This is a genomic window from Cupriavidus sp. Met-2 (genome assembly GCF_049843575.1).
Lineage (GTDB): Bacteria > Pseudomonadota > Gammaproteobacteria > Burkholderiales > Burkholderiaceae > Cupriavidus > Cupriavidus metallidurans.
In genome coordinates this window covers 1,019,475-1,076,122 of the sequence record NZ_JBBHZL010000001.1, presented here as the reverse complement: position 1 = coordinate 1,076,122, position 56,648 = coordinate 1,019,475, and the positions used below count along the sequence as shown (strand labels likewise).

Sequence of the window (56,648 nt, the reverse complement as noted above, 5' to 3'; positions counted from 1 at the left end):
CGCGCCAACCGCCACGCAGACCGGCGTGCGCCTCCACTACTTCATCAGCTTGCGCAGCTCGCTCGCGTCGAAGCGGTCGTTCGGCGTGTTCTCGAGATGCTCGCCGAGCCGGTCGAGCGCGGCCAGCACGGCCTCGATGCGGTCATGTTGCTTGGCCGCGTTGTCGATCAGGCTCTTGAGCGCCAGGGACACGGGATCGTCCGCGTTCGGCGTGATGCCGTAGGCCGAGAATTCCTGTTTCGCGCCCTGCTGCGTGGAAGGCGCATCGGGCATGATGATGCGTGCCGGAATCCCCACTGCCGTCGCCCCAGCGGGCACAGGCTTCAGCACGACGGCATTAGATCCAACGCGCGCGCCCGCGCCCACCTCGAAGCCGCCGAGCACCTTGGCGCCGGCGCTCACCACCACGCCGACACCCAGCGTCGGATGGCGTTTCTGGCCCTTGTACAGCGACGTGCCGCCCAACGTCACACCCTGGTAAATCGTGCAATCGTCGCCAATCTCGGCGGTTTCGCCGATCACCACGCCCATGCCATGGTCGATGAACACGCGACGACCCAGCTTGACCGCCGGGTGGATCTCGATCCCGGTCAGAAAGCGGGACCAGTGCGAGATCCAGCGCCCCAGCCAGTGCAATCCACCTCGCCAGCACGCATTGGCCACGCGGTGAAACACCACGGCGTGCAGCCCGGGATAGCAAGTCAGGACTTCCAGACGGCTGCGCGCGGCGGGGTCGCGCAGCATGATCGTATCGATATCTTCCTTCAGGCGAGTGAACATCTTCTTCGTGTCGTGTTGCCGCAGCGTGCGCCGTTCATGGAACTGGTCGCCGCCGAGGTCAGTGGCCGGTATTGAGCAGTCAGTGTGGGGGACGGCTCTGGCGCGAGACAGCGAGTGTAAGAGATTTGCGCGCCTGCCGCCCCGCCCTGACGACGTCAGGGCTTCTTGGAAAGCCGCCTCAGAACGGGTCTGAAACGACGTCCCGGGTCAGCACCAGGCTCAACATCGTTCCGGCAAATGCGCGCACGCATGCCTCACCACCGAGCGACCGGACACCGCGCCACGGATGAGGTCTTGCATGATGTACGCCGGGAAAATCGCCACGGAACTAGTCTTCCTTGTTGTCGTCGTGCTTTGCATCGCCCGTCAGCAGCATGCGCTTGGCGATGCCACGCAGGATGTTCACTTCCTCGCGCTCCAGGCCCGTCCGCGCGAACAACCGGCGCAGGCGCGGCATCAGCTTGCGCGGATTCGCCGGGTCCAGAAAGCCGATCGCCGCAAGCCCGGCCTGAAGGTGGCCAAACATCGCCTCGATCTGCTCGGTGGTGGCGGGGTCACCAGCATAGCCGATATCGCCAGCGACGTCCGGGAGCCCGCCGGCCGTTTCCTGCGCCTCGAGTAGGGCCAGCCGCATCTCATAGGCAATGAGCTGCACGGCCTGGGCCAGGTTGAGAGAGGCATAAACCGGATTGGCAGGAATATGCGTCACCGCCGAACAGCGCAATACCGCGTCGTTCGGCAAGCCGAAGCGTTCATTACCGAATACGAAGGCGACCGTTGTAGCGGGGTCCGCCTCCAGCACCGACCGCGCCTTGGCCACGGCGGCGCGCGGTAACAGCCTCGGTGGCCCGAATTCGCGCTGCCGGGCGGTCATCGCGACGGTAAAGGCCGTACCAGCCAGCGCGGCCTCGATGCTGTCGACGATCGTGGCGCTGGCCAGCACATCATCGGCACCACTGGCCATCGCGACGGCATCGGGATGCGACACGACGCCCGGCTCGCGCGGCGAGACCAGCACCAGGCTCCCCGGCACGTGGCCGAAGCCCATCGTCTTGATCGCACGCGCGACCGAGCCCACGTTGCCGGGGTGGCTGGTTTCCACCAGCACCACACGCACATGCGAAAAAATGTCCGAAAGATCACTTGCGGCCGCGCCGCGCGGAATCGGATCCATCTGAGAGTTCAACACTTCGGTCATCCGGAGCGTCCCGCCCGGCTCGATCGAGGTTGTCGACTCGTGCGAGAGGCCAGGTTCCTATACAATGCTGCCTTCCAATTGCGGTGCGGCGCCTCACATGGCGACGCACCCCGTTCTTCTACAATTCGTTGTGTTGTCTGGCGGCCCCGGCAGCCCGCGCGATTCGCCCTTGTTTCTGTGGCGTCCCATGTCGCGTCGTGGCGCGGTTGCCCCGCCTGGAGAAATTCATGCATCCGATGCTCAATATCGCCGTCAAGGCGGCCCGCAAGGCGGGGTCCATCATCAACCGCGCGTCGATCGACGTCGATCTGGTGCGCGTTTCGCGCAAACAACACAACGATTTCGTCACTGAAGTCGATCGCGCGGCCGAAGCGGCCATCATCGACATCATCCGCACCGCCTACCCCGAGCACGCCATTCTAGCGGAAGAGTCCGGTCAGTCCTGGGCCGACGGCGAAGAACAGAGCGAGTTCACCTGGGTTATCGACCCGCTGGACGGCACCACGAACTTCATCCACGGCTTTCCGCAGTACGCGGTATCGATCGGCCTGCTGCACAAGGGCGTGCCGTCGCAAGCCGTGGTCTACGACCCAACCCGCGACGAACTGTTCACCGCCAGCAAGGGCGCGGGCGCGTTCCTGAACAACCGCCGCATCCGCGTCACGCGCCGCGACAAGCTGGCCGATTGCCTGATCGGCACCGGCTTCCCGTTCCGCGATCTGGAAGGCATGGACGAATACCTGGAAATGTTCGCGCTGATGACGCGTAGCTGCGCCGGTCTGCGCCGTCCGGGCGCCGCCGCCCTGGACCTGGCCTACGTCGCCTGCGGCCGTCTGGATGGCTTCTTCGAGCGCGGCCTCAAGCCGTGGGACATGGCTGCCGGCATGCTGCTGATCACTGAAGCTGGCGGTCTGGTCGGCAACTACGCCGGCGAATCGCGCCAGATGGAACAGGGTGAAGTGCTGGCCGGCAACCCGAAGGCCTTCGCGCAGATGGTTCGCCTGCTGGCCCCCTTCTCGCTCGACAACGCGAAGCCCGCCGCCGTCTGATCCTTAGCTAGCCCCCAGGCTGCTTCCAAACAGGCGCCATCGGAGAGATCCGGTGGCGCCTGTTTCGTTTTGCACACTTTCTTTCAGAATCTCGCCCGGGATTTTCCGATACACCCGCCATAAAGTTGCTCGCGACACACAAGTTTACTTGCGCCCCCTAACGCCGTGTGTAGACTTACACACGGATCATCCAGGGCTCGAAATTGCATTCGTCCACGCTGATCCGATTGCTCGAACAGAAGGGGTGGAAGCTGGTGCGCACGCATGGCAGTCATTTCACCTTCAAACATCCGCGGCACATGCTGATTGTGACCGTGCCCCATCCGAAGAAGGATCTGCCGACAGGCACGGTCCGAAACATTCTGAGGACGGCCGGACTATGAGCGGCGCGCCGTGTACAAAGAGGAACGACATGGACTTTCCCATTGCCATTCACAAGGATGCGAACTCGGTCTACGGCGTGACGGTGCCCGATGTGGCGGGCTGTTACTCCGCCGGCGAATCGATCGAGGAAGCGGTCCGCAATGCACGCGAGGCCATCACGACTCACGTGGTGGCGCTGCTCTCCCTTGGCGAGGAGGTTGTTCTGAAAGCGACGCCGATCGGCACGCTGATGGCCCAACCGGAGTACGCAGGCGCGATCTGGGCGCTGGCCGACATCGACATGAGCAAGCTCGACGCACGCCCGGAGCGAATCAATATCAGCCTACCTCGTTTTGTATTGCACAAGATCGACATGTTCGTGGAACGTCGCCACGAAACCCGGAGCGGGTTCCTCGCGCGCGTCGCGCTGGACGCCATCGCGGGCAGCGTCTGAGTCCAGAACGGAAAATCCCAGCAAAAATGAGAATTCGGCACGAAGCCGAGGTGTGGGGTCGCAGTAAAATGCCCTTTTACGCCGCGCACGGGGTGGGCCTGTAATCCAGACGCCACCAGACCGCCGGCAACCGATACACCGGCGGCCCGGCACTTGCGCCGCTTGCCGCCCGAGAGGAATGCATGTCAGAAGCCCTATCCGTACCTGCCGCTGAAGGCGAGAACACCGTGACCGCGAGTGAATCGCCCGACCTTGCCGCGACTTCCGCCAGGGCCGAGAAAGTCGGCAAGCAGGAAAAGCCCGAGAAAGCCGAGAAGCAGTCGCCCATGATGCTGCAGTACCACCGCATCAAGGCCGACCACCCGGACACGCTCCTTTTCTACCGGATGGGTGACTTCTATGAGCTATTTCATGACGATGCCGAGAAGGCCGCGCGATTGCTCGACATCACGCTGACCGCGCGCGGCCAGTCTGGCGGTGTGCCAATCCGTATGGCCGGGATCCCATTCCATTCGGCTGACCAGTATCTGGCGCGCCTGGTAAAGCTTGGCGAATCCGTGGCGATCTGCGAACAGATTGGTGACCCAGCGACCAGCAAGGGCCCGGTCGAGCGCAAAGTGGTGCGCATCGTTACGCCCGGCACGCTGACCGATGCCGCCCTGCTGCCGGACAAGTCCGACACGTTCCTGCTGGCCGTGCACCAGCAGACCACACGCCGCGGCGTCAGCAAGACGGGCCTGGCATGGCTGAACCTGGCCAGTGGCGAACTGCGACTCATGGAGTGCGACGCCGCGCAGTTGTCCCGCGAACTCGAGCGTATCCGTCCCGCCGAGGTGCTGTACACCGACGGCATGGACCTTCCGGCGCTGACATGCGCGCGCACCCGGTTGCCGGAATGGCACTTTGACCAGGAAGCCGGTACTCGCCGCCTGCGCGAACAGATCGGCGTGGCCAGCCTGGAGCCGTTCGGCTGCTCGGGCCTGGGTGCCGCCCTCGGCGCTGCCGGCGCGCTGCTCAACTATGCAGCCACCACGCAAGGCCAGTCTCTGCGGCACGTGCAGGGCGTCACTGTCGAGCGGGAATCCGAATTTGTCGGCCTCGATTCGGCAACGCGCCGCAACCTCGAACTGACCGAAACGCTGCGTGGCACCGAATCGCCAACGCTCTTCTCGCTGCTCGACACATGCGCGACGACGATGGGCAGCCGCGCGCTGCGCCACTGGTTGCATCATCCGTTGCGCGACCCGGCCCTGCCGCGAGCGCGTCAGCAGGCCATTGGGGCGCTGATCACACAAGGGCCGGACGGCTTGCGTGCCGTGCTGCGCAAGCTTGCCGACGTCGAGCGGATCACCGCGCGACTCGCGTTGCTGTCGGCACGTCCGCGCGATCTGTCCTCGCTGCGCGACACCCTGCGTGCCCTGCCCGATGTGCAGGCCGCCACGGTCAGCTCAGAGGATGCGCCGCTGCTGGCGCAGACCCTTGAGGAAATCGACATTCCGCAGGACTGCCTGGAACTGTTGATCCGCGCCGTGGCGGATGAACCCTCAACGGTGATTCGCGACGGCGGCGTCATCGCGCGCGGCTACGACAGTGAGCTCGACGAACTGCGCGATATCTCTGAAAACTGCGGTCAATTCCTGATCGACCTGGAAACCCGGGAGCGCGAGCGCACAGGCATCACGAACCTGCGCGTCGAATACAACCGTGTTCATGGCTTCTATATCGAAGTCACCAACGGGCAGGCCGACAAGGTGCCCGACGACTATCGACGCCGGCAGACCCTCAAGAACGCCGAACGCTACATCACACCCGAGTTGAAAGCGTTCGAGGACAAGGCGCTCTCGGCACAGGATCGCGCGCTGGCTCGCGAGAAGCAGCTCTACGACGGTCTGCTGCAGGCCCTGCTGCCGCATATCGGCAGTCTGCGCCGCGTGGCCGGCGCGCTCGCCCGCCTCGACGTGCTTGCCACACTGGCCGAACGTGCAAAAACACTCGACTGGGTCCAGCCAGAACGCGTCCAGGAGAACGTCATCGACATCTCGCAGGGCCGCCATCCCGTCGTGGAAGGTCAGCTGGCCGCGGAGTCCGTCGCGTTCATCGCAAACGACTGTCAGTTGAACGAGGCCCGCAAGCTGCTGCTGATCACCGGCCCGAACATGGGTGGTAAGTCGACGTTCATGCGCCAGACCGCATTGATCGTTCTGCTGGCCTGCGTCGGTGCCTGGGTGCCGGCACGCCGTGCCGTGATTGGCCCGGTGGACCGCATCTTCACGCGTATTGGGGCCGCCGACGACCTGGCGGGCGGTCGTTCGACCTTCATGGTCGAAATGACCGAAGCCGCAGCCATCCTGCACAACGCCACGCCATCCAGCCTGGTGCTGATGGATGAGATCGGCCGCGGTACTTCGACCTTCGACGGTCTCGCCCTCGCGTGGGCCATCGCGCGTCATCTGCTATCCCACAACCGCAGCCACACACTGTTTGCCACCCATTATTTCGAGCTGACGCAACTGCCAGTCGAGTTCCCGCAGGCTGCCAACGTGCACCTGTCAGCCGTGGAGCATGGCGATGGCATCGTATTCCTGCATGCGGTGCAGGACGGTCCGGCCAGCCAGAGCTACGGGCTGCAGGTGGCCCAACTGGCGGGTGTTCCGCAACCGGTCATTCGCGCAGCGCGCAAGCATCTCGCGTGGCTGGAAGAACAATCGGCGGACGCCACGCCCACGCCGCAGATGGATCTGTTCTCGGCGCAGTCTTCACCGTCCGCAGACGATGAAGATGACAAATCGGCAGGCCAGTCCGCCGTGCCGCCCGCGCAGGCTGCCACGCTGGAAGCGCTGGCCGATATCGACCCGGACAGCCTCTCGCCGCGAGAAGCGCTCGAGGCGCTGTACCGACTCAAGTCCATCTCGGAGACCGCGCGAACGGTATGACGGCACGCTTCCGGGGTCGAAGCTCGGCGGCCGCTTGCTTGGCGGCCATTGCCTGCGCGTTGCTCGCGGTGCCGGCGCTCGCGCACGCGGCGCGGGCGGGTAGCATTGCGCCGCCGCCAGTGCCGACCGTGCAGATGACCCGGATCGCCCTGATTGCCGACACCCCGCAATGGCCAGCCGCGGAAGCAGACGCGACTGCGCTGTTCGACATGATGAACGCGCAGCAGGTCGCGATGATCGTCCACGCTGGTGGCATCAAGGGCGATACCGAATCCTGTGGTGACACCCTTCTCAATGCGCGGCTGCAGGTGCTCGACGATTCGCCCACACCGCTGCTCTACGTACCTGGCGAAACCGACTGGGCTGAGTGCCAGAAGCCCTCAAACGGGAAGTTCGATGCCGTGGAGCGGCTCAATCGATTGCGGGAGCTGTTCTTCCCGCTCGACACCACGCTTGGGCGACGCACATTGCCAGTGGTGCGTCAGTCGGATCAGGCGCTGTTCCGCAGCTATCGGGAAAACGTGCGGCTCGTCACCGGTGGCGTGATGCTGGTGGGCCTGAACCTGCCCGGCGACAACAACCACTATCGCATCGAGGGCGGGCGCAATGGCGAATTCGAGGATCGGCGCGAAGCCAACCGGCAATGGCTGGCCAGGGCATTCTCAGTTGCCGAGCAGCGCGATCTGCCCGGCATCGTGGTCATCGCGCACGCCGATCCGCTATTCGGGAACGGCTGGGAAAAACGTGGCAAACCAAGCCTGCTGGACGCGTTCGTGCGTCACGGGGCACGCGACGGCTATCTCGAGTTCAAGCGTCAGCTTCGTGATCTGTCCTCGAAGTTCTCTGGCCAGGTGCTGCTGGTCCATGCAAGCGATAACGGCTTCAGCGTCGACAAGCCTTTACGCGACACGTCGGGGAAGATCGTTGCCAACTTCACGCGAGTCGCACTGCCCATCGGCACTCCTTCGCGATGGACGGAGCTGACGATCACGCCTGGCACACGGTCGGTATTCCAGGTTCAGCTACAAGATGGGCCCAAGGGCAATTGATATTCATCAACAAGAGGACAAAATGAAAAAGCCGGCAAATGCCGGCTTTTTCATGTTCGCGATGACCTATCGCGGATCGCTCGTGTTGTGAGACTTAGTGCAGCGTGCGAGGAGCCTCGTCCTCGCCGTCCTCGTCTTCGTCCACCACTTCGATGCCCGAAGCGCCGTGCGCGTGACCGTGCTCGACTTCCTCGCTCGTCGCCTCGCGGACTTCCGATACCTTCAGCCAGAAGCGCAGCGCCATGCCGGCCAGCGGGTGATTGCCGTCAAGCACGACCTTGTCCTCGGCGACGTCCGTCACCGTGTAGATGATCGAATCTTCGTCGTCACCGTCCTCGGGCACGCCCTCGAACTGCATGCCCACTTCGAGCGGCTCCGGGAAACGATCACGCGGCTCCACCTTCACGAGTTCGGCGTCGTAGTCGCCAAACGCCTCTTCCGGTTCCAGCTGCAACTCGGTCTCGAAGCCGGCGTCGTGGCCGTCCAGCGCTTCCTCGATCTTGGGGAACGTGCCATCATACCCGCCGTGCAAATAGACCATGGGCTCATCCGACTCTTCGATCAGATTGCCCTGCGCGTCCGACAGCTTATACACCACGGACACCACCGTATTCTTAGCGATTTTCAATTCTTGACTCCATGAGCGATTCCGCATTATACGCGCAGGCCTTGCCTCCGGAACCTGTCGATCCCGACGCGCCGCTCACCCTGCTCGGCGGCATGACGCCCTCAGCCTTCATGCGTGATATCTGGCACCGCAAGCCGCTGCTGATTCGACAGGCCGTGCCGGAAATCGTGCCCCCAGTGTCGCGCGAGGCGCTTTTCGAGCTTGCCGATCGCGACGACGTGGAATCACGTCTGGTGTCGTTCTTTCGCAACCGCTGGAAGCTCGAACACGGACCGTTCTCCGAGGACAACCTGCCCTCGCGCAAGACCGGCAAGTGGTCGTTGCTGGTCCAAGGCGTCAACCTGCACGATCGCGCGGCAGCCGAGCTAATGAGCCAGTTCCGCTTCGTTCCCGATGCCCGGCTTGACGACGTGATGATCAGCTATGCCACCGACGGCGGCGGCGTGGGACCTCACTTCGACTCCTACGATGTGTTCCTGCTGCAAGTATCGGGCCGGCGCCGCTGGCGCATTTCGTCACAGACGAAGCTCGACCTGATCCCCGACCTGCCCCTCAAGATCCTTTCGGATTTCAGCGCCGAGCAGGAATGGGTACTCGAGCCCGGCGACATGCTCTACCTGCCACCTCAGTACGCACACGACGGCGTAGCCGAAGGCGAATGCATGACGGCCTCGATTGGTTTCCGCGCCCCCGCCTATCGCGAGCTCGCAGGTCATTTCCTGGCCTGGCTTTCGGAGACCGTTGCCGACAACGAAGGCCTCGACGGACGTTACGCCGATGCAGGCGAATCGGCGACCTCGACGCCTGCGCAACTGCCGGCAAATCTGGCACGGGCGGTGGCGGAACGCCTTCAGTCACTCAAATGGAACGCCGGCATGGTGTCGGAATTCCTTGGTACGCATTTGTCCGAGCCGAAACCGTCCGTGCAATTCGACGAAATCGAGGAAATTCCGCTGCGTCAGTTCACGAAGCTGGCGCGCACGCATGGTGTTGTTTTGGCGCCCGCTTCCGTTGCGCTCTATGACCGCACGCACTTCTTCCTGAACGGCGAAGCCTACGAGCCGCCAGCATCGCTGGCCAAGTGGCTGCGACGTCTGGCTGACCGCCGTCAGCTCACCGCGAGCGAGGTCGAGGCATGTGTTGCGCTGCCCGACTTGATGGATACCTTCCACGACTGGGCGATGGAAGGATGGCTCCAGATTGCACCGAAACGCGTGTAATAATGCGTAACAAATCAAACCTGCAAATCTTGACTGTACACAAGCAGGGGAAACGCGGATATAATCGCCCGCTGGCTAGTACTGTGGACCACTGCACTGTCGGCACCCGGGAGAGCCACAAATTCGCAGTTCAAGAGCGATAATTACCGGTAATTATTCATCGCCTGTTTTCGTTATTAAAAGTTAAAGGACGAACAATGAAGAAGTCTCTCCTGATCGCATCCCTGCTGGCTGCTGTTGCTCTGGCCGCTTGCGGTAAGAAAGAAGAAGCTGCTGCTCCCGCCGCTGACACGGCTGCTCCGGCTGCTGCTGCTCCGGCTGAAGCTTCGGCTCCGGCTGCTGCTCCGGCTGCTGACGCTTCGGCTCCGGCCGCTGCTCCGGCTGCTGACGCTTCGGCTCCGGCTGCTGACGCTTCGGCTCCGGCTGCCAAGCAATAATCGGATTCGTCCGATAAAAAAGCCGACCTTCGGGTCGGCTTTTTTTATTTCTCGGATTTTTCTCACCCCTCATTCGCGGGGAAGATGAATGCCGAGATTATGGGCGCACCGTCTGCCAGCCCAATCCCTCTTCCTGATCCGCGATCAGGATATCCCCCGGCGATGTGCCAAGCACCGAGGCCAGCGCACCTGCCGCCAGTTCGCACGTATTGTTCTGCTTGCTCAGATGCGCTGCAACCACGCGCGACATCTGCCCATGCATGACCTGAGACAGAATACTCGCGGCAATGTCATTTGCCAGATGCCCAAAATCACCTCCGATGCGCCGTTTGAGCGAATACGGATAGACCGAGTTACGCAGCATCTCCCGATCGTGATTGCATTCGAGCACCAGTGAATGCACACCCGCCAGCCGCGCGGTCACATACGGCGTCTCCATCCCTGCATCGGTCAGTACACCGAGCCGTGCATCGCCATCAGTCAGCACGAACTGCAATGGCTCACGCGCATCATGCGGCACCGTATAGGGATGGATCTGCAAGCCACCGACCGAGAATGAATGATCGGCGCAGCACACGCGCACATCCGCCACATCCGCGCCTCGCATATGTGACGTCGCCAGCCACGTGCCGTGGCTCGTGTGGACGGGTAGCTTGTAGCGCGCCGCAAACGCATAGGCCGAGCCGACATGGTCGCCATGCTCGTGCGTGACCAGCACCGCATCGAGTTGCTCTGGCGCGACGCCGAGCCGCTCCAGCCGGCGAGCGGTCTCCTTGATGCCGAAACCGCAATCCAGCAGCACGCGCGTCACGCTCGCACCATCGCCCGCCTCGATCAGCAGCGAGTTGCCCTCGCTGCCGCTGCCCAAAAAAGCAAAGCGCATCATGGATGCGCTCGCTCGGGTTGGCACTCGACGGCTCGCGCCGTCAGTGCCACTTGACTGCCTGGGACGATCATCAGTGAAGCTGTTCGTCGAGCAGAGTCAGGATTTTCTTGCCGATCTCGGAGTTCTCGGGCTGGCCAGCATCGTTCAGGACGGTCACGGTGGTGCCGGTACCGTTGCCCTTCAGCGCCACGCGATACTTCTTCGCAGTCTTGCCATCATTGGGCTTGGTGAAGAGCTTGCCAAAGAAACCGCGATCATCGACCGTGGTCTTCGGATCGACATAGCGCACGTAGTACAGGCCCTGAGCGCGATCACGATCTTCCACCGTGAAGTTCACGCGATCCAGCGACAGACCGACCGAGCGCCAGGCGCGATCGAACGGCTCCGGCAACTGCAGCGCGGGCGAGCCATTCACCTGCGACAGGAACGACTTGCTGCTGGATGTCGCGGCTGCCGTGGCCGCGCCGGTAGCGGCAGCGGCACCAACGCCCGCAGCAGCAGCCGACGGCTGGGCCGTACCGATACCGGCCGGCGTCGGGTTCTTGGCCATCTTGTCGGCCTGCTCCTTCTGCACGCCCAGGCGTTGCGCCAGACGCGAGAGGAATTCGGCCTCCAACTCCGGATCAGCCGGACGCGGCGTCCAGACCGTCTGCGACTTGTCCACGCCGGTCAGTTGTTCCTGCGCGCCACGGTGGCTGATGAACACCTCGAGTTGGCCGTTCTGCGAACGCTCGACGCGCGTGCGGAACTTGTCGCGCTCCGACGTCGAATACAGGCCATCGAACACCTTGCCGATCGTGTTGCGGATGATGTCCTGCGGGATCTTGGCGCGATTCTCGGCCCAGTCCGTTTCCATGATGCCGGTCTCAGGAGAGTCCTGCGTCAGCAGGAAACCGTTCTCCTGCCAGAAGCCACGCAGCGACTCCCAGAGCTTGTCAGGGGGCATTCCGTTGTTGATCACGAGCCAACGCTGGTTGCCATCGCGCTCCATGCGGATGCCGTCCGTGCTCGGCAGCACGTTGTCGGTCGGCGAGGCTTCGCGGGTCTTGTTGGCCTGGCTGTAGTTCGACAGCGTCGACGTACCGGCGGCATCAGGCACCGTGTAGCGGCGATCGCCCTCGAGCTTGGTCAGGTCCGGCGGAATATCCAGCGATGCAGTCTTCTTGCCCTGGGACTTGTAGTCGATCTTGTCGGGCTGCATGGCCTCGTTGATGCTGCTGCAGCCTGCAATCAGCGACAGCGCCAGCACCGGCGCAACCACAGCGACACGGCGGACTTGCGTCGCGCCGCGACGGTTAAGCTTCTGTTTCATTGACACGTAATCCTGGTTTCAAGAGTCGGCACATCGCCGCATGTGGGCCGGTAAGTCTTAGCCAAGCAGGCCGGCGGCGGCGAGCGCGCGGCGCACGGTTTCATGCTGACCTTCGGCCAGCGGGGTCAGCGGCAGGCGGATACCGCCTTCCATTTTGCCCATTTGCTGGAGCGCCCACTTCACGGGGATCGGATTGGCCTCCACGAACATTGCGCGATTGAGGTCAATCAGCTCCATATGCAGACGACGCGCCGTCACCACATCGCCCTTGAGCGCGGCAACACACATCTCATGCATCTTGCGCGGTGCCACGTTCGCGGTCACCGAGATATTTCCATGGCCACCCAGCAGGATCAGCGCCACGGCCGTGGGATCGTCGCCACTGTAGATGGCGAAGCCTTCCGGCGCGCCATTGATCAGTTGCGCGGCACGGTCGATATTACCAGTCGCCTCCTTTACGCCGACGATACCGGGTACCTGCGCCAGGCGCAGGATCGTATCGTTGTTCATGTCCGCCACGGTACGGCCGGGCACGTTGTAGAGCACCACCGGCAGATCCACCGCTTCCGCGATCGTGCGGAAATGGCGGTACATGCCTTCTTGCGTCGGCTTGTTGTAGTAGGGCACGACCTGCAGCGATGCGTTGGCGCCCACCTTCTTGGCGAAGGCGGTCAGCTCAATCGCCTCGCTGGTGGAGTTGCCGCCCGTGCCCGCGATGATCGGTACACGGCCCGCGGATTGCTCGACGGCCACGCGAATCAGTTCGCAATGCTCGTCGACGTTGACGGTCGGCGATTCGCCCGTGGTACCCACGATCACGATGCCATCGGTGCCTTCCGCCGCGTGCCAGTCGATGAGGGCGCGCAGCGCGGGAAAGTCCAGGCTGCCATCCTCGTGCATCGGGGTGACGATGGCCACGATGCTGCCGGTAATCTGTGTCATAGCTCAGGAATTCGGAAATTCGAACATCCGCGATTGTACCGGAACCGTCAGGCCCTCCGGACACCCACGGAATGAGGGAAAACGTTAGCGGGCGTAACGTGTGAAGGCGCCGCCGCGCTGACACCTGCGCCCACGCTTCAGGTGGGCAATCGGTAACGCGGCGGCGCAGTGCCATCCACGCCACCCGGCGCTTCGCGCACCGCACATATGCGCTGCACGAACGCCGTACGGGGCACATCGAGCGTGCCATCTTCGTAACCGACTACGCGCAGCGCGTCATGCGCCACTTCAAGCAATTCGCCCGGACGCAGCAAAAAATCGGGGCGGGAAGGCTTGCCCACGGTCTCATTGCCGGCCGCAAACGTCTCATAAATCAGCACGCCACCGGGCGCCAGCGCCTCGATCAGGTGCGGCCACAGCGGGCGGTGCAGGTAGTTCGTGACCACCACAGCGTCGAACCGGCCGGCATCGGCCAGCGGCCAGGCGCCCTGCTCCAGGTCCACCGTGCGGCGCTCGATGCCCGACGGCAGCGCCGCGATGGCCTCGGCATCGCGATCCACCGCCAGCACGGCAAACCCCTGCGCCGCCAGCCATGCCGAATGGCGTCCGCTGCCGCAGGCCAGGTCGAGCACGCGACCGCCAGGTCGAATCAGATGCGCCCAGCAGGTCAGCCAGGGCGATGGCGCCGCGAGCGGCGGGTGTGTCAGGGTCATGCGCGGGACAGGCAAGGATTGGGAAAGACGGAGACTGGCGTCACTGGAGCAGCCACATGACCGGACGCAGCATCAACTCGACGATCGATAGCAGCCCGTTCATGACCGGACGCATCCAGATCTTGGTGATTACACCCGCCGCCACCAGCGCGAGAACGACAAAAATGCCATAGGGCTCGATGCGCGCCATGACGCCGGCAAGCCGCTGCGGCAGCAGCGCCGTCAGTACCCGGCCACCATCGAGCGGTGGAATCGGGAACAGGTTGAACGCCGCCACCACCGTGTTGACCAGTACGCCAGCACGGGCCATTTCGCTCCAGAACGGCTCCTGGATATGTGCCAGCGCCAGACCAATGGCCACCAGCGCCCACGCGAACGCCTGGACGATATTGCTGGCCGGGCCGGCCAGCGCCACCCACATGCCATGCCAGCGCGGATTGCGCAGGCGATCGAACGCCACCGGCACAGGCTTGGCGAAGCCGAAGACGAACTGGCCGGCAGTCAGGAAGTACAGGAGCAGGGGCACCGCCACCGTGCCGATCGGATCAATGTGCCGTACCGGGTTCAGGCTTACCCGGCCAAGCAGGTAGGCGGTGTTGTCGCCAAAATGCTTGGCCACATAGCCATGCGCGGCCTCGTGCAGCGTGATGGCGAACAGAACAGGCAGGGCGTAGACCGCGAAGGTCTGAATCAGGGAGGAATCCATGCGGACTATTCTATCGGGCAACCTGCCCACGGAGGCATCGAATGTGTGTCAGGTCGTGGCGAAGTCCGACGCATTCAGGCCGAAGCGCTCCACATCGCCCCTGCCCGCCCGCACCAGAACCGGCTCGCCGCTGGTCAGATCGATGACCGTGGTCGGCTGAGCCGGCGCCGGACCACCGTCGATCACCAGGTCGAGGCGCTTTTCCAGACGCGCCCGGATCTCTGCCGGGTCGTTCATCGGCGCGTCGTCGCCCGGCAACTGCAGCGTGGCGGAAATCAGCGGCTGCCCCAGTTCGGCCACCAGCGCCAATGGAATCGGATGCTCGGGCACACGCACGCCGATGGTCTTGCGCGCCGGGTGCGACAGCCTGCGCGGCACTTCTTTCGTCGCCTCCAGGATGAACACATACGGTCCGGGCGTCGCGCCCTTGATCCAGCGGTACTGGCGGTTGTCCACCCGGGCGAAATTGCCAAGTTCGGACAAATCGCTGCACATCAGCGTCAGGTGATGCTTCTCGTCGATCTCACGCAGACGGCGCAATTGCTCCACGGCAGCCTTATCGTCGATCTGGCAAGCCAGCGCGTAACTCGAGTCAGTCGGGAGCGCGATCAGGCCGCCCTGGCGCACTATCTGCGCGGCCTGCTTGACCAGTCGCGCCTGCGGATTGTCGGGATGAATCTCGAAGTATTGGGACATGTGGGCTGGCTATGAGGGCGCTTACCAGTCGTACCAGACCGGCGTGACATCGGCCGGCAGCGGGGGCAACGCGCCGAGTTCCACACGGCCCTCGCCAGGTCCGTGGAAATCGGAACCGCGCGACGCCAGCAAGCCATAGTGGCGTGCCACGTTGGCATAGCGGCGGAACTGATCGGGCGTGTGGCTGCCAGTCACCACCTCGACGGCACGGCCGCCAAGCTGCGTGAACTCGTCGAACAGCGCATCATGCTGCGTATCGGTGTAGTTGTAGCGACCCGGATGCGCCATCACTGGAATACCGCCAGCGGTCCGAATCCAGCCCACGGCCTCGGCCAGCGTGGCCCAGCGATGCGGCACGAAGCCGGGACGCCCTTCGGAGAGATATTCGGCGAAGACATCGCCAATCGTCGCGCAGCGGCCTTCGTCGACCAGCCAGCGCGCGAAGTGCGTACGGGAAATCAGGTCGGGATTGCCGACGTAGCGCAGCGCGCCATCGTAGGCGCCGGAAATGCCGACTTTCGCCAGCGCGTCACCAATATCCTGCGCCCGGCGCGCGCGGCCATCGCGCGTTTTCGCCAGGCCATCGATCAGTTCGGGATGAAAGGGGTCGATCTGCAGGCCGACGATGTGGACGGTCTGCCCGGCCCACGTCACCGATATTTCCACGCCCGGCACATATCGCATGCCAAGTGCTTCGGCGGCGCGGCGCGCCTCGATCTGTCCGCCTACCTCGTCATGGTCCGTCAGCGACCAGAACGCGACGCCACCGGCGTGCGCCCGGGCCGCCACGTCGGACGGTGACAACAGCCCGTCGGACACGGTGGAATGACAATGCAGATCGGCGTTGATGGCGTGAGCATTTTGCATGGCAACCATTCTACTCCCGGCAGGGCTTTTTAGCCCTGCCAGCAAAGTGGCGTGCCCGGATTGCCGACGACCGCAAGGTATGATGGAACCGTTACGAAACCGATACCTTCCTCGTCCGCCATGTCCACGACACCCACCTCCGCGCCAGAAACCACCCAGACCGATGTGCTGATCGTCGGCGCAGGCCCGGTGGGGCTGTTCGCGGCGTTTCAGGCCGGTGTGCTGGGACTGAAATGCGAGATCGTGGATGTGCTCGACCGCGCCGGCGGCCAGTGCACGGAGCTGTACCCCGAGAAGCCAATCTACGATATTCCGGCCGTCCCGGGCTGCCTCGCCCAGGACTTGGTCGACCGCCTGCTGGAGCAATGCGCGCCTTTTGCGTTTCCGATGCACTTCAGCCAGCGCGCCGAATCGGTCAGCGACACCACCTGCACAAACGGCCATCCGCGCCTGCTGGTGACCACCGACGCGGGCAAGCGCTTTGACGTGGCCGCGGTGCTGATCTGCGCTGGTGCCGGCGCCTTCGCACCGCAACGTGTGTCGCTGCCAGAAGCGGCAGCGCTGGAAGACCGTCACCTCCACTACGCCGTGCGCGATCTATCGCGCTTCGCCGGCAAGCGTGTGATCGTGGCCGGCGGCGGCGATTCGGCTCTGGATTGGGCGATGGCATTGCGCAAGACTGCGGCGCGCGTGACGCTACTGCACCGGCGCGAAGGATTCCGCGCGGCCGACCACACGGTCAAGGCGATGCGTGACGCGGTAGCCGCTGGCGAGATGGATTTCGTGGTCGGCATGCTTGGCGGGCTCCAGACCAATGGGGATGGCGCGCTGACCGGCGCGGTGGTCAAGTCGCGCGACGGCGAGCAGACGATTCCCGCCGACGACCTTGTCGCCCTGTATGGTCTGGTATCCGAGCCGGGCCCGATCGCACAGTGGGACATGGATATGCGCGCGGGCCGTATCGCGGTCGATACCACGACGTATGAGAGCTCCCGCCGGGGCATCTTCGCGGCCGGCGACATCGCGTTCTATCCGAACAAGCAGAAACTGATCCTGTCGGGCTTCCATGAGGCCGCGCTGGCGCTGCGCAAGGCCTATCACTACGCATTCCCCGAGAAGTCGCTGGTGCACGTGCATACGAGCAACAACGCGGCGCTCAAGGAAAGGCTCACGCACGGGTGACACACGGGTGACGCCTCTGCCCCCCTTCCGCTCGTGGAAGAGGGAGGCAACCGGCCTCAGATCAGAAAATCCTCGATCAGTCTGGCCACCACCGCCGGCTGGTCGTGATGCAGCATGTGCCCCGCATCGTCGACGATGGCTTCGCGGAAGTCGGAGAACACCCGGAAGCGTTCCCTGAACTCCTCGATGGTCTGCTTGTGCGCGATGTGCTTGAGCGTGGCGGAATCGCGTGCCTCCACGTGCAGCACCGGCGCCGTGACCTTGGCCCAGATCGCCATGATTTCGTCGATGCGATACAGCATCGGGTTGGTCATCTTGTGAGCGGCATCGCCAAGAATTTCCCACCTGCCATCGGCATTGCGACGCGACCAGTGCGCGGCGAGGAATGCGGCCCGGTCATCGGGCAAGCGCGGATTGGTCTTCTGCAGACGCGCCGCGACCGCTGCCTCGCTCTCGTAGGTCTTCAACTCGGGCGGGTTGCGTAGCTCGTCGAGCCAACGCGCCATGCGGCCCGGCGCCTGCTCGGGGCGTGTGCGCGTCATTCCGAACCCCTCCAGGTCCACGACGCGCCGCACACGCTCCGGACGCACGCCAGCGTAGATGCACACCACATTGGCACCCATGCTGTGCCCCACCAGATCCACCTGTCCGTCGGGCTGGTAGTGGTCGATCAGTCCCTCGAGATCGGCGACGTAATCAGGAAACCAGTACGACGTGGTACCCGGATAGCGCGAGGGATGATCCGTCTCGCCGAAGCCGCGCCAGTCCATGGCGATCACGTGCCAGTCGCGCCGGAACGCATCTACCAGGAACTGGAACGAAGCGGCCACGTCCATCCAGCCATGCAGCATGAACAGCTTGGGCGCGCCAGGCTCTCCCCATTGGCGCACGTGCGTGCGGAGCCCCCGCAGCGTGATAAATTCGGAACGCGAGGTTTCCGTGATGGTCATTGTTTCTGTCTCCGTGTCCGGGTCTTCTGGCACGCGCGGCTCAAACCCACGCGGCAGCCCGAATAAAAATAGAACGGTCGTTCGCTTGCCGGATTATAGCCATTTCGCGAGATCCGGGCGCGGCCGACAACCTGGAGACAACCGGATGACCACCTTGCCGGCCGCGCGGCGCGACGACTATCGCGCACTGCACGATTCCTTTCACTGGGACGTGCCCGAGATATTCAACCTGGCCGAAGTCTGCTGCGGCCGCTGGGCACGCGATCCGGCCACGATGCACCGCATCGCGGTCTACACGGAGCACGAGGACGGCCGACGCGCCTCGCATACCTATGCGCATATCCAGGCCGAGGCGAACCGTCTTTCGCGCGCCCTGCGCGAACTCGGCGTGCAGCGTGGCGACCGCGTGGCCATCGTCATGCCCCAGCGCATCGAGACCGTGATCGCCGGCATGGCCGTCTACCAGCTCGGCGCGGTAGCCATGCCGCTGTCGATGCTGTTCGGCCCAGAGGCCCTGTCCTATCGGATCGACCACAGCGAGACCCGCGTGGCCATCGCCGACGAGACCTCGATCGACAACATGCTCGCCGCCCGCCCCGACTGCCCGACGCTGCGGACAGTCATCGGCGTGGGTGACGCAACCGGGCGCGGCGATCTGGACTGGGACACGCTGCTGGCCGCGCAGATCCCCGAGTTCACCGCCGAGCAGACCAAGGCCGAGGAAGCCGCGGTGCTGATCTACACCAGCGGCACCACCGGCCCCCCGAAAGGCGCGGTCATCCCGCATCGCGCACTGATCGGCAATTTGACCGGCTTCGTGTGTTCGCAGAACTGGTATCCGCAGGACGACGACGTGTTCTGGAGCCCGGCGGACTGGGCCTGGACAGGTGGCTTGTGGGATGCGCTGATGCCGGCGCTCTACTTCGGCCGTCCGATCGTCGGATATCAGGGGCGATTTTCTGCGGAGCGCGCGTTTGAACTGCTCGAGCGCTACGGTGTCACCAACACGTTCCTGTTCCCGACCGCGCTCAAGCAGATGATGAAGGCCTGCCCGACCCCGTCGGACCACTACCAGCTCAAGCTGCGGGCCATCATGAGCGCCGGCGAGGCCGTCGGCGAAACGGTTTTCACCTGGTGCCGCGATGCGCTGGGCGTGATCGTCAACGAGATGTTCGGCCAGACCGAAATCAACTACATCGTCGGCAACTGCACCGCGCAGTACGACGAAAGCCGCCTTGGCTGGCCTGCGCGACCTGGGTCGATGGGACGCCCCTACCCCGGCCATCGCGTGGCCGTGATCGACGAGGACGGCCGCCCCTGCCCGCCGGGCGAGGATGGCGAAGTCGCAGTCTGCGCGACCGATATCCACGGCCATCCCGATCCGGTGTTCTTCCTGGGCTACTGGAAGAACGAAGCGGCCACCGCGGCCAAGTATTCGGAATATGACGGCCTGCGCTGGTGTCGCACCGGCGACCTCGCGCGAATCGACGCGGATGGCTACCTCTGGTACCAGGGCCGCGCGGACGACGTGTTCAAGTCATCCGGCTACCGCATCGGGCCGAGCGAGATCGAGAACTGCCTACTCAAGCATCCGGCGGTGTCGAACTGCGCCGTGGTGCCGTCGCCGGACCCCGAGCGCGGCTCGATCGTCAAGGCGTTCATCGTGCTGACGCCGTCGGTGACGCGTTCCTTCGATAACGATGCGGCGCTGATCGCCGAGCTCCAGCAGCATGTGCGAGGCCAGCTTGCGCCGTACGAGTACCCGAAAGCGATCGAATTCATCGACCAGTTGCCGATGACCACTACCGGCAAGATCCAGCGCCGCGTGTTGCGGCTGCAGGAACAGGAGCGCGCCGCAAAGCCAGCCGGCTAACCGGCGGAGGCTTCGAGCCAGGCCAGTTCGTCCTCGTCGAAACCAGCCGCACGGCGAGCCTCGAGATTGAACGGGCCGCGCAGCTTTGGCGCGCGGTACTGTTCGGCAAGCCGCGCGTACGTGGCGATCGGGTCCAGCCCTCGCTGGGCGCAGAGCCAGCGGTACCAGTGATTGCCAATGGCCACGTGCCCGACTTCGTCGCGCAGGATGATGTCGATGATCTCCGCGGCCGCGGTATCGCCCACCTCGGCCAGCTTGGCACGCACTGGCGGCGAAGCGTCGAGTCCACGCGCCTCCAACGTGCGTGGCACCAGCGCCATGCGCGCCAGCACGTCGCCCGAGGTGCGATCGGTCATCTCCCAGAGCGAATTATGTGCCGGATAGTCACCATAGGTCGCCCCGAGCGTAGCGAGATGGTCGGCCAGCAGCGTGAAATGGAGTGCCTCCTCGTCAGCCACGCGAAGCCAGTCGCGGTAGTACGACTCCGGCATCCCGGCAAAACGCCAGACCGCATCGAGCGCCAGATTGATCGCATTGAATTCGATATGGCACAGCGCATGGATCATCACGGCGCGGCCCGCCAGGGTGTGTAACGAGCGCCTGCGGTCCACCTGCTGCGGGGGCACCAGTTCGGGCCGCGCCGGGCGCCCCGGGATCGCCGCCGAGCCTTCGGCCACCAAAATTTCATCCACATCCGTTACGGTGCCCCCGTGCGCCTGCAGATCGGTATAGAGCGCGCGCGCAGCGGCCGCCTTGGCCCTGGCGTCGGTGATACACAGCACCGCCAGCGCCCGGCGGCGCGTGGCAAGTGGCGAATCGGCGATTTCGGCGGGTGCGATGTCTGGCATAGGCGTAAAATCCGGGAAGCCGTCATTGTAGAGCCTCGCCGGTGCCACGCCGGCCCACGGGAACCGGCTCTTTTAATCGCGACGGCCACCCCCAATTACCTACATTGCTTCAGGCAGGAGACCCCATGGCGCTTTACCAGCTCGGCGAGATCGCCCCGACCATTCACGACGATGCCTACGTGGCCGCGGAAGCCACCATTATCGGCAACGTGACGCTAAAGGCACGCGCGAGCGCCTGGCCTGGCGTCGTGATCCGTGGCGACAACGAACCGATCGTGGTGGGCGAGGATACGAACATCCAGGAAGGCTCCGTGCTGCACACCGACCCGGGCCGTCCCCTGACGCTGGGCGACAAGGTCTCGATCGGCCACCAGGCCATGCTGCACGGCTGCACGGTCGGCGAAGGCTCGCTGATCGGTATCCAGGCCGTGGTGCTGAATGGCGCCGTAATCGGCAAGGAGTGCCTGGTCGGCGCCGGTGCCGTCGTGACCGAAAACAAGGTGTTTCCTGACCGCTCGCTGATCCTGGGCGCACCCGCCAAGGTGGTCCGCGAACTGACCGATGCTGACGTGGCCAACCTCTATCGCAATGCGGAGACGTATGCGAAGCGGCAAGCCACATACAAGACCGATTTGAAGCGTATCGGTTGATACCGATACGCCGGATTGACATTGCCTTACGTGAAAGACTGATAGAACCGTGACCGCTACATCGAATCCCGACACACTCCAGAAATTCCTGTTCGACGCTGCCCCCGTGCGCGGCGAGCTGGTCCGCATGGAGGCCACCTGGCAAGAAGTGCTGAACCGCCATGCCTATCCGGCACCGGTGCGGCGCCTGCTGGGCGAGATGATGGCGGCCGCGGCGCTGCTATCGGCCAACCTCAAGTTCAACGGTGCGCTGGTGATGCAACTGCACGGCGACGGCCCGGTGCGGATGCTCGTGGTGGAGTGCCTGTCCGACCTGTCGATGCGCGCCACGGCCAAGATTGCCGAGGACGCCACGATTACCGACGATGCCACGCTGACGACGCTCGTCAACGCGCATGGTCATGGTCGCTTTGCCATCACGCTCGACCCGCAAGACAAGTTGCCGGGCCAGCAACCCTACCAGGGCATCGTGCCGCTTTCCGACGAGAACGGCCCGCTCGACTCGATGGCCGCAGTGCTCGAACACTACATGCAGGCGTCCGAGCAGCTCGACACCCGCCTGTGGCTTGCCTCGAATGAGCAGGTCGCCGCGGGCATGTTGCTGCAGAAGCTGCCGTCCTACGGCGGCACGATGGAAGCGCAGGTTGGCGAAACCGGTTCGCCGCTCTCCGGTGATGTGCAGGCGCAGGACCTGGATACCTGGGATCGCGCGTGCCAGTTGGGCGCCACGCTCAAGCAGGACGAACTGCTGGCCGAGTCGCCTGAGACCCTGCTGCGCCGCCTGTTCTGGGAAGAACTGCAGAATGCTGGCCTGCGGGTCTTCGAGCCAATGACGCCGCATTTCCAGTGCTCGTGCTCACGCGCCAAGGTCGCCGGCATGTTGCAGTCGCTGGGCCAGGCCGAAATCGAAAGCATCATTGCCGAACGCGGCGACGTGGAAATCCATTGCGACTTCTGCGGCCAGCGCTACGTGTTCGACCCGGTGGATGCCGCGCAGCTCTTCACGCTACCCGTGGCAACGGGCGCAGGCGAAGGCGCGCAGCAGCAGCACTGAGCATCAGTCCACTCCCCTGCCCCATCAGGGAGAAGGGGAAAAGACCACGGGTATGTCAAAGGTTCCGGATATGCGCGGAACCACATACCCGCGCTCGCGGGTCCAATGACACTCCCGAACCCCAGCTGCCGGACGGAGGCCGACATGACCAAGACGTATCGTTCCCGCGCACTGCCCTGGCTGGTCATTGCCATGGCGGCGATGATCACCGGCTGCGCAGCGCCCGTTCCACGCGATATGTATGGCAGCCCTGCCACCGCGCGCCTGGAGCCCGGTTCGACTCCCCCCGCCCCACTGACTGACGAAGAAAAGCAGCAGCTCACAGAGCTGAACCAGCAAGTGCTGCGCGAGCAGGAGCATGTGATCGCCAGCCAGCAGCAGGCCGAAGCCTGGGCGCGGGCAGCTTACGCCTACCCGAGCACAAACTGGAATCTGTACTACGGCGGATGGGGCGGTGGCCACTGGGGTGGCGGCGTGGGAATTAGCTCGCCTGGCTGGGGCTGGGGCGGTTACCCGTACGGCTCCCCGTACTGGTGGTGATTCAGAAGAAATCGAAACCGCGCCGCAGGAATGCGCAAACGCGACTGACCTAGCGGTCAAGGTCGCGCATCGACATCAGAATAGTCCGGAAAAGCCGGTTAATGTCCGCCGCGTCCCGCGACGGAATTGGGTGGCGGCGGCAGCGGCGGCGTGGCGCTGACTTTCGGAGCCGGCGCCACGAACTGGACGAAGACTTCCCCGTCCTTGACCATGCCCAGCTCATAGCGGGCACGCTCCTCGATGGCACCCGTGCCATCCTGCAAATCCTTCACTTCCCCTTCCAGCTTGGCATTGCGCAGCTTGAGCGCCTGGTTGTGCACGGTCTGCTCGTTGACCTGACGATTCAGATCCCACACGCGTAGCCAGCCGCCCTTGCCCAGCCATAGCGGGTACTGGATTGCGAGCAGCAGCACGAACAACAGCAGGGAAATCAGGCGCATCGGGGCGAAGAAGGCGCTAGGAAAAGGATGATTTGGCGATTTCCGCCGGGACCAATGATCCACCAAGCCGCCAAAGATTGCAAAACAAAAGACGATACAAAGCGAAACAACGGCGCAACAGGCATCCAGTTGACAACAAAAAAAGCGCCGCCCCGGTGCTCCGGGGCGGCGCTTTTTCTGGAACTCAGAACACTAACCGGCGATATCAGCGCAGGTTGTAGAACGTGCTCTTGCCCGGGTACGTGGCGATGTCGCCCAGGTCTTCCTCGATACGCAGCAGCTGGTTGTACTTCGAGATGCGGTCCGAGCGCGACAGCGAACCGGTCTTGATCTGGCCGGCGTTCGTGCCGACGGCGATATCGGCGATCGTGCTGTCTTCGGTCTCACCCGAACGGTGCGAGATCACGGCGGTGTAACCGGCGCGCTTGGCCATCTCGATAGCAGCGAACGTCTCGGTCAGCGTGCCGATCTGGTTGATCTTGATGAGAATCGAGTTGCCGATGCCCTTCTCGATGCCTTCCTTCAGGATCTTCGTGTTGGTCACGAACAGGTCGTCACCCACCAGTTGGACGCGCTTGCCCAGCTTGTCGGTCAGCGTCTTCCAGCCTTCCCAGTCGCCTTCGGCCATGCCGTCCTCGATCGACACGATCGGGAACTTGTCGCACAGGTTGGCCAGGTAGTCGGCGAACTGGGTCGACGTCAGCTTCAGGCCTTCGCCTTCCAGCGAGTACACGCCTTCGGCTTCGTGGTAGAACTCGCTGGCGGCGCAGTCCAGCGCCAGCAGCACGTCCTCGCCAGCCTTGTAGCCAGCCTTTTCGATGGCCTGCACAACCGTGTTCAGGCACTCCTCGTTCGACGAGAAGTTCGGGGCGAAGCCGCCCTCGTCGCCCACGGCGGTGGACATGCCCTTGTCGGACAGGATCTTCTTCAGCGCGTGGAACACTTCGGCGCCGCAACGCAGAGCTTCACGGAAGCTGGTCTGCGACACGGGCATGATCATGAATTCCTGGATGTCCAGGCTGTTGTTGGCGTGCGCGCCACCGTTGACGATGTTCATCATCGGCACCGGCATCTGCATCGCGCCCGAGCCGCCGAAGTAGCGGTACAGCGGCAGGCCGGCTTCCTCGGCGGCTGCCTTGGCCACGGCCATCGACACAGCCAGCATGGCGTTGGCGCCCAGGCGGCCCTTGTTCTCGGTGCCGTCCAGTTCGATCAGCGTGCGGTCCAGGAAAGCCTGCTCGGAGGCATCCAGGCCCATGATCGCTTCGGAGATCTCGGTGTTGATGTGCTCGACAGCCTTCAGCACGCCCTTGCCCAGGTAGCGCGACTTGTCGCCATCACGCAGTTCGATGGCTTCGCGCGAACCGGTCGATGCACCCGACGGTACGGCAGCACGGCCCATCACGCCCGACTCCAGCAGCACGTCGCACTCGACGGTGGGATTGCCGCGCGAGTCGAGAACCTCGCGACCGATGATATCTACGATTGCACTCATATTTCCTCTCTGGACTGTTGAATCTGGTGAATCTTCTTACCGCGCAGGATGCCCGACGAATATGTCAGATGCCTTCCACGACGATCATGTTCATCTTCGCCGCATGCTCGCGGGACTTGCGCGCCGCCAGGTATTCCTCGCTGGCGTGGAACGCGCGGGCGGCTTCGTAGCTCTGGAACTTCAGGACCACGACCCGCGTGGGGCCCCAATCCCCCTCGAGCCGTTCGGTCTGGCCGCCACGCACCAGCACTTCCGCGCCGTGCGCCTGCATGGCTTTCGTGGAAAGCACCTTGTACTGCTCGTACTGCTGGGGATCTGTCACATCGACGTACGCGATGATATAACCGGCGGCCATGCGCTATCTCCGAATCTTTTGTATTGTCTTTCGATACCGTTTCGTCGGCATTGATGCCGGACGTCCGGCAGAGGCACCAGAAACGGCACCGCCCGCGTCAGGCGCGGGCGGCAGTTGCCAAGGCAGACTCAGGCGCAGGCCGGCCAGCCGAAGTTGTCTTCCAGGAAGCCGGCACGCTTGACCATGCCGTCGAGATCGCGCAGCACGGTCAGCAGTTCCTTCATGCGCGACAGCGGCACGGCGTTGGGGCCGTCCGACATCGCCTTGCTCGGATCGGGGTGGGTCTCCATGAACAGACCCGCCACGCCCGTAGCCACCGCGGCACGCGAGAGCACCGGCACGAATTCGCGCTGGCCGCCCGAACTGGTGCCCTGGCCACCCGGCAACTGCACCGAATGGGTGGCATCGAACACCACGGGGGCGCCCGTCTCGCGCATGATCGCCAGGGAGCGCATGTCGGAGACAAGATTGTTGTAGCCGAAGGAAACGCCACGCTCGCAGGCCATGAACACGTCATCGGGCAGACCCGCCTCACGGGCGGCGTCACGCGCCTTGTCGATCACGTTTTTCATGTCGTGCGGTGCCAGGAACTGGCCCTTCTTGATGTTCACCGGCTTGCCGCTCTGGGCGCAGGCACGGATGAAATCAGTCTGGCGGCACAGGAAGGCCGGCGTCTGCAGCACATCCACCACGGCCGCGACGGGCTTGATCTCGTCGATCTCGTGGATGTCGGTAAGCACCGGCACGCCGATCTGACGCTTTACCGTGGCCAGGATCTCGAGACCCTTTTCCATTCCGAGCCCGCGGAACGACTTGCCCGACGACCGGTTGGCCTTGTCGAACGACGACTTGTAGATGAACGGAATGCCCAGTTCACCCGTGATCGCCTTCAGCTCGCCGGCCGTATCGAGCGCCATCTGCTCGGACTCGATCACGCACGGACCAGCGATCAGGAAAAACGGCTTGTCGAGGCCGACGTCGAATCCACACAGTTTCATGGCAGTTTCCTTCCCCACCAGCGCATCAGGCGCCTTGGCGTTGCGCGGCGAGCGCGGCTTCCACGTAGGCCTTGAACAGCGGGTGGCCATCACGCGGCGTCGAGGTGAATTCCGGGTGGAACTGGACGCCGACGAACCACGGGTGCATCGATTCCGGCAGTTCCATCATCTCCGGCAGGTTCTCGGTCGGCGTGCGCGCCGAGATCACCATGCCAGCCTTTTCCAGCTCCGGCACGTAGTGGTTGTTGACTTCGTAGCGGTGACGATGACGCTCGTTGACTTCGGCGCCATAGATCTGCGAGGCCTTGGTGCCGGTCTTGATGGGTACCCGCTGGGCGCCCAGGCGCATCGTGCCGCCGAGATCGGAGTCTGCCGAACGCTGTTCCACCTTGCCGTCGCGATCGACCCACTCGGTGATCAGCGCGACTACCGGGTGTTCCGTGTCGAGGTTGAATTCGGTCGAATTGGCGTCGCCCATGTTGGCAACGTGACGCGCGAATTCGATCACGGCGAGCTGCATACCCAGGCAGATGCCCAGGTACGGCACCTTGTTCTCGCGGGCATACTGGATCGCGCGGATCTTGCCTTCGGTACCGCGCTTGCCGAAACCGCCCGGTACCAGGATGGCATCCAGCGGCTGCAGCACTTCGAGGTGACCCGACTCGAGTTCTTCCGAATCGATGTACTCGATGTTCACGCGTGTGGCGGTATGCATGCCGGCGTGGCGCAGCGCCTCGATCAGTGACTTGTACGACTCGGTCAGGTCGACGTACTTGCCAACCATGCCGATCGTGATCTCGTGCTCGGGGTTTTCCTGTGCCTTGACCAGCTTCTGCCACATCGACAGGTCAGCCGGCTTCGGGTCCAGACGCAGTTCCTCGCAGATCAGGCGGTCGAGGCCCTGCTCGTTGAGCATCTGCGGAATCTTGTAGATGCTGTCGGCATCCCAGACCGAGATCACGGCTTCCTGCGGGATGTTGGCGAACAGCGAAATCTTGGCCCGCTCGTCGTCCGGAATCGGGCGGTCGGCGCGGCACAGCAGCGCGGTCGGCGAAATGCCGATTTCGCGGAGCTTCTGCACCGAGTGCTGGGTCGGCTTGGTCTTGAGCTCGCCGGCGCTGGCGATGAACGGCACCAGCGTCAGGTGCACGAACGCGCAGTGATTGCGGCCAAGGCGCAGGCTCATCTGGCGCGCGGCTTCCAGGAACGGCAGCGACTCGATGTCACCCACCGTGCCGCCGATCTCCACCAGTGCCACGTCGGCCTTGCCGTCGTGCGACGCGGCAGCGCCACGCTCGACGAAAGCCTGGATTTCGTTCGTGATATGGGGAATGACCTGAACGGTCTTGCCGAGGTACTCACCGCGGCGTTCCTTGCGGATCACCGATTCGTAGATCTGGCCAGTCGTGAAGTTGTTCGACTTCCGCATCTTGGCCGACACGAACCGCTCGTAGTGACCCAGGTCGAGGTCGGTTTCCGCGCCATCTTCGGTCACGAACACCTCGCCATGCTGGAAGGGGCTCATCGTGCCGGGATCGACGTTGATGTAGGGATCGAGCTTGAGGAGGGTGACTTTGAGGCCGCGCGACTCGAGAATAGCCGCGAGCGAAGCAGCAGCGATGCCCTTGCCGAGAGAAGAGACGACGCCACCGGTGACGAAGACGAATTTGGTCATAAACCGAGCTTGCCGGGGAAATCGGGATTATACATGAGAGCCCGATCCCCGCCGACGCCGAATTTGTGAAATCGAGGTGTCGGCCCGGCACGCAATGGCGGTCTGCGGCGCATACGTCGCACTGCACGCCGTACCACAAGCCAAGCCGGCGCCGCGCGCGCCGGCTTCCCAGACTTCAGCGCCCGGACTTGCGCATTTCCTCGATCAGGTCCCGCACCAGGCCGGCGGTCTCGAGGGGCCGCTCCATTGGATACAAGTGGCCGCCTTCGATATAGCGCAGCCGGTCGCCCACAAGCTTGCGGGTTGCGCCGAGCCCCGCCTGCCGTACCTCGCGCGAGCGGGTGCCGGCAACGAAGCTGACCGGGATCGGCGCACCACGCGCGACCTTGCGGCCGAGGCTGGTCGGCAGCGTCCGGTAGATCCAGTATTCGACCTCACGATCAAAGCGCAGCTTGCGTTCGTTGGCCACACCAGTGGGCTCGGTCCCATGCTCGGCGTAGTCGCGTAGAACCTCGGGGTCCCATACCTTGAAATTGCGCTTGGACTGGAAATGACTCCAGACCGCGTCGGTATCGGGCCAATGGGTGCGCCGGTTCTTGGTCACCGCGGCGGGGCCTGGCTTCTCATCGAGCCCCAGCATCTGGGACGCGCGCACCAGCGACGCTTTCCAGCCGGCGATGATCGGCGAATCCAGCATCACCACGCCCCGCACCCGCTGCGGCCGACGCAGCGCGGCCATCAGCGACAGGAAACCGCCCAGCGAATGGCCAACCAGCCAGACCTTGGGCGCGTCGGCACCGCTCCGCCCCGGGCGATCCAGCTCGCCAAGCAGTTCGTCGACCAGATGCGGCCACTCGCGCGTGACCGGAAACTTCGGATTGTGGCCGTAACGCTCGACGGCGCGGATGTCGAAGGTGTCCTCAAGCGCGCCGAACAGCTTGCGATAGATCGGCACCGGAAAACCGTTGGCGTGGGAAAAGAGCAGGATGTCGCGCATGGCGGCAGATCGATGGAATGGGTCGGAAAAACCTGGAATGAAAGGAATCAGCTTCGGTCGCGGCGGGCCCGTACCGGCTGGCCCCAGCGATCGGCTTCGTCGCGCGCCAGCGGGAATTCGGCCTGCTGGCTCGCATCCCATTCGGGATTGGCGATCTCGCCGAAAACCTGGCGCAGGCGCTGGCCCCAGGTGTCGCGGATCATGCGGAAGTATGCGTTCTTCTCGTCGATGCTGACGAAGCGCGTCACGCGGAGCGAATCGGCCTCGTAGACCAGCAGGTCGAGCGGCAAACCGACCGAGATATTCGACTTCAGCGTGGAATCCATCGAGACCAGCGCACACTTGGCCGCCTCGCCCAGCGGCACCGACGGCGTGATGACACGGTCGACGATCGGCTTGCCATATTTGGCCTCGCCAATCTGGAAGTAGCAGTTCTCGGGCGTGGCCTCAATGAAGTTGCCTGCAGCGTAGACATGGAACAGGCGCGTGCGCTCGCCCCGGATCTGCCCACCGAAAATCAGGTTAACGCTGAATTCGATGCCAGCCTCGCGCAACGCATGGGCATCGCGCTTGTGCACGGCGCGCACCGCCTCGCCGACGATGGTGACCGCCTCGAACATGTCGCGCGCGGTCCACAGCGAACGTTTCTCGTCGCGCGCCTCGGCCAGGCATTGGCGCACAGACTGGCTGATCGCGAGATTGCCCGAGGTCAGCAGCACCATGACGCGGTCGCCCGGCTCCTCGAATACGGTCATTTTGCGCGCGGTGGAAATGGCATCCACACCGGCGTTGGTACGGGAATCGGACAGGAATACCAGACCGGCATCCAGCCGCATGGCTACACAGTACGTCATGGGTTCGGGTTGACAGAGGCGCGACGGCAACGCCCCATTCTAGCCGCACGGCAGGCGCAACGGCGGTGTATGAATACCGAAGGATTACTCTGCCGCCGCACTTCGAACCAACCTGGCTTCGCCATTTCAGGCCAGCGGCGTGATCTCGATGTCGACTTCCATTGTTTCCCCCGCCCCGCCTTCGAGGATGCCCCGGATTGGTGCGGCCGAGGCATAGTCACGCCCCACAGCAAGGCGGACGTGGCGCCCATCGGTGATGCAGCGATGCGTGACATCGATACTGCACCAGAGCCCGCGGTCCGCATCCAGGCAGATGTCGGCCCAGGCATGACTGGCCAGCGAGGCTGCGGCCGCATCGAAGAAGTAGCCACTGACATAGCGCGCCGGAATACCGAGCGCGCGACATGCCGCCACCATAACCTGCGCCTGATCCTGGCAGACCCCGCTGCCTAGCCGGAAAGCCTCGACGGCGGACGTGCCGACATCGGTCGTATTGGCCCGGTACTGGACGCGCTCGGCGATGCCGTCGGCCAATGTCAGCAGGGCCGGCACCTCGTGGCCAGCGGCCAGGTACGGGGCTGCGAACGCCTGCATGTCCGCAGGCGCCTGGGTCAGCGGCGTGCCCGATAGAAAATAGAGCGGCGACACGCGCGACTCACCGGCTTCCGGCAGGTCCTGGAAAGCGCCATGGCCACCCTCCCCGGCCTCGGCGCCCGCCTGGCCCGTTGGGGCTTGATCGATCCTGACCTCGACCTCGCCGGTAGCGACGATCGCAATCGTACGGGCCGGACCGGCCATGGTGAAGTTGTGGACGATATTGCCGAAACCGTCACGCGCTTCGGAAAGGTTACCCGGCGCGGAAAGCGTCCAGTACTGCACGGACTGCAGTGGGCCACTGCGGGGCGCCAGACGCAGCTCATGCACGCTGCGGCGCACCGGCTCGGTGTATCGATAGATGGTCTTATGGTGGATCTTGTATTTCACGGGTATATCTCGCGCCACATGCATGCCGGCCCCAGTCGGGGATACCGCACACCCGGCGCGTGGCGCCGGGGGTTCCTGCAACGGTCAGGCAGCTAGCAGCGGCACGAGGAAATCCCGGCTGATGCCATTGCCGAGGTCGCCGATGCGCTCCAGGAAGCTGGTCAGGTAGGCATGCAGGCCGACGGCGAAAATGTCGTCGATGCGCGCGTACTTTAGGTCTGCGTGAAGTTTACCAGCCTGCCTTTCGGTCTCCGCCGACTGCTGGTTCGACACCAGCGCCAGAATCGCGACCACTTCGTCCATGCTGGAAACCAGCGAACGCGGCATGTCGGGCCGCAGGACCAGCAGTTCCGCCACGCGCTGCGGCGTGATCACGGCACGGTAGATCTTGCGATAGACCTCGAAGCCGGAGACCGACCGCAACACGGCCGCCCAGTGATAGAAATCGTTCTGCTCGCGGTTCGGATCGCTATCATCGCGGCCCGAGGCCTGGAACTTGACGTCGAGAATCCGCGCGGTGTTGTCGGCCCGCTCCAGGAAGGTGCCAAGCCGCATAAAGTGGAACGCGTCGTCCTTGAGCATGGTGCCGAACTGGACGCCACGGGCCAGATGCGAGCGGAACTTGACCCACTCGAAGAAGCGCGAGGGATCCTCATGCAGCTCGCCATCGGCGATCATGCGCTGGACGTCGAGCCAGGTGGTGTTGATGGTCTCCCAGACCTCGGTCGTCAGCGATCCACGCACCGCGCGCGCATTCTCACGTGCCGCACGCAGGCAGCTCATGATCGACGAGACATTGGTCATGTCGCGCACCATGAAGTCGATCACGTCGTCACGGTGCAGCAGGCCGTACTTGTGGTCGTAGGCCTCGGTCAATTCGGAGATATCGAGCATTGCCCACCAACCCTGTTCGGCCACCTCCGCCGATTGCGGCAGCAGCGAAGTCTGGTAGTTGACGTCGAGCATGCGCGCGGTGTTCTCCGCGCGTTCGGTATAGCGGGCCATCCAGAACAGGTGGTCGGCGGTACGGCTCAGCATGGTGAAATCTCCCGGCAAACAGCGTCTGTGGACTTAGAAGCCGTTGCAGATTGAAGCGAAGCGGTTCTGGCTAGGTTGAAGCAGTGCGGCAAGGCCGCGCAACGACGCCAGAATCATTCTGAAACGGCTTCCTAGCGTTCCAGCACCCAGGTGTCCTTGGTACCGCCGCCCTGGGACGAATTGACCACGAGCGAGCCCTCTCTCAACGCCACCCGCGTCAGCCCGCCCGGCACCATGCGCACCTCCTTGCCCGACAGCACGAACGGGCGAAGGTCGATATGGCGCGGCGCGATGCCCGCATCGACATAGGTCGGACAAGTCGACAACGCCAGCGTCGGCTGCGCGATGTACTGCTCGGGGCGCGATTTCACGACCTCCCGGAACTGGTCAATCTCCGCGCGCGTCGCAGCCGGTCCCACGAGCATGCCGTAGCCGCCGGCGCCATGCGTTTCCTTGACCACAAGATCCTGCATATGGTCGAGCACGTACTGCAGATCATCCGGACGCCGGCACATGTAGGTCGGCACGTTCGACAGGATGGGTTCCTCGCCGAGATAGAAGCGGATCATGTCCGGCACGTACGGGTAGATCGACTTGTCGTCGGCCACGCCCGTCCCGATCGCATTGCTGATCGTCACGTTGCCGGCACGGTAGACCGAGAGCAGCCCGGCCGCACCCAGCGCGGAATCGTGGCGAAAAACGAGTGGATCGAGAAAATCGTCGTCCACGCGCCGGTAGATCACGTCGATACGCTGCGGCCCCTGCGTGGTGCGCATGTAGAGGTGGTCGTCCTCGACGAACAGGTCATTGCCTTCCACCAGTTCGACGCCCATCTGCTGGGCCAGGAACGCGTGCTCGAAATAGGCTGAGTTATACATGCCCGGCGTGAGCACGACGACGGTCGGATCGGCGATATTCTGCGGCGACACGCTGCGCAGCATGTCCAGCAGCAGATCGGGATAGTGCGCCACCGGGGCCACGCGGTTGCGGGCGAACAGATCGGGGAACAACCGCATCATCATCTTGCGGTTCTCGAGCATGTACGACACGCCCGATGGCACCCGCAGGTTGTCTTCGAGAACGTAGAACTCGCCCTCGCCCGCGCGTACGACGTCGATGCCGGCCACGTGCGCGTAGATGTCACGAGGCACGTCGATGCCCAGCATTTCCGGGCGGTACTGCGCATTGTTGTAGATCTGGTCCGGCGGAATCACGCCGGCACGGATAATGTCCTGCCCGTGGTAGATGTCGTGGATGAAGCGGTTTAGCGCCGCAACGCGTTGCCGCAGGCCGCGCTCGAGCGTGCCCCACTCGCTGGCAGGGAAAATGCGCGGGATCACGTCGAACGGAATGGTCCGCTCGGTCCCGCTGTTGGACTCATCCTTGTCGCCGTAGACGGCAAAGGTGATACCCACGCGCCGGAAGATCAGATCCGCTTCCGCGCGCTTGTTGCTCATCGTCGCCGCAGACTGCCGTCCCAGCCATTCGGCAAAGTTCCGGTAGTGGGGCCTGACCGCCCCCGACGGCAGCGCCCGCCCGGCCTCGATGGCCTCGGTTGCTCCGTCCTCTCGCCCTTCCAGCATCTCGTCGAAAAACCGCGCCGCCATGATGGCCGCTCCTTCGTGAAATTGGGCGCCTTGCCGCGGTTGTCCTCCGGTGGTTGTCTCCCGGTTACTGCCTGATACCAACCGCCGCCGCCCGTTTATCGATGCCTTGTCGAGTCGACTCCTTCAGCATATCCGTACCGGCTGAACCCGCAAGGGGTTGCACACAAGTGACACGCGCCGGTACACAGAAACGATTTAGCAAGATGCTTGCCAGCCACAAGTTATTCAGGGCGCCTTCCCGGAACAGGCGGCCGATGCCGGCGGGCATTTTTCCAGAATATCCTCGACCAGTGCCTCGGGAGTGCGGCGAATATCGAGCACGAGCGCGTCGCAAGGCTCCTCCAGGGTCTCGAACTGGCTCTGGAGCAGCGCGGGATTGAAAAAATGGTCGGTGCGCGCGGACAGGCGGCTGCCGATCGTCGAGGCGTCGCCCTTCATGAACACGAAGGTCACGCCGCCGTCGGCCGGCAGCAGGCGGTCCCGATAGACCTGGCGCAGCGCCGAACATGTGAACACGTGGGTGCGGCCCTCGGCGCGGGCGGCGTCGATGGCGGCCCGCATCGCGTCCAGCCAGGGCCAGCGGTCGTCATCGGTCAATGGGATGCCGGCGTGCATCTTGGCCTTGTTGGCGTCGCTGTGGAAGCTGTCCGCGTCGTGGAAACCGCAATGAAGACGGTCCGCCAGCATCTGGCCGACCGTGCTCTTGCCGCTGCCGGAAACGCCCATCAGGATATAGATCATGTCTGCTCCATCGATCATGTGTCGGATGGTGTTGCCATCCTTGTCGGTAGCCTTCGGCCACGTCGATGTGGCGCGAAGGTGCTTCCGGGGTGCAGCGCGTGCTGCCGGGCACCCCGGAAGAGTACGCAAGAGAAACGGAATGATTGGCGCGAGCGCCGCCTGACGGCCCGCCTATTGTGCGACGGCGGACGCCGTTTGGACAGCGGGTGCCAGAGCATCGGCTTCGGACAGGTCCAGCGCGCTGCCCCCCTCCTCGGCGGCCCGCGCATGGCGGCGGAACAGGCCGAACAGGCCCCGGCCCATGCTGAAACGGGTGAATTCGTCGACTGGCGCCGCTGCCGGCACTCGCCCGGCAAAGTCAGCCTGGGTGGCAGCATCACCCACCAGATCGAGCGTGCCCGCCAATGCGTCCACGCGAATGACGTCGCCGTCGCGCACCCGAGCCAGCGGCCCGCCTGCCAGCGCCTCCGGCCCGACATGGATCACGGCGGGCACCTTGCCCGACGCGCCCGACATGCGGCCATCGGTTACCAGCGCGACCTTGCGTCCGGCATCCTGCAGCGCGCCAAGCGCGGGGGTAAGCCGGTGCAACTCGGGCATGCCATTGGCATTCGGGCCCTGGAAGCGCACCACGGCCACTACGTCACGATCAAGTTCGCCTGCCTCGAAGGCGGCCTGCAGCGCTTCCTGCGAATCGAAGACTCGCGCCGGCGCCTCGACCACTCGGTGCTCGTCGGCCACGGCCGAGACCTTGATCACCCCGCGCCCCAGGTTGCCCGCCATCAGCCGCAGCCCCCCCTCGGGTGAGAACGGCGCCGACGCTGGCGCCAGCACCGACTCATCCCCGCTCGTGGCCGGGCCAGCCCGCCAGCGCAGCACGCCATCGTTCATGACCGGCTCCTCGGTGTAGCGCTTCAGGCCGGGGCCCGCCACGGTCTGCACGTCCTCGTGCAGCAGACCGGCGTCGAGCAGTTGGGCAATCACATAGGCCACGCCGCCCGCTGCGTGGAAATGGTTCACATCGGCCGAGCCATTCGGATACACACGCGCCAGCAATGGCGTGATCGCTGACAGGCAGTCGAAATCGTTCCAGTCGATCAGGATGCCGGCGGCGCGCGCCATCGCCACCAGGTGAATCGTGTGGTTGGTCGAGCCGCCAGTGGCCAGCAGACCAACCATCGCGTTGACGATCGCCCGTTCGTCGACAATCTTCGCCAGCGGGGTATAGGCGTCACCGCGAGCGATCAGGGCCAGCGCCCGCTGGGCTGCCGCGGCGGTGAGCGGGTCACGCAGGCCGCTGTCCGGATGCACGAACGCCGAGCCGGGCATGTGCAGGCCCATGATCTCCATCAGGAACTGGTTGCTATTGGCGGTGCCATAGAAGGTGCAGGTACCCGCGCCGTGATAGGCGGCGCATTCGGCCTCCAGCAACGCATCGCGCCCGACCTGCCCGGTGGCATAGAGCTGGCGCACACGCGCCTTTTCCTTGTTGGACAGGCCCGTTGCCATCGGCCCGGCCGGGACGAACACGATCGGCAAATGGCCAAACTGCAGCGCCCCCATCAGCAAACCCGGCACGATCTTGTCGCACACGCCCAGCATCAGCGCCGCATCGAACGTGTTGTGCGACAGCGCGACGGCCGTGCCCATCGCGATCGCATCGCGCGAGAACAGCGACAACTCCATGCCGGCGTTGCCCTGGGTAATCCCGTCACACATGGCCGGCACGCCACCTGCCACCTGCGCCACGCCACCCACGGCGCGCGCGGCTTCGCGAATCACGGTCGGGTAACGCTCATAGGGCTGGTGGGCGGACAGCATGTCGTTGTAGGCGGTCACGATGCCGAGATTCGGGGCATGCTCGACCCGCAGCTTGAGCTTGTCGTCCGAAGGCAGTGCGGCGTAGCCGTGGGCAAGGTTCGCGCAGGACATGCCGCGCAAGGGCCCGAGTTCCTGCTGGGCGCGCTCGCATCTGGCTAGATAGGCCGCCCGGCTGGCGCGACTGCGGTCGACGATACGTTGCGTGACGGCCAGTACCTCGGCAAGAACGGCTTGGGACATGTTGGAGTTCTTCCTGGTGGGGAAACCGAGGCATCCATTGGACGCCTAGCTTGTAGAATTTCTACATTATATCCATGAGACCCGCGCCACCGGAAGACAAGTGCCTTGGGTAATGCGGCAATTTCACAGGAAATCCGGGTAAATCCCGAGCACAACCCCCGGCGCAAACCCTTCCGGGAACCCTCGCAATCTGTGTAGAATCTCTACATTACCGAGGCTGCACTGAAGCCAGCCCAGGGGCACCGGCACAACCGGCGCCCCACCCCAGTACCCTTACGCACGATCCCGCACTCCCTCACCATGCGCGACAGAATCCTTGCCGTCTACGACTCGCTACGCCCGTCCGAACGCCGCCTGGCCGATTACGTGGCACGACACGGTGCGAGCGTCATCCGACTGACCATGCCGGAACTGGCGGACCGGGCCGGCGTCTCGCAGCCGACGATCGCCCGCTTCTGCGCCGCGCTTGGCTACGACGGCTTCAAGGAGTTCAAGCTTCAGTTCGCACAGAATGTGGGGGGTGGCACGCCCTTCGTTCACCAGGACGTGGAAGCCGACGATCGGCCCGCCGATATCGCCGGCAAGGTGTTCGACCGCACCATCGCCACGCTGATGTCCGTGCGAAACGCACTGTCCGCCGACCAGATCGAGCACGGTATCCGGCTACTGGCCGGGGCGCGCCGCATCGAGTTTTATGGCTGCGGCAACTCGGGCATCGTTGCGCTCGACATCCAGCACAAATTCTTCCGCCTAGGCATTCCCACCACGGCTTACTCGGACCCGCACGTGTTCAGCATGTCCGCAGCGCTGCTGCGCCCGGGCGATGTCGCCGTGCTGGTGTCCAACAGCGGCCGCACATGGGACATGCTCACCGCCGCCACGCTGGCACGCAGCAGCGGCGCCAGCGTGCTGGCGCTGACCCATAGCGGATCACCGCTCGCCCGCCTTGCGGACGTCTGCGTCTTCTCCGACGTCGAAGAGGACAGCGAGGTCTATACGCCCATGACTTCGCGCATCTGCCATCTCGTGCTCGGCGACGTGCTGGCCGCAGGCGTGGCGCTAGATCGTGCCGACTCGGTCGCCGCAGGCCTGCAGCGAGCCAAGGCACATCTGCGCGAGCGCCGGATTGCGGGTGCCGATCCGGCGCCGCTGGGCAAGACCCCAGCAGCGGCCTCTGCCACAACTGCATCCGAGGCGACATCACAGTCAACCAAACCGAGCCGGGCGGCGCGTCGCCCGACTAAGTCCGACAGCCCTGCCAACAAGACGACCAAGCCCGCCGCTCACCGTGGCGCGGGCGGCGCGTCTCGCCAATAACGGCGCTGTTGCTGACGGAACGACGTCACCACGTAGTCGCCGCCGCCCGTGACGATCGACACCGCGCCGGTTTCATCGGTGCGATACCGCGCCGCGCCCGCACGCGCGTACCGCCGCCAGACATCTTCACGCGGATGCCTGTGCCGGTTCGCGAAGCCAAGCTGAAACACCGCCACTTCGGGTTGTACAGCCCGCAGGAATGCCGCATGTGAAGACGTGCCACTGCCGTGATGCGGCACCAGCAGGAAATCCGCACGCAATCGCTCACCTAGTTCGCTATCGATCAGCCGCCGCTCCTCCGATACACCAATGTCGCCGGTCAGCAGCAGGCTGCGCTGCGCCGTTGCCACGCGGAGCACACAACTCCGGGCGTTGGCCGACAAGCGCTGGCGCGCCAGACCCTCTTCCGTCGGGTGCAGGACCTCAAAGTCCACGCCATCCCAACGCCACGCAACGCCATCCAGACACGGCTGCCACGCGCGCCCCTGCGGCAAGCCTGGCAGTGGCTTGTTCCCAGGTCCTTCCGCCGTCAGCCCCCGCGCTACCGGCACGGCCTGCAGCACGGCTTCAACGCCACCCGCGTGGTCGTCATGCTCATGGCTGACCATCAGCATGTCCAGATGCCGCACCCCGGTCGCGCGGAGATAAGGCACGATCACCTGACCACCTGCGCTGGCACCCGACACATACGAAGGCCCAGTGTCGTAGAGCAGCACGTGACGGCGCGTTTCCACAAGCACGGCTGCACCCTGCCCGACGTCGAGCGCTGTCACACGCATTTCCCCTTCCTCCACCGGCTCGCGCCCGGCCGAGAGCATCGGCACCATCAGCAGCACGCCCAACCAGCGCGGCACGATCCGCACTCGCCTGGCACCTTTCGCATCCGACGGACGGGGGATGAGCAGGACGTAGACACCAGCGAATGCCAGCCCGGTCGCCACCGGACCCGGGTGCGCGGCCTCCCATACTGCCCACGCGGGCGCGGCCAGCCACGCGAGTCCCCCAACCAACCACTCCAGCGCTTTGTGGGCGATCCACAGCAGCGGCGCAGCCCAGCCAGGCGGCAACACCGCGCCAGCAAGCGCCAGCGGCGTAACAAGCAGACTAACCACCGGGATCGCCACGGCATTGGCGAACACGGATACCACCGAGACCTGCCCGAACAGCAGAAGCGTCAACGGTACGAGCCCGATAGTCACCGACCATTGCGTGCGCGCCGCCTCGGCAGCCACGCCGCCAATCCGACTCACCCAGCGGCTCACACAGCGGCTCACACAGCTTTTCGGATCCGCCTGCCGCTCCTCCACCGCCCCTCCATCCCCACTGCCGTCGCCCCGCGCGCCCAGGAAGATCACCGCCACCGCGCCAAATGACAGCCAGAAGCCCGGTGACATCACCGCCCATGGGTCGATGGCCACCGCGATCCCCGCCGCCCAGGCGAGCACTACCGTCGGCGGTGGCGTCCGCCCGCTCCACAGCGCCACGGCAGCGACCATCAGCATCGATACCGTGCGCAGCGCCGGGATCTGCATGCCCGCAATCAGCCCGTAGCCGAGCGCCGTCTGCACCGCTACCACCATCGCCACCTTCTGCGCGGGCCAGATCAGCGGCAGCGGCCGCCGGAGCTTGCGTCCGATGCCGAACGAATGGCGCCAAAGCATGCCCGCGAGCTCCGCAACTGCCCCCGATATCATCGTGATGTGCAGCCCGGAGATGCTGACCAGATGGGAGATGCCGGTGCGCCGGAACACATCCCAGTCCGCCTGCCCAATGCCCCGCTGATCACCGATCACCAGCGCGACGAGCACTGCCCGGTATTGCGCATCGGATGGCAACGCCGCCCACAAGCGGTCACGCAATCCGGCCCGCCACTGCGTGATCCGGATCGACAACGGCATCGCGGCATCACGATTCAGCAACTGACCGTGGCGTACATAGCCCGTCGCCCCGATGCCTTCGGCAAGCAGCCAGTAGCCATAGTCGAAACCATGCGGATTCGCGAGACCGCGCGGTCTGCGCAGACGGACCGTCAACCGATGGCGCTGGCCGGGCTGCAGCACCTCCGGCGGATCTCGCCACGTCAGCAATACCCTGGGCGGCAATGGCGCTGTTGACAGTGGCGCCACCCCTGCGTGGCGATCTCCCATCGCCACGCCACCCGACGCCCCGCTCTCCACCGTGAACAGGAACCGCGTGCCGTGCGGGGCCGCGTCCGGCAATCCGCTGACAACACCGTCGATGATTTGATCACGCCCTGCCAGTGACGGGTCCAGCCAGGCACCGAGCCGCATGTCCGCCCGCCACGCCGACCAACCCAACCCCACGATTGCCGCGATTGACAGGCTCACCAACCATCGAGCCCAGACTACCCACCGCGCCCCACGCCCGCGCACCCCCCAAACCCCAAACAGTCCAACCAGCGCAAAACACCCCCAAACGACCCAATCCCATGGCCCCGGCAGTGCCGCCTGCTGCTGCAACCACCAGCAGCCCACCACGAACGCGAGAAGCACTGCACGCATAGCAAGGCACGCCCCCGCATCTGATTGCTGAAGGGCTTATTTGTACTGCGATTGACAGCTGGGAAACGTGACCGAGCGATACGTCGGTGTGTCAGAAGGTTAAATCTGCGCGCGGAGCGCTGAGGGCCGCCTAGCGAGGGGCCATGACATCCGCGAACGCCGCCAGTCTTGGCAGCGCGGCCACGGAATTGCGCCACATGGTATCGGCGAGCTCTCGTTCCGAGACGCCGCGCAGCTCGGCCACGACGCGCGCCACGCCCACCACTTCCGCAGGCGTATTGCGGGCCTTGTGCTGCTCGCCGAACTGATCGTCGGAGAGCCAGGCGGGCGCGATATCGGGCGCGTCCGTTTCCAGCACGATCGACTCGATCGGCAATTCGGCGGCCAGGCGGCGGATCTGCCGCGCGCGGGAAAACGTCACGTTGCCGCCGAATCCGAGCTTCATGCCGTGGGTCACGTAATGGTGCGCCTGATCGTGACTGCCGTTGAACGCATGGGCGATACCCTGCCGCACGCCCGCACGACGCAGCTGCGCCAGGATCTGGTCCTGCGACTTGCGCACGTGCAGCAGCACGGGCAGGTCGAAGTCGCGCGCGATCTTCAACTGCTCCGCGTACAGCCAGGTTTGATGGGCGGCGTCGAGCCCAGGCACGAAGAAGTCGAGCCCGATTTCGCCAATGGCAACGAGGCGCGGATCGTCGATCGACGCCGTCACCTGGCGGCGCAGTTCATCGAGATCGGCCTGCCCGGCGGCCCGCGAGTACAGCGGGTGGATGCCGAGCGCATAGACACAGCGTGGGTCGGTATGCGCCAGCCCACGCACCACGTCGAAGTTCGCCACTGCCACGGCCGGCAACACAATGCCGGTCACACCGGCAGCCGCAGCCGCGTCCGTGACGTCAGCCCGGTCGGCATCGAACTCGCTGGCGTCGAGGTGGCAGTGCGTGTCGATCCACATGGCGGGGGCTAAGGGGAGGCTAAGGGGAGGCTAAGGGAGGGCTATGGGAAGGTTACGGGTTGGCTACCGGCGCTCAACGCTCTTGATGCAGATGACCGTCGCGCAGCCGCAGCACGCGGTCGCAACGCCCAGCCAGGTCGAGGTCGTGGGTGACGATCACGAAGCTCGTGCCCAGCGTGCGTGACAGCTCCAGCATCAGGTCGTACACGCCGCCTGCCGTGTGGTCGTCAAGGTTGCCGGTCGGCTCGTCGGCCAGCACGCAGGCCGGCTTTCCGACCAGCGCGCGGGCAATTGCCACGCGCTGGCGCTCGCCGCCCGAGAGTTCGCCGGGGCGGTGCTTCGAGCGGCCGCCAAGCCCCACGCGCTCAAGAACGGCCTGCGCCTCGGCGCGCGCGGCGGGCTCGCTCAGGCCGCGGATGCGCATTGGCATCGCCACGTTGTCGAGCGCCGTGAACTCCGGCAGCAGATGGTGAAACTGATAGACGAAGCCCAGCGAGCGGTTGCGCACGATATTGCGCTCCTTCTCGCGCAGCGCCGTGAACGGCTTGCCCAGCAGCGCCACGCGGCCGGCGTCGGGGTTGTCGAGCCCGCCCAGCACGTGCAGCAGTGTCGATTTGCCCGAACCGGAAGCACCGACGATGGCCACCTTCTCGCCTGCGTCGACGCGCACATCGACGCCACGCAGGACTTCGACGTCCAGGCCGCCCTGTTTGAAACGCTTGGTCAGGCCCTCGCCCAGCAGGACCGGCGTGCCGGTTGGCGTGCCAGGGCCTTGGGTGCCGGCCTGGAATGAGGCTTCGGGGAGCAGCGTCGTATCACTCATAGCGCAGCGCCTCCGCCGGGTTCACGCGCGAGGCGCGCCAGCTCGGGTAGATCGTGGCCAGCGACGCCAGCACGAAGGAAATGATACCGATGGTAGCGATGTCGTTCATGCGCGGGTCCGAAGGCAATTCGCTAATGAAGTAGATGTCCTTGGGCAGGAACTGCACATGCAGGATCCGCTCGATGAAAGGCACGATCACGTCGATATTGGTGGCGATCAGCGTGCCGCCCAATACGCCGAGCAAGGTGCCGATGAAGCCGATGGCCACGCCTTGAACGATGAAGATCTTCATGATCGAGCGCGGCTGGGCGCCCATCGTGCGCAGGATCGCGATGTCGGCCTGCTTGTCAGTCACGGTCATGACCAGCGTGGACACCAGGTTGAACGCGGCCACGGCGATGATCAGCGTCAGGATGATGAACATCATGCGCTTTTCGGTCTGCACGGCGGCGAACCAGTTGCGGTTCTGCTTCGACCAGTCGCGCAGGTAGAGGTCGCCGCTCATGGTGCCCGCCAGCTCCTGGGCCACCTGCGGCGCGCGCTGCATGTCCTGCAGTTTCAGGCGCACGCCCGTGGGTCCGCTCTGGCGGAACAGCGTTTCCGCATCGCCGATGTTGATCAGCGCCAGCGCGCTATCGAACTCGTAGTGACCCGACGAGAACACGCCGGCCACGGTGAACTGCTTGAGGCGCGGCAGCATTCCGGCCGGCGTGATCGTGCCTTGCGGCACCACCAGCATCACCTTGTCGCCCACGCGCACACCCAGCGCATTGGCCAGTTCGCTGCCGAGTGCGATGCCGAACCCACCCGGCGCCAGCGCGTTCATGCTGCCGGCGCGAAACTGGTTGGCGATATCCGACACCTTGGGCTCTTCGGCGGGGTCCACGCCGCGCAGCAGCACGCCGCGCACCACGTCTTCCCGCGTCATCATGGCCTGGGCCGCCACATACGGCGCGGCGCCCACCACTTCCTTGTTGCGCAGGGCCTCGGCGGCCGTCTTCTGCCAGTCCGTCAGCGGCGCGGCGCCGATGACTTCGATGTGCGACAGCACCGACAGCATCCGATCGCGCACTTCCTTCTGGAAGCCGTTCATGACCGAGAGCACGACGATCAGGGCGGCCACGCCAAGCGCGATGCCCATCATCGAAATCATCGAAATGAATGAAATGAACGTATTGCGGCTGGCGCGCTTGCTCGCGCGGGTGTAGCGCCAGCCGATCTGCCATTCGTAAGGAAAGTTCAAGAGGAGTCCTGTTGTTCGAGGAAAAGCGCCGACGGCAGTTTATCGGTTATCCGGTCACGGGAAACTGGCGCCGGACAGCCGGGAGTTTACAATCTCGCCAACCATGATGACGCACCTGACCCTGATTGTGCCTTTTTCCGTCCCGCCCGGTGCCGGCGACGACGCCTCGGACGATGTCGTGCCCGGTGCGCTGTTGCGGCAGTTGGAGTTGCCGGCGCTCGGAAAGTTGCTGACGCGCGCCACCCCCGGCCCTCGCGAGACGCACGACGATCCCTACCTGCGCACACTGCCGCAGGAGCGCTGGCTGGCCGGACGGGCCGGGCTGGATACCACGCGAGTGCCGACTGCGCCCTTCATGCGGCTGGCGGACCACCGCGGCGCCGCCCCGCCCCCCACGCAGGTCGCCGGGGAAGGCGGATGGGCCTGCCTGCAGCCGGTCCACATCCATGCCGCGCGGGATCACCTGGTGCTGATGCACCCGGATCAGCTCGACATCCGCCCCGACGAGACAGCCGCCCTGCACGCCGCCATCGCCGGTCTGCTGGACGAGGCAGGCATCACGATCGATACCCCCCACCCCGCCCGCTGGTACATCCCCGATGGCATGTTCGGGGACCTGACCGCGACCACGCCGGTGCGCGCCACGGGCCGCAATATCGATATCTGGATGCAGGCTGGCCCGAAAGCGCGCGACTGGCGCCGCCTGCAGAACGAAATCCAGATGACCTGGCACGGGCACCCGGTGAACGAGGCGCGCGAAGCCGAAGGACGGTTGACCGTCAATTCCGTGTGGCTGCACGGCGGCGGCAGGGCCAACGCGGCGCGCAAGCTGGCCGACACGGTGCTGACCGACGATCCGTTCCTGGCCGGGCTGGGCCTGGCCGGTGGCAGCCGCCTGGGGCCGCAGCCGGCCCGCTTCGCCGACATCGCCGATACCGATGGCTCGGTCATGACGCTGCTCGACAGCGCCACCGAGGCCCATATCGCTGCGGACTGGGGGCTGTGGCTGGAGCGGATGCACACGCTCGACGCCGAATGGTTCGCGCCGGTGCTGGCCGCGCTCGGCGAGGGCCGGATTCAGGCCGTGACGCTGGTGCTCGGCGGCGAAAACCACTTTGCCGAGTTCACCGTCACACGGGCCGACCTGCGCAAGTTCTGGCGCGGGCTGGGCTCGCGCGGAGACTGGCGCGCCCTGCTGTCCGACCTGGCCATGGTCTCCTGACCCGGCGGCCTGACATCACATTGACGAATTCGAACGCGAACGCCACATGACCCGGATTGCCATCCGCTCCTTCTCCGACGAACACGCAAAGGCCCTGGCGGCCTCGGGTCTGCATCCGACGCTGGCGCGCATCCTGTCCGCGCGTGGCGTAGCCCGACCCTCCGAACTGGCCACGGACCTGCCCGAACTGGCGCCGCCGGCCAGCATGAAAGGCATCGGCCATGCGGCCGAGTACCTGGCCGACGCGATTGCCGCGAATCGCAAGCTGCTGATCGTGGCTGACTACGATTGCGATGGCGCCACGGCCTGCGCGGTGGGCGTGCGCGGGCTGCGCATGCTGGGCGCGCGCATCGACTACATCGTGCCGAACCGCTTCGAGTACGGCTACGGGCTGACGCCGGAGATCGTCGAACTGGCGGCCCGGCAACATCCTGACGTGATCGTCACGGTCGACAACGGCATCGCCAGCGTCGACGGCGTGGCGGCCGCCAACGCACGCGGCATCGACGTCGTGGTGACCGACCACCACCTGCCCGGCGAGACGTTGCCCGACGCTGCGGTGATCGTGAACCCGAACCAACCGGGATGCGAGTTCCCGAGCAAGAACCTGGCGGGTGTCGGGGTGATGTTCTACGTGCTGCTGGCCCTGCGCGCTGAACTGCGCCGCCGCGGCGTGTACACCCAGGCCACCCAGCCGCCATTGCAAACCCTGCTGGATCTCGTGGCGCTGGGCACGGTGGCCGACGTGGTCAAACTGGACACGAACAACCGGATTCTGGTGGCCCAGGGGCTGAAGCGCATGCGCGCAGGACGGATGCATCCCGGCGTGGCGGCACTGTTCCGTGCCGCCGGCCGCGAAGCCTCGCGCGCCAACACGTTCGACCTCGGCTTCGGCCTGGGCCCGCGTCTGAATGCGGCGGGCCGGCTGGCGGATATGTCGCTCGGCATCGAGTGCCTGCTGACCGACGACGCCAATCGCGCCTGGGAAATCGCCCAGGAACTGGATGGCATGAACCGCGAGCGGCGCGACATCGAGGCTGGAATGCAGCAGGAAGCACTTCAAATCCTCGAACAGCCGCTAGCCGGGCTGGACCCGACATCGCGTCACACCGTCAGCGTGTTCCATGACACGTGGCACCAGGGCGTGATCGGCATCGTCGCATCGCGGCTCAAGGAAAAATTCCACCGCCCGACCATCACGTTCGCACCCGGCGACGAGGAGCACATCAAGGGTTCAGGGCGATCGATCCCCGGTTTTCACCTGCGCGACGCGCTGGATCTGGTGTCGAAGCGCCACCCGGGACTGCTGGTCAAGTTCGGCGGACACGCGATGGCGGCCGGCTTGACCGTGCGTGCCAAGGACTTCGACACCTTTGTCAGCGCATTTGAGGAAGTTGGCCGCGAATGGCTGACCGACGACCAATTGGCGCGTGTGATCGAGACCGATGGCGATATCGAGGATGCGTGCTTCAGCCCGGAATTCGTCACCCTGCTCGAAGGCCAGGTCTGGGGTCAGGGCTTCCCGGCACCGACGTTCTGCGGCGAGTTCGACGTATTGCGCCAGACCGTGCTCAAGGGCAAGCACCTGAAACTCCAGCTCGGTCGGGGCAGCCAGCGCTTCGACGCCATCTGGTTCAACCATGCCGATGCGCTTGATGGCGCCAGCGCGATGGTGGCTTACCGGCTCGACAACAACACATTCAACGGAATGACCCGGGTGCAACTGGTGATCGAGCACGCGCAGTAAGGGCAAGCCGTTTGTTTTCTCCTCTCCCGCCTGTGGGAGAGGGAAGAGAACCGCCTAACAGGCGGCTCTTACCCCCTAGCCCCGAGAAGGCAGATAATTCGCCGGATTGAGCGGCCGACCGTTGCCGCGCACCTCGAAATGCAGTTCGGCGGCCTGCGCCATGCTGCCAATCTCCTGACCAGCGGTAACGCGATCGCCCTCCTTGACCAGCGGCTTGTCCAGGTTGCCGTAGACGGTCAGCCAGTCGTCGTTGTGCTTGACGATGACCAACATGCCGTAGCCACGCAGCGTGCCGACGTGAATCGCCCAGCCCGGCGCGGCCGCGCGGACCTTGCCGCCAGCCGGTACCTCGATGCGCATTCCCTTCTCCGCCGGCGGCGCGAAACGGCCCGAGACACGGCCATCGGCTGGCCATTGCAGGCTGATTGAACTGGCCGGCGGCTTGGCGGACGGCATGTCCTGGACCGGACGCGCGGGCTTGTCGGACTGCGGCGTCGCCGCCGCCGATGTGGAGGCCCCGCCGGGCGGACGAACGCGAATCAGTTGCCCAACCTCGATCTGGTTGGTGTTCGACATATTGTTCCAGCGTGCCAGTTCGGACACCGAGCGCTTGTTCCGGCGCGCGATCGAATACAGCGTATCGCCACGCTCGACGCGGTAGAAACCGTCCGGAGCCGGCTCGGTCGGCGTGGTGCCGCAGGCTGCCAGCAGGGCGGACAGGGAAATCGCGGCGAGGCTGCCGAGCGCGCCCAAGGCACGGCGGCGGGTCTGCAGATTGGCGTGGTGCGTTCGATTCATGCGCCGGAATCACTCCTGAAAAATGGCGCCGGGGTGGGCGCGGTTCGGGCGTTATTGTCGCCGAAGCGGCGAGAAGGCTCCGCGAATAGACCGTTCGCTGCGCGAACGGTTCGCATTTTCGTTGCGAGAACTGTCCGCCCCACCCCGGATTTGCCCCGTCAATCCGCTATAATTCCCGGTTTTGAAGCGCAAGAACACTACAACATGGAAGCAGAACGCCTGAACGCTATCTCCGGTGCAATCTCCGATCTCCGTTCCCGGACGGAAGATCTACGGGGGTATCTTTGACTACGATGTCAAAGTAAACCGGCTGGATGAAGTCAACGGGTTGCTCGAAGACCCCGACGTCTGGAACAACCCCAAGCGAGCCCAGGACCTGGGCAAGGAAAAGAAGGCGCTGGAAGGCGTCGTGCAGGTACTCGGCAAGCTGACCGACGACCTCAACGGCACGGACGAGCTGTTCGAGCTTGCCCGCGAGGAAGGCGACGACGAGACACTCGAATCCATCGAGGCCGACGTCTCTGGCTTCGAGGCCCTGGTGGCGGACATGGAGTTCCGCCGCATGTTCTCGGGCGAGATGGACCAGGCCAATGCGTTCATCGACATCCAGGCGGGCGCCGGCGGCACCGAGGCCTGCGACTGGGCGTCGATGCTGCTGCGCCAGTACCTGAAATACTGCGAGCGCAAGGGTTTCAAGGCCGAAGTGCTGGAAGAATCTGAAGGCGACGTAGCCGGCATCAAGAGCGCGACGATCAAGGTCGAGGGCGAATACGCGTTTGGCTACCTGCGCACGGAAACCGGTGTGCATCGCCTGGTGCGGAAGTCGCCGTTCGATTCGTCGGGCGGGCGCCATACGTCGTTCTCGTCGGTCTTCGTCTACCCCGAAGTGGACGATTCGTTCGAGGTGGAGGTCAACCCGGCCGATCTGCGCGTGGATACCTACCGCGCGTCGGGTGCCGGTGGTCAGCACATCAACAAGACCGACTCCGCCGTGCGGATTACGCACATGCCCACCGGCATCGTCGTGCAGTGCCAGAACGACCGTTCGCAGCACCGCAACCGCGCCGAAGCCATGTCGATGCTGAAGTCGCGCCTGTACGAGCATGAAATGCGCAAGCGCCAGGCAGAAGCCGACAAGCTCGAAGCCGGCAAGACAGACGTGGGCTGGGGCCACCAGATCCGCTCGTACGTGCTGGACCAGAGCCGTATCAAGGACCTGCGCACCAACGTGGAAATGTCCAACACCCAGAAGGTGCTGGATGGTGACCTCGACCCGTTCATCGAGGCCAGCCTGAAACAGGGGTTGTAATCCAGACGCCTGATACTCAGGTCCTGGCAATTTCTGCCGAAGATTGCAGATAGACGTCGCCGCGCAATGTCCCCGGACAAACTCGGGGCCTGCGCGGTGATTCCGATGCCATCTCACTGAACAAGGTCCACTCACATGACCACCGGAACGCCCCGCTCCACCCATCTCTACATCGTCACCGGCGCCTCGCGCGGCCTGGGGGCCGCCTTGGTTCGCGCGCTGCTGGTACCCGGCAACCGCGTAATCGGCGTGGCGCGCAGCCGCAACCCCGAGCTCGAGGCCGAGGCTACGGCCAGCGGCGTGCGCGTGGCCTGGCATCTGCAGGATCTGTCGCAGCCTGGCCCGTCGGCCGGCTGGCTGGCGAGCGTGCTCGATGCCGTGGAAGAGGCGCCCGCCAGCATCACCCTGATCCTGAACGCCGGGGTCGTCGAGCCGATCGGTCCGATCACGCAACTGCATGACAGCACGCTGGTGCCGCATCTGCAGACCAACCTGGTCACGCCGATGACCATGACCGGTGCGTTCATCGAACATACGGTGCGCTTCGATTGCCCGCGCAAGGTGCTGGCAATCTCGTCGGGCGCCGCGCGCAACCCCGTACCGGGGTGGTCTGCCTACTGCGCCGGCAAGGCTGGCCTGGACATGTTCATCCGCTCGGTGAACACCGAGTACGCGAGCGTGCCCGAGCCGCGCACCTTGCGCGCCGTGGCGCTGGCGCCGGGCGTGGTGGATACCGGAATGCAGGAAACCATCCGCGGCGCGGATTTCGCCCAGGTGCAACGCTTCCGCGACCTCAAGGACAACGAACAGCTCGCCTCGCCTGACGATACCGCCCGGCGCATCGTGGCCTATCTGGCCCGTCCCGATTTCGGCACCACCGAACTCGACGACATCCGCAAATACTGAACCGATACATTGAACCGAACCCGCGCGACGCTCCGCGCCGCGCGATCGAACCTCACATCATGACCGAACCGACCCGCGCCCAAGCCGCCACGCCCACCACCGAAGGGCTTGCCGTAGATGAGAACAAGATCATCGCCGAGCGGCGCGAGAAACTGCAGGCCCTGCGCCAGCAAGGCGTGGCCTTCCCCAACGATTTCCAGCCGACGCACCAGGCCGGCGCGCTGCACGCGCAGTATGGCGAAACGGACCAGGCCACGCTGGAAGCCAGCCCCGTGGAAGTGTCCATCGCCGGACGCATGATGCTCAAGCGCGTGATGGGCAAGGCCAGCTTCGCCACGGTCCAGGACGGCAGCGGCCAGATCCAGTTCTACATCACGCGCGACAAGGTCGGTGAAGACGTCTATGCCGCGTTCAAGCACTGGGACCTCGGCGACATCATCAGCGCGCGCGGAGAACTGTTCCGCACGAACAAGGGCGAGTTGTCGGTGCAGGTGCGCGAACTGCGCCTGCTGTCGAAGGCACTGCGTCCCCTGCCGGACAAGTTCCATGGCCTGGCCGACCAGGAAACCAAATACCGCCAGCGCTATGTGGACCTGATCGTCTCGCCGGAAACGCGCGGCACGTTCCGCGCCCGCACCCAGGCCATCTCGTCGATCCGCCGTCATATGGCCGACGCCGGCTTCATGGAAGTGGAAACGCCGATGCTGCACCCGATTCCGGGTGGCGCGGCGGCCAAGCCGTTCATCACGCACCATAACGCACTGGACATGCAGATGTTCATGCGCATCGCGCCCGAGCTCTATCTGAAGCGCCTGATCGTCGGCGGCTTCGAGCGCGTGTTCGAAATCAACCGCAACTTCCGTAACGAAGGGGTGAGCCCGCGCCACAACCCCGAGTTCACGATGATGGAGTTCTACGCGGCCTACACGGATTACCGTTGGCTGATGGACTTCACCGAGAACCTGATCCGCCAGGCCGCAATTGACGCGCGTGGCAGCGCCACGGTGACGTACCAGGGCCGCGAACTTGATCTGTCCAAGCCGTTCCATCGCCTGACGATCTGCGGGGCGATCCAGAAGTACGCGCCGGAATACACCGACGCGCAGCTTGCCGATGCCGACTTCCTGCGCGCCGAGCTCAAGAACAAGTTCAAGATCAACACCAGCGCGCCGCAGTTCCTGAACGCCGGCCTGGGCACGCTGCAACTGGTGCTCTTCGAGGAAACCGCCGAAGCGCAACTCTGGGAACCGACCTACATCGTCGACTACCCGGTCGAGGTATCGCCGCTGGCGCGCGGCTCGGACACGCAGCCGGGCATTACCGAACGCTTCGAACTGTTCATCACGGGCCGCGAGATCGCCAACGGCTTCTCCGAGCTTAACGACCCGGAAGACCAGGCCGAACGTTTCCGCAAGCAGGTCGAGCAGAAGGATGCGGGCGACGAGGAAGCGATGTACTTCGACGCCGATTACATCCGCGCGCTCGAGTACGGCATGCCTCCGACAGGCGGCTGCGGTATCGGCATCGACCGCCTGGTGATGCTGCTGACCGACAGCCCGAACATCCGCGACGTAATCCTGTTCCCGCACCTGCGCCGCGAGGACTGATTCTCAAGGCCGGTCCCACCGGCCGGTGAGAATATGACCTTGAACGAGAGCCCCGCCCACGCGGGGCTTTTGCTTTGTTGGGGCGCCCGGCCACTGCACATCGCGTGCCCGATTGTTACAACGTGGTCGTCAACGATGATCGAGCACAGGTATAAGCCATTGATTGCCAAGCATTTTTTCGACTACAGATGCTTACAAAAACGAACGGTAATGCGCCCCGGTATCGGCCAAACTTAAAACTATCCACTGCGCATGCGGTGACCTGGAGAACAAGCAAATGTCTGGTCCGGAAACCCTCCCCTCCTTGCCGACCCAACGCCGCCTGAATCCGCTGATTGGCGCGGCGGCTGTGTCGATCGTCGTTGCCAGCCTCGCGGCCGTGGCAGCGATCACGGGTGTGCTGCCGATCAGCAAGGCCAACCAAGGTGGCACCGAGCCCACCGCGGCACAGTACAACGCGCAACCCGCCACGCAAGCGGAGACGCAAACACCTGCACCCGGCTCGACCACACGCCCGCCGGCCTATGACAGGCAGTACGCCCAAAACGCAATGCCACAGGCGCCTGCCCAGCAGCAGCAGCAACAACAACAACAACCGTCGCAGACCGAGCCGAATACCGCCGCACGGGCCAGCCATACGGCTGGCCATGTAACCGGCGTGCAAGCGGTGGAATCTGAAAAGCCGACCTCCGGTCTTGGCGCGGTGGGTGGTGCGGTAGTGGGCGGCCTGCTCGGCAACCAGATCGGCAGCGGCAATGGCCGCATACTGGGGACTGTCGCGGGCGCGGCAGCCGGCGGCTTCGGCGGCAACTATGCCGAGAAGAAGCTGAACACGAACAAGTCCTACCGCGTCAGCGTGCAGATGGACGACGGCTCGCGCCGCACGTTCACTTACCAGAACCCTCCGGGTGTGGAAGTTGGACAGCGCGTGCACCTCGAGCGTGGTGTGCTGGTGACGGGCTGACAGCAGCGCGTTCAAGCCAATCAGCAAGACTCTGATCTGGCGCAACCTTGAACCAGGGGCTGGCTTTTTGCCGGCCCTCATTGTTAAGATGGCCCGATTTCTTTGCTGGCCACTTGTAATGTTGTTGTCTGAAGTTCTGTCTTTTCTGTCGCACCGTCTACGCATATCAGTCCTGTTGTTGAGCGCCACCGCGTGGATGACACCCGTCCACGGACAGGAGGTGCTTGTACTAGGAGGCTTGCAACGCTCCGACCAGGGTGGTGAATCCAGCTACGGCTACACCTACAGCTACCAGCACAATCTGTCCGAGAACTGGTACGCATCGTTCTCCTACCTGAACGAAGGCCATATCCCCGACCACCATCGCGATGGTCACAGCGTTCAGCTCTGGTGGCGCTATCCATTTGCTGACCGGAATTTCAACGTCGCCGTCGGTATTGGCCCCTATCGCTATTTCGACACCACCAGCCGAAGCTCAGGCAATGGCTCCGACAACGACCACGGCTGGGGCGCATTGGCCAGCTTGTCAGCCACCTGGTATGTCAACGGCGGCCCGTGGATGGTGCAGGCGCGATACAACCGCGCGCAGACGCGGTCGAGCATCAAGACCAATACGCTGCTGCTCGGCGTGGGCTACCAGCTCGATCGTGGCGATCGCGGCGGACCCGTGGTGCCGCCCCCGTCTCGCACGAATAACGTCACGCAGAATGAATTCACCGTCTTCCTGGGCGGGACCATCGTGAACACGTTCAATTCGGAAACGTCGTTCGCCAAAGCGATCGAATACCGGCGCGGCCTGAGCCGCTACCTGTCAGGCACGGTGAGCTATATCAATGAAGGCCAGAACGCCGCATTGCGCCGCAATGGCGTGGCCGCGCAGTTGTGGGTGGAGCGCGCATTCTTCAACGACAAGCTGACGCTGGGCGTTGGCGCCGGGCCCTACTACGCGATCGACCTGAGCGATCACGGCCAGGCCGCACCCGAGACACCGTCGCGGTGGTCGGGGCTGATGACGATGTCGGCCAGTTACCGGATCAACCAGCAATGGTCAGCACGCCTGTCGTGGAACCGGACGGTGACCGGCTATGACCGGGACACGGACATCATCATGGGCGGTATCGGCTACCGCTTCTGACGCGGAAAACAAAAAAGCACGGCATGATCGCCGTGCTTTTTTCTCAAAGGTCACGCAGGCTTACTGCGCTTCCTCGATCCACGCTGCCTGAATCGCCTCCAGGATCTTCTCGCCCGAACGCTCGGGCAGATCGCTAAAGTCGTCGAGTTCGAGCACCCACTGGCGCAGTTGCGTGAAGCGCACCGTCAGCGGATCGACCTCCGGAAATTTGTCGTACAGCGCGGCGGCGATATCGTAGGTATCAGTCCATTTCATGAGGAAACTCCGGGCGTCAGGCTCAGTGGCCTTCCTTGGCATGGTTGATCGTGTACTTCGGAATCTCGACGGTCAGGTCGTCGTCCGCCACCAGCGCCTGGCACGACAGGCGTGAATTCGGCTCGAGACCCCATGCCTTGTCGAGCAGGTCTTCTTCCTTTTCTTCGGCGTCTTCGAGCGAATTGAAACCCTCGCGCACGATCACGTGGCAGGTGGTGCAGGCGCACGACTTCTCGCACGCATGCTCGATCTCAATGCCATTGGCAAGCAACGCGTCGCAGACGCTCGTGCCGGTGTTGGCTTCGAAGACAGCCCCTTCGGGACACAACTCGACGTGGGGCAATACGATGATCTGTGGCATTTCTATCCTGTTGTCTTTCCGCGGCGCGGGTAGCGCCGCCTTCAGCCGATTTCCTGAACCTTCTTGCCGGCCAGCGCGCTCTTGATCGAGCGGTCCATGCGGCGTGCGGCAAACTCGTCGGTGCCTTGCGAGAGGCGTTCGACCGCCGCCTTGATCGCGCGATGGTCCTCGCCCTTGGCGATTTCGCTCACATTGGCCATCAACTCGTCGACTGCGGCACGCTCGTCGGCGGACAGCAGGTTGCCGTCGGTTTCGAGCGCACGCGTGGTGGCTTCCACCAGACGCGCGGCTTCCACGCGTTCCTCGGCCAGCGCGCGGTTCTTCATGTCGTGCTCGGCTTCCTGGAAGCTCTCCTGCAACATGCGGGCGATATCGTCATCGGCCAGGCCATACGAAGGCTTGACCGACACCGATGCTTCCACCCCGGAACCGGTCTCGCGGGCCGACACTGACAGCAGGCCGTCAGCATCCACCTGGTAGGTCACGCGGATACGCGCCGCGCCGGCCACCATCGGCGGAATGCCGCGCAGTTCGAAGCGCGCCAGCGAACGGCAGTCGCTGGCCAGCTCGCGCTCGCCTTGCAGCACGTGAATCGCCATTGCGGTCTGGCCGTCCTTGAACGTGGTGAACTCCTGCGCGCGCGCCACGGGAATCGTGCTGTTGCGCGGGACGATCTTCTCGACCAGCCCACCCATCGTTTCCACGCCCAGCGAGAGCGGGATCACGTCGAGCAGCAGCCAATCCTCGCCCGGCGCATGGTTGCCGGCCAGCAGGTTGGCCTGCATGGCCGCGCCCAGCGCCACAACCCGGTCCGGATCGAGGTTGGTCAGCGGCTGCTGACCGAAGTAGTCACCCACCGCCTTGCGGATGGCCGGCATTCTCGTGGCGCCGCCCACCAGGACCACGCCCTTCACGTCCTCGGGACCGACACCGGCGTCACGCAGCGCCTTGCGTACCGGCGTCAGCGTCTTCTGCACCAGATTGGCGGTGATCTGTATGAAGGTATCGGCATCCAGCGTAAGATGCACGATCTCGCCGCTCGTCAGCACGGCGTCAATCACCGTGCTGTCACTGGACGACAGCGCTTCCTTCGCCGCGCGGGCGCGCACCATCAGCAGACGCGAGTCTTCGGCAGACAAGGGTTGCAGACCGACCTGCTCGACGATCCAGCACAGCAGGCGCTGGTCGAAGTCGTCGCCACCGAGCGCCGAATCTCCGCCCGTCGACATCACTTCGAACACACCCTTGGTCAGCTTGAGCACCGAGATGTCAAAGGTGCCGCCGCCCAGGTCATATACGGCGTAGATGCCTTCCGCGGCGTTGTCGAGACCGTAGGCAATCGCGGCGGCGGTCGGCTCGTTGAGCAGGCGCAGCACCTCGAGGCCCGCCAGTTGAGCGGCATCCTTGGTGGCTTGACGCTGCGCATCGTCGAAGTACGCCGGCACAGTGATCACGGCACCGACCAGTTCATCACCAAGCGAGTCTTCCGCGCGTTGGCGCAGCGTGGCCAGGATCTCGGCCGAGACTTCCACCGGGCTCTTGATGCCGGCGGCGGTCTTCAGCTGGACCATGCCCGGCGCATCGACAAAGTCGTACAGGCTGTGCTCGATATTGGCCACGTCGCGCACGCCACGGCCCATGAAGCGCTTGACCGAAATGATCGTGTTCTTGGGGTCGCGCACGGCCTCGTCCTGGGCCTTGTAGCCGATATGCGCGTTGCCATTCGGCAAATAACGCACCACGGACGGCAGCAGCGCGCGGCCGTGCTCGTCGGGCAGGACTTCGGGAATGCTGTTGCGCACGGCGGCCACCAGCGAGTTGGTGGTGCCAAGGTCGATACCCACGGCCAATCGGCGCTGATGGGGCGCCGGCGACATGCCGGGTTCGGAAATCTGGAGCAGTGCCATGGTATTTCTTTATTCCTCGAGACGATCGATCGCCTCGCTCGCGTCGTGTTCGATCTTCTCGATAAACATTAGCTGTCGTGCCGCCTCGCCAGCGGCGCCGTTGTCGTCTGCATCAAGCAGCGCGCCAAGCGCCGCATGGCGTTCGAGCTTTTCCTGACGCAGATCGCGCAGCAGGCGATCCAGCTGATCCACCGCGCGGCCGTCGACGGCATCCTGCAGCGCCTCGCGCCATTCCATCTGCTGCATCAGGAATTCGGGTGCCATGGCCGTATTGCTCTCGGCCTGGATATCGACGCCCCGCAGATGCAGAAGATAGATCGCGCGCTTGAGCGGCTGGCGCAGCGTCCGGTATGCCTCGTTGGCATGCGCGGCCCACTGCATGGCCACGCGCCGCTCGGCATCGCCCGCATTGGCGAAACGGTCCGGGTGTGCCTGCGACTGGACCGTGCGATAGGCCGCGTCCAGCGCGGCCTCGTCCACTTCATAACGGGCAGGCAGCCCGAACAGCGCAAAAAAATCGTCTTTCAAGAGCTTCCCCAACAAAAAGGAGCGGCTATGCCGCCCCCTGTTGCATGCCTCGCGGCAAAAGCCGTCAGACCCGGAACGACTCGCCGCAGCCGCACTCGTCCTTGACGTTGGGGTTGTTGAACTTGAAGCCTTCGTTCAACCCTTCGCGTGCGAAATCCAGCTCGGTGCCGTCGATGTACGGCAGGCTCTTCGGGTCCACGATCACCTTGATGCCGTGCGTTTCGAACACCTGGTCTTCGGGCAGCACTTCATCGACGTACTCAAGCTTGTACGCCAGACCCGAACAGCCAGTCGTCTTCACGCCCACGCGCAGGCCCACGCCCTTGCCGCGGCGTTCCAGGTATCGGGCGACGTGCTTGGCCGCCTTTTCGGTCATTGAGATCATCTTTGCCTTGCTGTCGAACACCGCGCGCGACCCACTTGCCACGCGCGGTCATGCAAACCGTCTACGCCGGATCAGGCAGCCTTCTG

55 protein-coding genes (1 of these 55 only partly in view) are annotated in these 56,648 nt (G+C 64.4%); 20 read left to right on the top strand and 35 right to left on the bottom strand.

Annotation, left to right across the window (positions count from 1 at the left end):
- Positions 1-36 precede the first annotated feature (36 nt).
- Positions 37-780, bottom strand: coding sequence for a serine O-acetyltransferase (gene cysE / locus WD006_RS05100; protein ID WP_029308190.1), 744 nt, complete (start codon positions 778-780; stop codon positions 37-39).
- A gap of 328 nt (positions 781-1,108) precedes the next feature.
- Positions 1,109-1,954, bottom strand: coding sequence for an RNA methyltransferase (locus tag WD006_RS05095; protein WP_227874139.1), 846 nt, complete (start codon positions 1,952-1,954; stop codon positions 1,109-1,111).
- Positions 1,955-2,205: 251 nt separating this feature from the next.
- On the opposite strand from WD006_RS05095, the gene WD006_RS05090 reads away from it, so the two are divergent.
- The 5 genes from WD006_RS05090 to WD006_RS05070 all read left to right on the top strand — a co-directional run bounded on the left by WD006_RS05090 (position 2,206) and on the right by WD006_RS05070 (position 7,826).
- Complete coding sequence (locus WD006_RS05090; protein WP_017513083.1) at positions 2,206-3,027, top strand: inositol monophosphatase family protein; 822 nt, start codon at positions 2,206-2,208, stop codon at positions 3,025-3,027.
- Between the two features lie 203 nt (positions 3,028-3,230).
- Positions 3,231-3,410 carry a type II toxin-antitoxin system HicA family toxin gene (locus WD006_RS05085; protein WP_011515865.1) on the top strand — a complete coding sequence of 60 codons (180 nt, stop codon included), beginning with the start codon at positions 3,231-3,233 and terminating at the stop codon, positions 3,408-3,410.
- Between the two features lie 29 nt (positions 3,411-3,439).
- Positions 3,440-3,844 (top strand): type II toxin-antitoxin system HicB family antitoxin, encoded by a 405-nt coding sequence (locus tag WD006_RS05080; protein WP_008647764.1) that lies wholly within the window; start codon positions 3,440-3,442, stop codon positions 3,842-3,844.
- 326 nt (positions 3,845-4,170) lie between these two features.
- Entirely contained in the window at positions 4,171-6,777 is a 2,607-nt protein-coding gene (mutS, locus tag WD006_RS05075) for a DNA mismatch repair protein MutS (protein WP_035832936.1), read from the top strand.
- Positions 6,774-7,826 carry a hypothetical protein gene (locus tag WD006_RS05070; protein WP_011515862.1) on the top strand — a complete coding sequence of 351 codons (1,053 nt, stop codon included), beginning with the start codon at positions 6,774-6,776 and terminating at the stop codon, positions 7,824-7,826. The genes mutS and WD006_RS05070 overlap by 4 nt, the downstream gene beginning before the upstream one ends.
- A 94-nt stretch (positions 7,827-7,920) precedes the next feature.
- Here WD006_RS05070 and WD006_RS05065 read toward each other — a convergent pair whose 3' ends face one another.
- A complete protein-coding gene (locus tag WD006_RS05065; RefSeq protein WP_029308195.1) occupies positions 7,921-8,454 on the bottom strand; it encodes an FKBP-type peptidyl-prolyl cis-trans isomerase in 534 nt (177 codons plus the stop codon).
- A gap of 11 nt (positions 8,455-8,465) precedes the next feature.
- Between WD006_RS05065 and WD006_RS05060 the strand changes: the two genes are divergently transcribed.
- Both WD006_RS05060 and WD006_RS05055 read left to right on the top strand, forming a co-directional pair.
- Positions 8,466-9,674, top strand: coding sequence for a cupin domain-containing protein (locus WD006_RS05060; protein WP_175582354.1), 1,209 nt, complete (start codon positions 8,466-8,468; stop codon positions 9,672-9,674).
- Between the two features lie 197 nt (positions 9,675-9,871).
- Positions 9,872-10,111, top strand: coding sequence for a hypothetical protein (locus WD006_RS05055; protein WP_080672714.1), 240 nt, complete (start codon positions 9,872-9,874; stop codon positions 10,109-10,111).
- 97 nt (positions 10,112-10,208) lie between these two features.
- Here the strand turns inward: WD006_RS05055 and WD006_RS05050 are convergent, their stop codons facing one another.
- The 7 genes from WD006_RS05050 to WD006_RS05020 all read right to left on the bottom strand — a co-directional run bounded on the left by WD006_RS05050 (position 10,209) and on the right by WD006_RS05020 (position 16,233).
- Complete coding sequence (locus tag WD006_RS05050; RefSeq protein ID WP_029308197.1) at positions 10,209-10,997, bottom strand: MBL fold metallo-hydrolase; 789 nt, start codon at positions 10,995-10,997, stop codon at positions 10,209-10,211.
- Positions 10,998-11,067: 70 nt separating this feature from the next.
- A complete protein-coding gene (gene bamC / locus WD006_RS05045) occupies positions 11,068-12,309 on the bottom strand; it encodes an outer membrane protein assembly factor BamC (RefSeq protein ID WP_011515856.1) in 1,242 nt (413 codons plus the stop codon).
- 57 nt (positions 12,310-12,366) lie between these two features.
- Positions 12,367-13,251 (bottom strand): 4-hydroxy-tetrahydrodipicolinate synthase, encoded by an 885-nt coding sequence (gene dapA / locus WD006_RS05040; RefSeq protein WP_008650073.1) that lies wholly within the window; start codon positions 13,249-13,251, stop codon positions 12,367-12,369.
- A 137-nt stretch (positions 13,252-13,388) separates the two neighbouring features.
- Positions 13,389-13,964 carry a class I SAM-dependent methyltransferase gene (locus tag WD006_RS05035; protein ID WP_029308198.1) on the bottom strand — a complete coding sequence of 192 codons (576 nt, stop codon included), beginning with the start codon at positions 13,962-13,964 and terminating at the stop codon, positions 13,389-13,391.
- A 40-nt stretch (positions 13,965-14,004) separates the two neighbouring features.
- Entirely contained in the window at positions 14,005-14,670 is a 666-nt protein-coding gene (locus WD006_RS05030) for a site-2 protease family protein (RefSeq protein WP_011515854.1), read from the bottom strand.
- Positions 14,671-14,718: 48 nt separating this feature from the next.
- Positions 14,719-15,366 carry an L-threonylcarbamoyladenylate synthase gene (locus WD006_RS05025; protein ID WP_011515853.1) on the bottom strand — a complete coding sequence of 216 codons (648 nt, stop codon included), beginning with the start codon at positions 15,364-15,366 and terminating at the stop codon, positions 14,719-14,721.
- Positions 15,367-15,387: 21 nt separating this feature from the next.
- Positions 15,388-16,233: a 3',5'-nucleoside bisphosphate phosphatase gene (locus WD006_RS05020; RefSeq protein ID WP_080710366.1), complete on the bottom strand. Its 846-nt coding sequence runs from the start codon at positions 16,231-16,233 to the stop codon at positions 15,388-15,390.
- Positions 16,234-16,353: 120 nt separating this feature from the next.
- On the opposite strand from WD006_RS05020, the gene WD006_RS05015 reads away from it, so the two are divergent.
- Entirely contained in the window at positions 16,354-17,415 is a 1,062-nt protein-coding gene (locus WD006_RS05015; protein WP_011515851.1) for an NAD(P)/FAD-dependent oxidoreductase, read from the top strand.
- 56 nt (positions 17,416-17,471) lie between these two features.
- Here WD006_RS05015 and WD006_RS05010 read toward each other — a convergent pair whose 3' ends face one another.
- Positions 17,472-18,365, bottom strand: coding sequence for an alpha/beta fold hydrolase (locus WD006_RS05010; RefSeq protein ID WP_029308200.1), 894 nt, complete (start codon positions 18,363-18,365; stop codon positions 17,472-17,474).
- Between the two features lie 145 nt (positions 18,366-18,510).
- Here WD006_RS05010 and WD006_RS05005 point away from each other — a divergent pair, with 145 nt between their 5' ends.
- Positions 18,511-20,238: an acyl-CoA synthetase gene (locus tag WD006_RS05005; RefSeq protein ID WP_029308201.1), complete on the top strand. Its 1,728-nt coding sequence runs from the start codon at positions 18,511-18,513 to the stop codon at positions 20,236-20,238.
- On the opposite strand, the gene WD006_RS05000 is transcribed toward WD006_RS05005, so the two are convergent.
- Positions 20,235-21,086 carry a ferritin-like domain-containing protein gene (locus tag WD006_RS05000; protein WP_029308202.1) on the bottom strand — a complete coding sequence of 284 codons (852 nt, stop codon included), beginning with the start codon at positions 21,084-21,086 and terminating at the stop codon, positions 20,235-20,237. The genes WD006_RS05005 and WD006_RS05000 overlap by 4 nt on opposite strands.
- A gap of 125 nt (positions 21,087-21,211) precedes the next feature.
- Here WD006_RS05000 and WD006_RS04995 point away from each other — a divergent pair, with 125 nt between their 5' ends.
- From WD006_RS04995 to WD006_RS04985, 3 genes are all read left to right on the top strand, one after another.
- On the top strand, positions 21,212-21,736 hold the full coding sequence (locus tag WD006_RS04995; RefSeq protein WP_008650087.1) for a gamma carbonic anhydrase family protein: 525 nt from the start codon (positions 21,212-21,214) through the stop codon (positions 21,734-21,736).
- Positions 21,737-21,785: 49 nt separating this feature from the next.
- Complete coding sequence (locus tag WD006_RS04990; protein WP_011515847.1) at positions 21,786-22,790, top strand: Hsp33 family molecular chaperone HslO; 1,005 nt, start codon at positions 21,786-21,788, stop codon at positions 22,788-22,790.
- Between the two features lie 144 nt (positions 22,791-22,934).
- Positions 22,935-23,330 (top strand): hypothetical protein, encoded by a 396-nt coding sequence (locus WD006_RS04985; RefSeq protein ID WP_011515846.1) that lies wholly within the window; start codon positions 22,935-22,937, stop codon positions 23,328-23,330.
- 98 nt (positions 23,331-23,428) lie between these two features.
- Here WD006_RS04985 and ftsB read toward each other — a convergent pair whose 3' ends face one another.
- The 12 genes from ftsB to edd form a co-directional block, all read right to left on the bottom strand.
- Positions 23,429-23,770 (bottom strand): cell division protein FtsB, encoded by a 342-nt coding sequence (ftsB, locus tag WD006_RS04980; protein ID WP_008650101.1) that lies wholly within the window; start codon positions 23,768-23,770, stop codon positions 23,429-23,431.
- 205 nt (positions 23,771-23,975) lie between these two features.
- On the bottom strand, positions 23,976-25,265 hold the full coding sequence (gene eno / locus WD006_RS04975) for a phosphopyruvate hydratase (protein ID WP_008650102.1): 1,290 nt from the start codon (positions 25,263-25,265) through the stop codon (positions 23,976-23,978).
- A 64-nt stretch (positions 25,266-25,329) separates the two neighbouring features.
- Positions 25,330-25,620: a DUF1330 domain-containing protein gene (locus WD006_RS04970; protein WP_008650103.1), complete on the bottom strand. Its 291-nt coding sequence runs from the start codon at positions 25,618-25,620 to the stop codon at positions 25,330-25,332.
- 128 nt (positions 25,621-25,748) lie between these two features.
- On the bottom strand, positions 25,749-26,618 hold the full coding sequence (gene kdsA / locus WD006_RS04965; RefSeq protein ID WP_011515845.1) for a 3-deoxy-8-phosphooctulonate synthase: 870 nt from the start codon (positions 26,616-26,618) through the stop codon (positions 25,749-25,751).
- Between the two features lie 25 nt (positions 26,619-26,643).
- Positions 26,644-28,293 carry a CTP synthase gene (locus tag WD006_RS04960; protein ID WP_029308204.1) on the bottom strand — a complete coding sequence of 550 codons (1,650 nt, stop codon included), beginning with the start codon at positions 28,291-28,293 and terminating at the stop codon, positions 26,644-26,646.
- A gap of 175 nt (positions 28,294-28,468) precedes the next feature.
- On the bottom strand, positions 28,469-29,290 hold the full coding sequence (locus WD006_RS04955; RefSeq protein ID WP_011515843.1) for an alpha/beta hydrolase: 822 nt from the start codon (positions 29,288-29,290) through the stop codon (positions 28,469-28,471).
- Between the two features lie 47 nt (positions 29,291-29,337).
- Positions 29,338-30,144 carry a peptidase gene (locus WD006_RS04950; protein ID WP_035832950.1) on the bottom strand — a complete coding sequence of 269 codons (807 nt, stop codon included), beginning with the start codon at positions 30,142-30,144 and terminating at the stop codon, positions 29,338-29,340.
- 126 nt (positions 30,145-30,270) lie between these two features.
- Positions 30,271-31,128, bottom strand: coding sequence for a transglutaminase family protein (locus WD006_RS04945; protein WP_194075061.1), 858 nt, complete (start codon positions 31,126-31,128; stop codon positions 30,271-30,273).
- An 84-nt stretch (positions 31,129-31,212) separates the two neighbouring features.
- Positions 31,213-32,166 carry an alpha-E domain-containing protein gene (locus WD006_RS04940; protein ID WP_011515840.1) on the bottom strand — a complete coding sequence of 318 codons (954 nt, stop codon included), beginning with the start codon at positions 32,164-32,166 and terminating at the stop codon, positions 31,213-31,215.
- Between the two features lie 131 nt (positions 32,167-32,297).
- Positions 32,298-33,773, bottom strand: coding sequence for a circularly permuted type 2 ATP-grasp protein (locus WD006_RS04935; RefSeq protein WP_011515839.1), 1,476 nt, complete (start codon positions 33,771-33,773; stop codon positions 32,298-32,300).
- Between the two features lie 225 nt (positions 33,774-33,998).
- A complete protein-coding gene (locus WD006_RS04930) occupies positions 33,999-34,514 on the bottom strand; it encodes a gluconokinase (protein ID WP_011515837.1) in 516 nt (171 codons plus the stop codon).
- Positions 34,515-34,685: 171 nt separating this feature from the next.
- Complete coding sequence (edd, locus tag WD006_RS04925) at positions 34,686-36,575, bottom strand: phosphogluconate dehydratase (protein WP_029308208.1); 1,890 nt, start codon at positions 36,573-36,575, stop codon at positions 34,686-34,688.
- Positions 36,576-36,875: 300 nt separating this feature from the next.
- Between edd and WD006_RS04920 the strand changes: the two genes are divergently transcribed.
- Positions 36,876-37,892 carry a MurR/RpiR family transcriptional regulator gene (locus tag WD006_RS04920; protein WP_035832954.1) on the top strand — a complete coding sequence of 339 codons (1,017 nt, stop codon included), beginning with the start codon at positions 36,876-36,878 and terminating at the stop codon, positions 37,890-37,892.
- On the opposite strand, the gene WD006_RS04915 is transcribed toward WD006_RS04920, so the two are convergent.
- The 4 genes from WD006_RS04915 to WD006_RS04900 form a co-directional block, all read right to left on the bottom strand.
- Positions 37,859-40,414 (bottom strand): DNA internalization-related competence protein ComEC/Rec2, encoded by a 2,556-nt coding sequence (locus tag WD006_RS04915; protein WP_104669724.1) that lies wholly within the window; start codon positions 40,412-40,414, stop codon positions 37,859-37,861. The genes WD006_RS04920 and WD006_RS04915 overlap by 34 nt on opposite strands.
- A 130-nt stretch (positions 40,415-40,544) precedes the next feature.
- Positions 40,545-41,372, bottom strand: a complete 828-nt coding sequence (locus tag WD006_RS04910) for a TatD family hydrolase (RefSeq protein WP_029308211.1) — start codon at positions 41,370-41,372, stop codon at positions 40,545-40,547.
- 73 nt (positions 41,373-41,445) lie between these two features.
- Positions 41,446-42,195, bottom strand: a complete 750-nt coding sequence (locus WD006_RS04905) for an ABC transporter ATP-binding protein (RefSeq protein WP_029308212.1) — start codon at positions 42,193-42,195, stop codon at positions 41,446-41,448.
- Positions 42,188-43,438: a lipoprotein-releasing ABC transporter permease subunit gene (locus WD006_RS04900; RefSeq protein ID WP_011515831.1), complete on the bottom strand. Its 1,251-nt coding sequence runs from the start codon at positions 43,436-43,438 to the stop codon at positions 42,188-42,190. Before WD006_RS04900 ends, WD006_RS04905 begins: the two co-directional genes overlap by 8 nt.
- A gap of 103 nt (positions 43,439-43,541) precedes the next feature.
- On the opposite strand from WD006_RS04900, the gene WD006_RS04895 reads away from it, so the two are divergent.
- Entirely contained in the window at positions 43,542-44,660 is a 1,119-nt protein-coding gene (locus WD006_RS04895; protein ID WP_029308213.1) for a hypothetical protein, read from the top strand.
- A gap of 46 nt (positions 44,661-44,706) precedes the next feature.
- On the top strand, positions 44,707-46,407 hold the full coding sequence (gene recJ, locus WD006_RS04890; protein WP_029308214.1) for a single-stranded-DNA-specific exonuclease RecJ: 1,701 nt from the start codon (positions 44,707-44,709) through the stop codon (positions 46,405-46,407).
- A gap of 75 nt (positions 46,408-46,482) precedes the next feature.
- Here the strand turns inward: recJ and WD006_RS04885 are convergent, their stop codons facing one another.
- Positions 46,483-47,205, bottom strand: coding sequence for a M23 family metallopeptidase (locus WD006_RS04885; protein WP_029308215.1), 723 nt, complete (start codon positions 47,203-47,205; stop codon positions 46,483-46,485).
- Between the two features lie 204 nt (positions 47,206-47,409).
- On the opposite strand from WD006_RS04885, the gene prfB reads away from it, so the two are divergent.
- From prfB to WD006_RS04860, 5 genes are all read left to right on the top strand, one after another.
- A protein-coding gene (prfB, locus tag WD006_RS04880) for a peptide chain release factor 2 (protein ID WP_104669723.1) occupies positions 47,410-48,514 on the top strand; the annotation gives its coding sequence in 2 pieces (ribosomal slippage) (positions 47,410-47,490 and positions 47,492-48,514; 1,104 coding nt in all).
- Between the two features lie 135 nt (positions 48,515-48,649).
- Positions 48,650-49,420 (top strand): SDR family oxidoreductase, encoded by a 771-nt coding sequence (locus WD006_RS04875; protein WP_008649271.1) that lies wholly within the window; start codon positions 48,650-48,652, stop codon positions 49,418-49,420.
- A 59-nt stretch (positions 49,421-49,479) separates the two neighbouring features.
- On the top strand, positions 49,480-51,027 hold the full coding sequence (gene lysS / locus WD006_RS04870; RefSeq protein WP_029308217.1) for a lysine--tRNA ligase: 1,548 nt from the start codon (positions 49,480-49,482) through the stop codon (positions 51,025-51,027).
- Positions 51,028-51,304: 277 nt separating this feature from the next.
- Positions 51,305-51,991, top strand: a complete 687-nt coding sequence (locus tag WD006_RS04865; protein ID WP_375199020.1) for a glycine zipper 2TM domain-containing protein — start codon at positions 51,305-51,307, stop codon at positions 51,989-51,991.
- Between the two features lie 238 nt (positions 51,992-52,229).
- Positions 52,230-53,126, top strand: a complete 897-nt coding sequence (locus WD006_RS04860; RefSeq protein WP_017512714.1) for a hypothetical protein — start codon at positions 52,230-52,232, stop codon at positions 53,124-53,126.
- Positions 53,127-53,186: 60 nt separating this feature from the next.
- On the opposite strand, the gene iscX is transcribed toward WD006_RS04860, so the two are convergent.
- From iscX to iscU, 6 genes are all read right to left on the bottom strand, one after another.
- Positions 53,187-53,381: a Fe-S cluster assembly protein IscX gene (gene iscX, locus WD006_RS04855; protein ID WP_008649279.1), complete on the bottom strand. Its 195-nt coding sequence runs from the start codon at positions 53,379-53,381 to the stop codon at positions 53,187-53,189.
- A gap of 22 nt (positions 53,382-53,403) precedes the next feature.
- The gene (fdx, locus tag WD006_RS04850; RefSeq protein ID WP_011515823.1) at positions 53,404-53,742 is read right to left on the bottom strand and encodes an ISC system 2Fe-2S type ferredoxin; all 339 of its coding nucleotides are present in this window, start codon (positions 53,740-53,742) and stop codon (positions 53,404-53,406) included.
- A gap of 41 nt (positions 53,743-53,783) precedes the next feature.
- On the bottom strand, positions 53,784-55,649 hold the full coding sequence (gene hscA, locus WD006_RS04845; RefSeq protein ID WP_011515822.1) for a Fe-S protein assembly chaperone HscA: 1,866 nt from the start codon (positions 55,647-55,649) through the stop codon (positions 53,784-53,786).
- A gap of 9 nt (positions 55,650-55,658) precedes the next feature.
- Positions 55,659-56,177 (bottom strand): Fe-S protein assembly co-chaperone HscB, encoded by a 519-nt coding sequence (gene hscB / locus WD006_RS04840; protein ID WP_011515821.1) that lies wholly within the window; start codon positions 56,175-56,177, stop codon positions 55,659-55,661.
- A gap of 64 nt (positions 56,178-56,241) precedes the next feature.
- Positions 56,242-56,562 carry an iron-sulfur cluster assembly protein IscA gene (gene iscA, locus WD006_RS04835; protein ID WP_008649296.1) on the bottom strand — a complete coding sequence of 107 codons (321 nt, stop codon included), beginning with the start codon at positions 56,560-56,562 and terminating at the stop codon, positions 56,242-56,244.
- A gap of 71 nt (positions 56,563-56,633) precedes the next feature.
- A protein-coding gene (gene iscU, locus WD006_RS04830; protein WP_008649297.1) for a Fe-S cluster assembly scaffold IscU crosses the window boundary here: on the bottom strand, positions 56,634-56,648 show its 3' portion. It continues 387 nt past the right edge of the window; 15 of the gene's 402 nt are visible here — the last part of the coding sequence; its start codon lies beyond the right edge, outside the window; its stop codon occupies positions 56,634-56,636.

What these genes read in the sequence shown, in the direction of transcription:
- mutS (WP_035832936.1), top strand. Translation starts at nt 4,171, where the DNA reads ATGATGCTGCAGTACCACCGCATCAAGGCCGACCACCCGGACACGCTC.
- WD006_RS04895 (WP_029308213.1), top strand. Translation starts at nt 43,542, where the DNA reads ATGATGACGCACCTGACCCTGATTGTGCCTTTTTCCGTCCCGCCCGGT.
- WD006_RS04935 (WP_011515839.1), bottom strand. Translation starts at nt 33,773, where the DNA reads ATGGCGGCGCGGTTTTTCGACGAGATGCTGGAAGGGCGAGAGGACGGA.
- lysS (WP_029308217.1), top strand. Translation starts at nt 49,480, where the DNA reads ATGACCGAACCGACCCGCGCCCAAGCCGCCACGCCCACCACCGAAGGG.
- WD006_RS05005 (WP_029308201.1), top strand. Translation starts at nt 18,511, where the DNA reads ATGACCACCTTGCCGGCCGCGCGGCGCGACGACTATCGCGCACTGCAC.
- WD006_RS04875 (WP_008649271.1), top strand. Translation starts at nt 48,650, where the DNA reads ATGACCACCGGAACGCCCCGCTCCACCCATCTCTACATCGTCACCGGC.
- WD006_RS04970 (WP_008650103.1), bottom strand. Translation starts at nt 25,620, where the DNA reads ATGGCCGCCGGTTATATCATCGCGTACGTCGATGTGACAGATCCCCAG.
- WD006_RS05035 (WP_029308198.1), bottom strand. Translation starts at nt 13,964, where the DNA reads ATGACCCTGACACACCCGCCGCTCGCGGCGCCATCGCCCTGGCTGACC.
- WD006_RS04995 (WP_008650087.1), top strand. Translation starts at nt 21,212, where the DNA reads ATGGCGCTTTACCAGCTCGGCGAGATCGCCCCGACCATTCACGACGAT.
- WD006_RS04885 (WP_029308215.1), bottom strand. Translation starts at nt 47,205, where the DNA reads ATGAATCGAACGCACCACGCCAATCTGCAGACCCGCCGCCGTGCCTTG.
- WD006_RS04910 (WP_029308211.1), bottom strand. Translation starts at nt 41,372, where the DNA reads ATGTGGATCGACACGCACTGCCACCTCGACGCCAGCGAGTTCGATGCC.
- WD006_RS04950 (WP_035832950.1), bottom strand. Translation starts at nt 30,144, where the DNA reads ATGACGTACTGTGTAGCCATGCGGCTGGATGCCGGTCTGGTATTCCTG.
- WD006_RS04920 (WP_035832954.1), top strand. Translation starts at nt 36,876, where the DNA reads ATGCGCGACAGAATCCTTGCCGTCTACGACTCGCTACGCCCGTCCGAA.
- WD006_RS04865 (WP_375199020.1), top strand. Translation starts at nt 51,305, where the DNA reads ATGTCTGGTCCGGAAACCCTCCCCTCCTTGCCGACCCAACGCCGCCTG.
- WD006_RS04985 (WP_011515846.1), top strand. Translation starts at nt 22,935, where the DNA reads ATGACCAAGACGTATCGTTCCCGCGCACTGCCCTGGCTGGTCATTGCC.
- WD006_RS05030 (WP_011515854.1), bottom strand. Translation starts at nt 14,670, where the DNA reads ATGGATTCCTCCCTGATTCAGACCTTCGCGGTCTACGCCCTGCCTGTT.
- WD006_RS04905 (WP_029308212.1), bottom strand. Translation starts at nt 42,195, where the DNA reads ATGAGTGATACGACGCTGCTCCCCGAAGCCTCATTCCAGGCCGGCACC.
- WD006_RS05010 (WP_029308200.1), bottom strand. Translation starts at nt 18,365, where the DNA reads ATGACCATCACGGAAACCTCGCGTTCCGAATTTATCACGCTGCGGGGG.
- WD006_RS05080 (WP_008647764.1), top strand. Translation starts at nt 3,440, where the DNA reads ATGGACTTTCCCATTGCCATTCACAAGGATGCGAACTCGGTCTACGGC.
- WD006_RS04940 (WP_011515840.1), bottom strand. Translation starts at nt 32,166, where the DNA reads ATGCTGAGCCGTACCGCCGACCACCTGTTCTGGATGGCCCGCTATACC.
- WD006_RS05050 (WP_029308197.1), bottom strand. Translation starts at nt 10,997, where the DNA reads ATGATGCGCTTTGCTTTTTTGGGCAGCGGCAGCGAGGGCAACTCGCTG.
- iscA (WP_008649296.1), bottom strand. Translation starts at nt 56,562, where the DNA reads ATGATCTCAATGACCGAAAAGGCGGCCAAGCACGTCGCCCGATACCTG.
- WD006_RS05095 (WP_227874139.1), bottom strand. Translation starts at nt 1,954, where the DNA reads ATGGATCCGATTCCGCGCGGCGCGGCCGCAAGTGATCTTTCGGACATT.
- eno (WP_008650102.1), bottom strand. Translation starts at nt 25,265, where the DNA reads ATGAGTGCAATCGTAGATATCATCGGTCGCGAGGTTCTCGACTCGCGC.
- fdx (WP_011515823.1), bottom strand. Translation starts at nt 53,742, where the DNA reads ATGCCACAGATCATCGTATTGCCCCACGTCGAGTTGTGTCCCGAAGGG.
- WD006_RS05090 (WP_017513083.1), top strand. Translation starts at nt 2,206, where the DNA reads ATGCATCCGATGCTCAATATCGCCGTCAAGGCGGCCCGCAAGGCGGGG.
- WD006_RS05020 (WP_080710366.1), bottom strand. Translation starts at nt 16,233, where the DNA reads ATGCAAAATGCTCACGCCATCAACGCCGATCTGCATTGTCATTCCACC.
- WD006_RS05025 (WP_011515853.1), bottom strand. Translation starts at nt 15,366, where the DNA reads ATGTCCCAATACTTCGAGATTCATCCCGACAATCCGCAGGCGCGACTG.
- WD006_RS04930 (WP_011515837.1), bottom strand. Translation starts at nt 34,514, where the DNA reads ATGATCTATATCCTGATGGGCGTTTCCGGCAGCGGCAAGAGCACGGTC.
- WD006_RS05000 (WP_029308202.1), bottom strand. Translation starts at nt 21,086, where the DNA reads ATGCCAGACATCGCACCCGCCGAAATCGCCGATTCGCCACTTGCCACG.
- dapA (WP_008650073.1), bottom strand. Translation starts at nt 13,251, where the DNA reads ATGACACAGATTACCGGCAGCATCGTGGCCATCGTCACCCCGATGCAC.
- recJ (WP_029308214.1), top strand. Translation starts at nt 44,707, where the DNA reads ATGACCCGGATTGCCATCCGCTCCTTCTCCGACGAACACGCAAAGGCC.
- edd (WP_029308208.1), bottom strand. Translation starts at nt 36,575, where the DNA reads ATGTCCCAAGCCGTTCTTGCCGAGGTACTGGCCGTCACGCAACGTATC.
- WD006_RS05060 (WP_175582354.1), top strand. Translation starts at nt 8,466, where the DNA reads ATGAGCGATTCCGCATTATACGCGCAGGCCTTGCCTCCGGAACCTGTC.
- hscA (WP_011515822.1), bottom strand. Translation starts at nt 55,649, where the DNA reads ATGGCACTGCTCCAGATTTCCGAACCCGGCATGTCGCCGGCGCCCCAT.
- iscX (WP_008649279.1), bottom strand. Translation starts at nt 53,381, where the DNA reads ATGAAATGGACTGATACCTACGATATCGCCGCCGCGCTGTACGACAAA.
- WD006_RS04955 (WP_011515843.1), bottom strand. Translation starts at nt 29,290, where the DNA reads ATGCGCGACATCCTGCTCTTTTCCCACGCCAACGGTTTTCCGGTGCCG.
- WD006_RS04960 (WP_029308204.1), bottom strand. Translation starts at nt 28,293, where the DNA reads ATGACCAAATTCGTCTTCGTCACCGGTGGCGTCGTCTCTTCTCTCGGC.
- bamC (WP_011515856.1), bottom strand. Translation starts at nt 12,309, where the DNA reads ATGAAACAGAAGCTTAACCGTCGCGGCGCGACGCAAGTCCGCCGTGTC.
- WD006_RS04915 (WP_104669724.1), bottom strand. Translation starts at nt 40,414, where the DNA reads ATGCGTGCAGTGCTTCTCGCGTTCGTGGTGGGCTGCTGGTGGTTGCAG.
- WD006_RS05015 (WP_011515851.1), top strand. Translation starts at nt 16,354, where the DNA reads ATGTCCACGACACCCACCTCCGCGCCAGAAACCACCCAGACCGATGTG.
- kdsA (WP_011515845.1), bottom strand. Translation starts at nt 26,618, where the DNA reads ATGAAACTGTGTGGATTCGACGTCGGCCTCGACAAGCCGTTTTTCCTG.
- WD006_RS05055 (WP_080672714.1), top strand. Translation starts at nt 9,872, where the DNA reads ATGAAGAAGTCTCTCCTGATCGCATCCCTGCTGGCTGCTGTTGCTCTG.
- cysE (WP_029308190.1), bottom strand. Translation starts at nt 780, where the DNA reads ATGTTCACTCGCCTGAAGGAAGATATCGATACGATCATGCTGCGCGAC.
- ftsB (WP_008650101.1), bottom strand. Translation starts at nt 23,770, where the DNA reads ATGCGCCTGATTTCCCTGCTGTTGTTCGTGCTGCTGCTCGCAATCCAG.
- WD006_RS05070 (WP_011515862.1), top strand. Translation starts at nt 6,774, where the DNA reads ATGACGGCACGCTTCCGGGGTCGAAGCTCGGCGGCCGCTTGCTTGGCG.